Source organism: Rathayibacter sp. VKM Ac-2805 (assembly GCF_009834265.1).
Classification (GTDB): domain Bacteria; phylum Actinomycetota; class Actinomycetes; order Actinomycetales; family Microbacteriaceae; genus Rathayibacter.
Genome location: NZ_CP047185.1, coordinates 2,661,426 through 2,714,731 on the forward strand (window position 1 = coordinate 2,661,426; position 53,306 = coordinate 2,714,731).

The following is a 53,306-nucleotide window of genomic DNA, read 5'->3' on the forward strand; positions in this document are numbered from 1 at the left end:
CCGGCAAGTCGACGCTGCTGAAGGCGATGTTCGGCCTGGTCAACATCCGCCAGGGCACCGTCCTGCTGAACGGCGAGGACATCACCGGGCTCAAGGCCGACAAGCTGGTGTCCAAGGGCGTGGGCTTCGTGCCGCAGAACAACAACGTCTTCCCGTCGCTCACCATCGAGGAGAACCTCGAGATGGGCATGTACCAGAAGCCGAAGCTGTACAAGGAGCGGCTCGAGTTCGTCACCGAGCTCTTCCCGGAGCTCAGCAAGCGGCTCAAGCAGCGCTCGGGGTCGCTCTCGGGCGGTGAGCGCCAGATGGTGGCGATGTCGCGGGCTCTGATGATGGACCCGTCGATGCTGCTGCTCGACGAGCCCAGCGCCGGCCTGTCCCCGATGCGGCAGGACGAGACCTTCGTCAACGTGCAGCGGATCAACCGCGCGGGCGTCTCGATCATGATCGTCGAGCAGAACGCGCGGCGGGCGCTGCAGATCTGCGACCGCGGCTACGTACTCGACCAGGGCCGCGACGCCTACGAGGGCGCGGGCCGGGAGCTGATGAACGATCCGAAGGTCATCGAGCTCTACCTGGGCACGCTCGCGACGACCAACGAGGTCACCACGAGCACCCCGACCGTCGGCGGCTGACCCCCGCTGCGAAGGGCCCGTCGTCTCCGGACGGCGGGCCCTTCGTCGTCGCCGGGGAGCGGAGCGGGCGCGAGCGGGGCCGATGCGGCTCCGGGGCGGAGGCGGGGCGGAGGCGGGGCGGCTCGCCCAGGGCGCCGTGCCGCTCGGAGACCACTCGGAGCAGGGCGGGAAGGCAGGCGGCTCACGCCCCGGAGACGCGCCGGCACGGGGTACCGGAGAAGGGAGGCGAGGGAGCTGCTCTCCCGGCGCGGACACGCCTTCACGGTCTCTCCGCGATGCCCGCCGAACCCCCGGGAAGTCGGCGGAACGACGGTCTGGAAACTCAGTCTCCTGTCCGCGGGACGAGGGCAGGACAGCGAGAGTCTCTCCGCACCAGCGACCCCCACGAGGGGGACAGGATATCGCCCTGCCTGCCGTAGTTTTGGGGACACGGGACAGCCCTGCAGGGGAACGTCCCGCTCCCCTCTCCCCCGGTAGGGACCGCGATCGGTCGCCGATCTCCTCCCCTCCCCGCAGCGCCTCGAGCGCCGCGTCGTCCGCCTCGAAGGAGCCGACCATGAAGAGCTACACCCCCGCCCCTGTGGAACTCGGAGCCGGCTTCGGCACCGGTGCGATCGGCGACTACGAGCGCTGGCGCGTCGTCGGCGTCTACGCCCAGGTCGTCATCGCCGAGACCACCGGCGGCAAGCGCCGCAACTACAGCCGTTCCTTCGTCACGTACCGCCTGGCGCAGGAGGCGGAGCTGCTCCGCGCCTCCTAGGTCCTCCGCACTCCACGAGCGCGCGTCCTCCCTCGGGAGGGCGCGCGCTTCTGCGTTCCCGCTCGACGTCGTCGCTCCCGCCCGCGGTACGGCAGGGCGCCCCTCGAGGCCGGGAGAGGCGCTCGGAGGCGTTCACAGGCCGTCTGAGCCGCTCCTCCTCCCGGGTGGCTCCTCGACGCGACGCCAGGCCCTGGACGCCGCGCAGCCGTCCGCCCGCACCCGACAGCGGACGACCGCCGCGCCTCGCTGCGTCCGCGCGACCGGCGCGTCTCCGCCTCTGCCCTCCGGGAACGGCGAAGGGGCCCGGTCCGAAGACCGAGCCCCTCAGGGATGCGGCAGGAGCCGCGTCACCGCGTCGTCAGTTCAGCGAACCCTCGACGGTCTCCTCGAAGGAGGTGGTGTTGCCCGTGCCGTACTTGTAGATCGAGACCGAGGCCTCGCTGGTGTCGCCGTTCTCGTCGAACGAGATCGGGCCGGAGAGGCCGTCGTAGTCGACGTCCTCGCCGTCGGCGATGAGCTTCGCGCAGTCGGCGAAGGTCGTGCACTTGGTGCCGCCCTCCGAGACCGACATGAGGTTGTCGCGGATGGTCGCACCGTCCGTCGCCCCGCCCTGGAGCGCGGCGAGAGCGGTCAGGACCGTGGCGTCGTACGACTCCGGCGCGTAGCTGAACACGGTCAGCGCGTCGTTGCCCTGCGACTCGACGAGCGACTGCAGCTTGCCCTGGAAGTCCTCGGACGCCTGGACGCCCGGGTTGGTGAACTGCGCGCCGGCGATGTCGACGTTGGTGTCGGACTCGCCGATGACGCCGTAGTTGCCGTCCGTGCCGTAGAGCTTCGAGAAGTCGAAGCCCTTGGCCGAGAGCTGCTCCGCGATGGTCTTGATCTCGTCGAACGAGATGACGACCAGCGCGTCGGGGTTCGGGGCGAGGACCGAGGTCAGCGCCGAGTTGAAGTCGGTCGAGGCCGGCTCGAAGATCTCCTCGGCCGCGACGGATGCTCCGCCCGCCTCGAGGGTCTCCTTGATGTTCTTCTCGAGGCCGGTGCCGTACGCGTCGTTCATGTACAGGATCGAGACGTTGGTCTTGCCGTCGCCGAGGATCTTGTTGCCGAGGATGCGGCCCTGGAGCACGTCCGAGGGAGCGGTGCGCCAGTAGTAGCCGTCGTCGTCGTAGGTCGTGAAGTCCGGCGAGGTGTTGGCCGGCGAGATCTGGACGACGCCCGCCTGGGTCACCTGGTCGATGAAGGTCTTCGAGACGCCCGAGGACGCCGCGCCGATGATGGCGGAGACGTTGTCGGCGATGAGGGACGTGGCCGACTGCGTCGCGATGTCGGTCGTGGTGTCGCCCGAGTCCTTCTGCTCCACGTCGATCGTGATGCCGGCCTTGGCGTCGTTGATGTCGACGACCGCCTGGTCGACGCCCGCGATCTCGGGCGGGCCGAGGACGGCGAGAGTGCCGGTCTGGGGAAGGATCGTGCCGATCTTCAGGGACAGGTCGCCCGAGCCGCTGTCGCCGCCCGATCCGCTGTCGCCGCCGCCGGCGCAGCCGGCGAGGACGAGAGCGCTGGCGCCCAGAATGGCGACGCCGCCGAGGGTTGCCCGGAGGGACCGCGCGCGGGCCGAGCCGGCCTTCGCGTAAACGCCCATGTTGCTCCTTGAGAGGTGTGTGTCAGTGGGAGCGGCGCCGGTGGCAACCGCTCGGCCAACCTAACCTCCGAAGCAGCCGTGAACAATACAGGGGTGTTACCAATACGTTTCGCGACCGGATCGTTACCATTCCGCTGTCGCGCCGCGTCAGGACGACGCGTTCCGCAGATCAGACGGACGATCGGCGCCGTCTGCGCTCCGCGGCGACGAGGTCGCCTGAGAAGATCGCCAGGGCGGCCCACACCAGCGCGAAGCCGATCCAGCGCTCGAGCGGCATCTCCTCGTGCAGCACGAAGGCCCCGACGAGGAACTGCAGGAACGGCGTCAGGTACTGCACGAAGCCGACGATCGACAGCGGGAGGCGCCGGGCGGCGCCCGCGAACAGGAGCAGCGGGACGGCCGTGACGATCCCGGCCGAGGCGAGGATGAGGGCGTGCCCCGTCCCCTCCGTCGTCAGGGTCAGCCCCACCGTGGAGCCGACGACCGCCAGCTGCACGACGGCGAGCGGCGTCAGCCAGAGCGTCTCGAGCGTCAGCCCGCCGACCGCGTCCACCGTGCCGCCGACGCGGCTCTTCACCAGGCCGTAGAGGCCGAACGAGAAGGCGAGGGCGAGCGAGATCCACGGGAAGGATCCGTAGCCCACCGCGATGACCAGCACCGCGACCGCGCTGACGCCCATCGCGGCCCACTGCAGTGGCCGGAGGCGCTCGCGCAGCACCAGGACGCCCAGCAGCACCGTGACCAGCGGGTTCATGAAGTAGCCCAGGGCCGCCTCGATGACGTGGCCCGTGGTCGTGGCGATCACGTAGACCTGCCAGTTGACGTAGATGAGCACGCCCGCGATCGCCATCACTCCGAGCAGGCGGGGGCGGCGCAGCAGCGCGCCGAAGGAGCGCCAGCCACGGAGGACCGTGAGCAGGATCACGCAGAAGACGAGCGAGAAGAGCACTCGGAACGCGACGATCTCGAACGGCGAGGCCGGCGCCATCGCGATGAAGTAGAGGGGCATCGCACCCCAGAGCAGGTAGGCCGAGAACGCGAACAGCAGCCCCGTGCCGGACATCCCGCCCGGGCGTCCCGCCGCTCCGAGCGCCTCCACTCCTTCGCCGACGGGCACGTCCGACGGGGACGGCGAGACGGACTCGGCAGGGGTGCGGGAGCTGGTCACTCCCCCGATGCTACGCAGGCGCGGGGTGAGGAGACGGCCCCGTAGCGGTCGGATCAGGCCACTGGTCGCGAGGAGGACCGGGAACGACGGAAGGGCCCGCCGACCGAGGTCGACGGGCCCTTCCGAGGGATGCTGCCTAGCGGACGACGACCGCGAGGACGTCGCGAGCGGAGAGGACCAGCAGGTCCTCGCCACCGAACTTGACCTCGGTTCCGCCGTACTTGGAGTAGATCACCTTGTCGCCGACGGCGACGTCGAGCGGCACGCGGTTGCCGTTGTCGTCGATGCGACCGGGTCCGACGGCGACGACCTCGCCCTCCTGCGGCTTCTCCTTGGCGGTATCGGGGATGACGAGACCGGAAGCGGTCACCTGCTCCGCCTCGACCTGCTTGATGACGATGCGATCTTCGAGCGGCTTGATGGACACCGACACGGTTGACCTCTTTCTTGACGACGATGTGGGCGGAACGCGGTTCTGGCACACACGCTCCGAGAGTGCTAGATCCATCGTAGGGGCTCCGCTGGCACTCGTGCAATCAGAGTGCCAAGCGGGGCGGCGGACCCGCCGGGAGGCCGTGGCCTACCATGGCCGGATGCGACGCGACGAGCTGGTCGAGCTCCTCTCCCCCGAGGGCCTCCGGCTCCTCGACTCCCTCGACGGCTACCGGTCCGACGACCTGGTGCGGGCCGTGGCACGCCTCCGGGCCGCCGGCCACTCCCCCGTCCTCGTCGCCGCGGTGCTCACCCAGGCGAGGCTCCGGCAGAAGGCGGAGGCGAAGTTCGGCGAGTTCGCCCGCTCGATGCTCTTCACGGACGCGGGACTCGAGCAGGCGACGCGGCTGCGCGTCGCCGCCCTGCACGCCGGCCGGTTCGCCGCGGCGGGAGCGGCGCGCGTCGCCGACCTCGGCAGCGGGATCGGCGGCGACGCCCTCGCGATGGCCGCGATCGACCTGGCGGTCACCGCCGTCGAGGCCGACGAGGTCACCGCGACCCTGGCCAGCTTCAACCTCGCCCCGTTCCCCGCGGCGAGCGCCGTGCACTCGACGGCCGAGGCCTTCGACCTCGACGGCTTCGACGCCGTCTACCTGGACCCGGCACGCCGCACGGCGGGCCACCGCGAGACCCGCCGGCTCGACGATCCGGACGACTACTCCCCCTCGCTCGACTTCGCGTTCGGCCTGGCCGAGCATCGTCCCGTGGGCGTGAAGGTGGGTCCCGGCTTCGACCGCGAGCGCCTGCCGCGGGACGCCGAGGCGCAGTGGGTCTCGGTCGACGGGGAGCTGGTCGAGACCGGGCTCTGGTTCGGTTCTCTGGCGCGCCCGGGCGTGCGCCGCTCCGCTCTGCTGCTCGGCGCGACCGGCTCCTCCGAGCTCACCGCGGCGGGCGACAGCGAGGACGAGGAGGTCGGCCCCCTCGGCGCGTTCGTGCACGAGCCGGACGGCTCCGCGATCCGTGCGCGCCTCCTGGGCGAGCTCGCGCGCTCCAGCGGCTCGCGGATGCTCTCGCCCGGCATCGCCTACCTGACGGGCGACGATGCAACCGCCTCGCCCTTCCTCCGCAGCTTCCGGGTCCTCGCCGAGCTGCCGCTGGACGAGCGCACGCTGGCGAAGGAGCTGCGCACCCGCGGCATCGGCGTGCTCGAGATCAAGAAGCGCGGGGTGGACGTCGACCCCGCCCGCTTCCGCAAGCGGCTGGGCCTCTCCGGCACCGGCAGCGCGGTGCTGATCCTGACGCGGATCGCCGGGCGCCACCGCGCGCTGCTCGCGGAGCGCGTCGAGCGGCCCGCGCCGGCTCAGTAGCCGGAGGTGCCGGCGGCGAGGGCCACCACGACGAAGACGAGGAAGACCGCCAGGTAGATCAGCGAGACGGCGATGCCGGCGAACCCGGTGATGATCGCGGTCAGCGCGAAGCCGCGCGCGGCCGGCTCGCGCCGGCGTCCGAGGAAGCCGAGCACGACGGCCGGAGCCGACAGCAGGAAGCCGAAGCCGGCGGCGAAGAGCGTGATGACCAGGCCGACGATGCCGAGGATCATCCCGACGAGGCTCAGCGTGCGGGGGACGACGGGCGCCGGTGCGGCCGCGTAGGCGGCGGGGTGGCCGGGCGCGGAGGAGTAGGCGGGCGCCGAGGGGTACGCGGGCGGGGGCGGCGGCGACCCGTAGGCCGGCGGCGCGGAGTCGGCGAGCGGCACCGACGGCTGCGACGCGGCCGAGGGCGGAGCGGGCGGGGCAGGGGGGACGGGCGGGGCCGGCGGGACCGGGACGGAGCCGTGCTGCTCGTCGGAGCCGGGGCCGGGACGGGTGCTGTCGTCGCTCATGGCGCGAGTCTAGCCAGCACCCGGGCGGCGGCGGAGGGGTTCCGTCCGCTCACGCGGGCAGGTACCCGCCGTCGCGCAGGTCGCCGACGAAGGCCGTCCAGGCGAGGTAGGCGATCACCGCGAGGACGATCGCGAGGTAGCCCAGCACGAAGCCGGCGACCGCGAGACCGCGGCCGCGCTGTCCGGAGCGTCGGGCCTGGGCGAAGCCGATGTGGCCGAGGACGATGGCGGCGGGCGCCAGCCCCAGCAGTCCGCACACCAGAGCCGCGACCGCGAGCGGATTCATCGGCGGGCGGCGGGGCGGGAGACCGGGGTAGGGATCGGCGGCGGCCGTCGGCGGCGGGTAGGCCGCCGACGGCTCGCCGAGCGGAGGGGCGAACGGCGCGGGCGCCGGTCCGGTCTGCGGTCCGGGCGCGGTGTCGTCGGTCACGGTGTCCTCCTGGTGGTGCGGGCGCCCCCGAGCCTCGGAGGCGTGTCGATCAGTACCCGGTCGAGGGCATGGTCGCCGCGATCGAGAAGAGCGCGACGAACGAGATGATGGTGATGATGATCGCGACGAAGCCGATGATGACGGCGGCGAGGGCGAGGCCGCGGCCCTTCTCCCCCGTGCGCTTGATCTGCGACAGGGCGATGAAGCCCAGCACGATGCCCACGATGGAGACGAAGAACGAGGCGATGAAGCCGATGATCGCCAGGATGTTGTAGCGGTCGGACGCGGGCGTGTACGGAGTGGTCATGGAATCCCCCAGGGTCAGGAACGAGCGGATGCGGCCAAGAGTGGCAGTGGCACGATCCGCCTGTCAAAAAGCTGGACGGCGCTTGCGCGGCCCGGCCGCCGCCCGGTAGAGGCCTCAGCGGACCTGGATCTCGGTGACCGGGAGGGTCGAGTCGGCCCCGAAGCCGAGCCCCGACGGCGGATGCCCCGCCTCGATCAGCTGCGCCGCCAGTGCGGCGATCATCGCGCCGTTGTCGGTGCAGAGCGAGAGCGCCGGGATCCGCAGGGTCACTCCCGCGGCCGCGCACCGCTCCTCCGCCAGCGCGCGCACCCGGGCGTTCGCGACCACGCCGCCGCCGAGCAGGAGGCGCGGCACGCCCCGGTCGCGGCAGGCGGCGAGCGCCTTCGTGAGCAGGACGTCGGCGACCGCCTCGCGGAAGCCCGCCGCGACGTCGGCCACGGGCACCTCCTCCCCCGCGTCCTGGCGCTTCTCGACCCAGCGGGCGACCGCGGTCTTCAGCCCCGAGAACGAGAAGTCGTAGCGGTGGCGCTCGAGGTCCTTCGGCAGGCTGAGCCCGCGGGGGAAGCGGATCGCCTTCGGGTCCCCGTCCGCCGCCACCCGGTCGATCTGCGGTCCGCCCGGATAGGGCAGGCCCAGGACTCGCGCCACCTTGTCGAAGGCCTCGCCGGCGGCGTCGTCGATGGTCTCGCCGAGCAGCTCGACGTCCGACACCAGATCGCGCACGTGCAGGAGCGAGGTGTGCCCGCCCGAGACCAGCAGCGCGATCGTCGGCACCTCGACGGGGCTGCCCTCGCTGCCGTCTGCACGGAGGACGTCGGCTCCCACGTGGCCGACGAGGTGGTTCACGGCGTAGAGCGGCAGGCCGAGCGAGACGGCGAGCGCCTTCGCCGCTCCGACGCCGACCATGAGGGCGCCCGAGAGCCCCGGTCCGCTGGTGACCGCGATCGCGTCCAGGTCGCCGAGCGCGACACCGGCCTCGGAGAGCGCCGCGTGCAGGGCGGGCTCGAGCGCCTCCAGGTGCGCCCGGGCGGCCACCTCGGGCACGACGCCGCCGTAGCGGGCGTGCTCCTCCATCGAGGAGGCGATGGTGTTCGAGAGAAGCGTCGTGCCGCGGACGATGCCGATCCCCGTCTCGTCGCAGCTGGTCTCGATGCCGAGGACGAGGGGTCCGGTGCTCACGGGGTCTCCTGGGTCGGGGTCCGCGGCCGGCGCATCACGATCGCGTCCACTCCGTCGGGCTGGTAGTAGGCGGGGCGGACGCCGATCTCCTCGAAGCCCTCCGAGCGGTAGAGGGTCTGCGCGGCGGGGTTGTCGGCGCGGACCTCGAGGAAGACCTCGCGGGCGCCGCGTTCGCCGGCCGCCTCGAGGAGCGCGCGCAGCAGTCGGCGGCCGAGGCCGGTGCGGCGGACCCGGGCGACGACCGCGATCGTCTGCACGTCGCCCTCGTGGGCGCCGACGGGGCAGAGGAGCCCGGCGTAGCCGACCACCTCGCCGTCCTGCTCGGCGACCAGGTACCGGGTGTGACGGCTCCGGATCTCCTCCGCCATCATCCCGCGCGACCAGGCGTCGCCGGCGAACTCGGACTCCTCTATCGCCATGACCGCGTCGAGGTCGTCCGCCTGCGCGTCGCGGAGCACGGCCTCGCTCATGCTGTCACCCGCTTGGGGCCGGCCGACAGCGTGACGTCGGGCGAGCGGAGGTAGAGGGGCTCGTCCGCGACACCGGGCCGGCCGGCCGCGCGCAGGCGGGCGGCCACGACTCCGAGCTCGCCGGCGGAGACCGATTCGGCCTCCAGGCGCGGGAGCTCCGGATGCGGGAGGGCCGGCGGCTTGTCCAGGCCCGGGCCGGCGAGGCGGACGGGGAGCCCCTGATCGTCGAGCCCGTCGTAGGCGCTCCAGTACAGCTCTCGGCGGCGGGCGTCGGTGACGACGAGGAAGCCCGCGGCGCGCCCGTGCCGCAGCGCGGCGAGCGCGATCGCGTCGTGCGAGACGACGGGGAGGGTGGGGACGCCGCGGCCGAGCGCGAAGGCCCGGGCGGCGGCGATCCCGACCCGGAGGCCGGTGAAGGGGCCGGGGCCCATGCCCACGGCGACCGCCTCGATGCCCCCGGGAGCCACGTCGGCCGCCTCGAGCGCCTCCTGGATCAGCCGGCCGACCACCTCCGCGTGGCGCATGGTGTCGGTCTCGGTGCGCTCCGAGCGCACGGCGCCCGCGGAGTCGACGACGGCGACGGAGGTTCCGGAGGAGGTGTCGATCGCGAGGAGCACGCGTCCAGGGTACCCGCGGGCTCAGCTCCAGCCGGTGCCGCGGAAGCGGACGGTCCGCGGCTCGATCGGCTCCTCGCCCTCCTCGGCGTCGGAGCCGGCGGTCGGCCGCTCGATGACCACGTCGAGCCAGGACTCCGCGACGCCGTCCAGCATCCCGGCGCCCCACTCCACGACGACCACCGAGCGCGCCGGATCGAGGTCGAGGTCGTCGAGCTCGACCGGCGAGCCCACGCGGTAGGCGTCGACGTGCACGAGCGGCGGCCCGTCGTGCAGCGGCGGGTGCGTCCGCGCGATCACGAAGGTGGGGCTCGTCACGGGACCCCGCACGTCGAGGCCCTCGCCGAGCCCGCGCGTGAAGGTCGTCTTGCCCGCGCCGAGCGGCCCGGTCAGCACCAGCAGGTCGCCGGCGCGCAGCACTCGGCCGAGCTCGCGGCCGAGCTCCGCCATGGCCTCCGGATCGGCGACCTCGACGACGCGGTCCGCGAACCAGGAGCGCTCAGGCACGGCCGTCCGCCGCGCTCAGCAGCCGCCGCTGGACGCGCGGCCCGAGCCGGGTGACCAGCTCGTAGTTGATGGTGCCGCACCACCGCGCCCACTCGTCGACCGAGGGGACGCCGGTCGTCGGGTCGCCCCAGAGCGTCACCGGGTCGCCCGTCGCGACGCTCGCATCCCCCACGTCGACGACGAACTGGTCCATCGCGACCCGCCCGGCGATCCGATGGCGGCGGCCGCCGATCGAGACCTCCGCGACACCGGAGGCGCTCCGCGGGATGCCGTCCGCGTAGCCGAACGGCACGAGCGCGAGGGTCGTCCCGCCCTCGGCCCGCCAGGTGTAGTCGTAGCTCACGCCGGTCCCGTGGGGCACCCGGCGGACGCCGGCGACGCGGCCCTGCAGCGTCATCGCCGGGACGAGCCCGAGCTGGAGCGAGGTCTCGTCCTCGAACGGCGAGAGTCCGTAGAGGGCGATGCCGCTGCGCACCATGTCGAGGCGTGCTTCCGGGAGGCGCAGCGCCGCCGCCGTCGCCGCGAGGTGCAGGACCGGCGCCTGCACCCCGTGCGCGGCCAGCACGGCCTCGGCGCGGCGGAGGAGCGCGAGCTGGGCGAGGTCGTCCTCGCGCGAGGTGTTGGACAGGTGCGAGAACAGCCCGGTGAGGTGGACGGTGCCGCGAGCGCTGTGACGGGCGAGCGACTCCGCCAGGTGCGGCCACTCCTCCTCCGCGGCGCCGTTGCGGCTGAGGCCCGTGTCGACCTTGAGCTGCACGGCCGCGCGCACGCCGCGGTCCTCCGCCGACTGCGCGAGCGTGTCGAGCTGGTCGACCGAGGAGACGGCGACGTCGATCGAGTGCTCGAGCGCCGCGTCGAAGTCCTCGCCGGGGTCGTGCAGCCAGCAGAGGATCGGAGCGACGACGCCTGCCTCGCGCAGGGCCACGGCCTCCCGCAGCTCCGCGGTGCCGAGGGCGTCCGCGCCGCCGTCGAGCGCCGCCTGCGCCGCGGCCAGGGCGCCGTGCCCGTAGCCGTTGGCCTTGACGACGGCCATGAGCCGTCGGGCACCGGTGAGCTCGCGCAGACGCGCGGCGTTCGCCACCATCGCGTCGACGTCGATCACCGCCTCGCGGTACGACGCGGGGACGCTCACGACTCCGCCACCACGAACGCGCAGGCCACGCCCGCGTCGTGCGTCATCGAGAGGTGCACGCGCGTGATCCCGCGCGCCTCCGCGGCCGCCCGGGCCGGGCCGTGCAGCGCGAAGGACGGATTCCCGTGCTCGTCCCGCTCGACGACCATGTCGTGCCAGCGGGCGCCCACGGAGTCGCCGAGCGCCTTGATCAGCGCCTCCTTGGCGGCGAAGCGGCCCGCCAGCGAGGCGACGGGGAGCGAGCGTTCGCTCTCGGCGAACAGCCGGTCGCGGAGACGGGGCGTGCGCGTCAGCGAGCGCTCGAAGCGCGCGAGGTCCACGACGTCCACCCCGATCCCCACGATCACGGCTCGATCACTCGACCGTGACCGACTTGGCGAGATTGCGCGGCTGGTCGACGTCGAGGCCCTTGGCGGCGGCGAGCTCCATCGCGAACATCTGCAGCGGGGTGACGGCGAGCAGCGGCTCGAACAGCGGGTCGGCGAGCGGGATCGGCACGACCTCGTCGGCGATCTGGATCGCGGCCGTGTCGCCCTGCTCCGCGATCGCGATGACGCGGGCGCCGCGGGCCTTGATCTCCTGGATGTTCGAGATCACCTTGCGCTGCAGCTCGTACGACTCGCTCGGGCTCGGCACGATCACGAACACGACTTGGCCCGGCTCGATCAGCGCGATCGGGCCGTGCTTGAGCTCGCCCGCCGCGAAGCCCTCGGCGTGGATGTAGGCGAGCTCCTTGAGCTTCAGCGCGCCCTCGAGCGCCACCGGGTAGCCGACGTGGCGGCCGAGGAACAGCACCGCACGGGTGTCGGCCATCCAGCCCGCCAGCTGAGCGATGTCGTCGGAGGCGTCGAGCACGCGGGAGAGCTTCTCCGGGATCGCGGCGAGCTGGGCCGCCTGCGAGGCGACGAGCTCGGTGGAGGCGGCACCGCGCACCGCGGCCAGGTGCAGCCCGAAGAGGTAGAGCGCCGCGATCTGGGCGACGAAGGCCTTGGTCGAGGCGACCGCCACCTCCGGGCCCGCGTGCGTGTAGAGCACGGCGTCCGACTCGCGTGGGATCGTCGCGCCCTGGGTGTTGCAGACCGAGAGCGTCTTGGCGCCGTGCTCGCGGGCGTACTTGACCGCCATCAGCGTGTCCATCGTCTCGCCGGACTGGCTGATCGAGACGACGAGGGTGCGCGGGGTGAGCACCGGGTCGCGGTAGCGGAACTCGTGGCTGAGCTCGACCTCGACGGGGACGCGCGCCCATTTCTCGATCGCGTACTTGGCGACCATGCCCGAGTAGGCGGCCGTGCCGCAGGCGATGATCGTGATGCGGTCGATCTCCGTCAGCACCGGACCGAGCGCGTCGAGCTCGGGCAGCGTGATCGCGCCCTCGTGGATGCGGCCGCGGAGCGTGTTCGCGACGGCCTCGGGGCCCTCGGTGATCTCCTTCGCCATGAAGCTCGACCAGCCGCCCTTCTCGGACGCCGACGCGTCCCAGGCGATCTCGAACGGCTCGGTCTCGACGGGGTTGCCGAAGAAGTCGGTCACCGTGACGAGCTCCGGGGTGATCGTGACGATCTGGTCCTGGCCGATGGCGACCGCGCGGCGGGTGAACTCGACGAACGCCGCGACGTCGGAGCCGAGGAAGTTCTCCCCGTCGCCCAGGCCGATCACGAGCGGCGAGTTGCGGCGCGCGCCGACGACCACGCCGGGCTGGTCCTGGTGCAGGGCGAGCAAAGTGAACGCGCCCTCGAGGTGCGCGACGACGGCCTGGAAGGCGAGCACGAGGTCGCCGGTGCGGCGGTACTCGCGGGCGATCAGGTGCGCGGCGACCTCGGTGTCGGTCTCGCTCTCGAAGACGGCGCCCTCGGCGAGCAGCTGCTCCTTGAGCGGCTGGAAGTTCTCGATGATGCCGTTGTGGATGACGGCGAGCCTGCCCTCGTCCGCGAGGTGGGGGTGGGCGTTGCGGTCGGTCGGGCCGCCGTGCGTCGCCCAGCGGGTGTGGCCGATGCCCGTGGTGCCCTCGGCCAGCGGGTGCGCCTCGAGGTCGTCGACCAGGACGCTGAGCTTGCCCGAGCGCTTGCGGCTGTCGAGCTGCCCGTCGGCGTCGATCACGGCCACGCCGGCCGAGTCGTAGCCGCGGTACTCCAGACGCTTCAGGCCCCCGAGCAGCACGGCCAGGCTGTCGCGCTCACCGACGTATCCAACGATTCCACACATGCGCTCGATTCTAAGCGGCGCGGAGGCGCCTCCCGCGGCGTCGGGCACCCGGCGGGGCGGACGCTAGGATCGGTCCCCATGCCGTCGTCTCCTCGCGATCCCGCGCGCGACGCGCACCCCTCCCCCTTCGTCGAGATCGTCCGCTCCGACTGGGCCGAGCTCGCCCGCACCACGGAGCTGCCGCTGTCGGAGACCGAGGTCGTGCAGCTGCGGGGGCTGGGCGACCGGCTGAGCCTCACCGAGGTCGCGGAGGTCTACCTGCCGCTCTCGCGCCTGCTGAGCCTGTACGCCGGTGGCGCGCGGCACCTGCACCGCGCGACGAGCACGTTCCTCGGGGAGCGCGCGCAGCCGACTCCGTTCGTGATCGGCGTCGCGGGGTCGGTCGCGGTGGGCAAGTCGACGATCGCGCGCCTGCTGCGGGAGCTGCTCGCCCGCTGGGAGGACACGCCCCGCGTCGAGCTGGTGACCACCGACGGCTTCCTGCTGCCCAACCGCGAGCTGGAGCGCCGCGGTCTGATGAGCCGCAAGGGCTTCCCCGAGTCGTACGACCGGCGCGCGCTGCTGCGCTTCGTCTCGGAGGTGAAGGGCGGGGCCGCGGAGGTGCGCGCGCCGTTCTACTCGCACCTCTCCTACGACATCGTCCCCGACGCCGAGATCGTCGTGCGGCGGCCGGACGTGCTGATCGTCGAGGGCCTGAACGTGCTGCAGCCGCCGGTGCCCGGTCACGGCCTGGCGGTGAGCGACCTGTTCGACTTCACCGTCTACGTCGACGCCCGGACCAGCGACATCGCGCGCTGGTACGAGGAGCGCTTCCTCACCCTGCAGCAGGGCGCGTTCGCCAATCCGAACTCCTACTTCCACCGCTACGCGGCGCTCAGCCCGGACGAGGCCCGCGAGCGAGCGCGGAGCATCTGGGCCGCGATCAACGAGCCGAACCTGCTGCAGAACGTGCGCCCCACCCGCTCCCGCGCGAGCCTGGTCCTCCGCAAGCAGGCCGACCACACCGTCTCCTCGGTCCTCCTCCGCAAGATCTGACCGCGCCCTCGGTCGCTGTTCGCCGCCGCGCGCACCGCGCAGCCACCGACCTCGAACCCCTTCACCGCACGATCGGCGCAGGCTCGCCACCACCCACGAGCCGTCAGCGTGAATCGCGTGCCAAGCGATTCACGCGCGGCGAACGCGACCCGCTCCACCCAGCGCGACCACCTCGCGAAGCCGACCGCGAGGGGCCGCGCAGGGAGCGGCCCCGCAACGAACACCGCCGCGTGCCCAGCGATTCCCGCGCGGCGAACGCGCCCCGCTCCACCCATCGCAACCACCTCGCGAAGCCGACCGCGAGGGGCCGCGCAGGGAGCGGCCCAACCCACGAGCCGTCGTGGGAATCGCGTGCCAAGCGATTCACCCGCGGCGAACGCGCCCCGCTCCACCCATCGCAACCACCTCGCGAAGCCGACCGCGAGGGGCCGCGCAGGGAGCGGCCCCTCAACGAACACAGCCGCGTGCCAAGCGATTCCCGCGCGGCGAACGCACCCCGCTCCACCCATCGCGACCACCTCTCCAGGCCGACCGCGAGGAGCCGCGCAGGGAGCGGCTCCTTAAGAACGCAGCCGCTCGAGCACGACCGCGGCGAGCGATTCGGCGAGGCGGTCGGCCGTCTCCTGCGTCTTCGCCTCGACCATGACGCGCACCATCGGCTCCGTGCCGGAGGGGCGCAGGAGCACGCGCCCGTCGCTGCCGAGCTCGGCGGTGGCGTCGGCGACGGCGGAGGCGATGACCTCGTCGTCGCGGACGCCCTCGCGGTCGACGCCGCGCACGTTGAGGAGGGTCTGCGGGAAGACGGACATGACGGCGGCCAGGTCGGCGATCGTGCGTCCGGTCCGGGCCATCTCGGCCGCGAGCTGGAGGCCGGTGAGCACGCCGTCGCCGGTGGTGGCGTAGCGGCTCATGATGACGTGGCCGGACTGCTCCCCGCCGAGCGAGTAGCCGCCGTCGTTCATCGCCTCGAGGACGTAGCGGTCGCCGACCGCGGTCTCGATGACGCGGATGCCGGCGTCGCGCATGGCGAGCTTGAGGCCGAGGTTGCTCATGACGGTGGCCACGAGGACGTCGTCGCGGAGGGCGCCGCGGCGGGCCATGGCTGTCGCGAGGATCGCCATGATCTGGTCGCCGTCGACGATGCGGCCCTCGGCGTCCACCGCGAGGCAGCGGTCGGCGTCGCCGTCGTGGGCGATGCCGATGTCGGCGCCGGCCGCGCGGACGGCGTCGGCGACGTTGTCGAGGTGGGTGGAGCCCACTCCGTCGTTGATGTTGAGGCCGTCGGGGTCGTTGCCGATGACGGTGACGGTCGCTCCGGCGTCGGTGAACACCTGGGGCGAGATGCCGGCGGCGGCGCCGTGCGCGCAGTCGATGACCACGTGCAGGCCGTCGAGACGGGTGCCCTCGAGGGATCCGAGCAGGTGGAGGACGTAACGGTCCTCCGCGTCGGAGAAGCGGGTGATGCGGCCGACGTCGGCCCCGGTCGGCGTGAGCGGGGGGACGCCGAGGGCCGCTTCGATGCGGTTCTCGAGCTCGTCCGGGAGCTTGCGTCCGCCGGCGGCGAAGAACTTGATGCCGTTGTCGGCGGCGGGGTTGTGCGAGGCCGAGATCATCACGCCGAAGTCGGCGTTCTCGTCGGCGATGAGGTAGGCGGTGGCGGGCGTCGGGATGACGCCCGCGTCGAGCACGTCGACTCCCGCGCTCGCGAGACCCGCCGCGACCGCGGCTCCGATGAACTGACCGGAGATGCGGGGGTCGCGGGCGAGCACGGCGACGGGCCGACGGCCCTCGGCCCGGGCGGCCGCTCCGAGTACACGGGCGGCCGCCTGGGCGAGGCCGAGAGCCAGGTCGGCCGTGACCTCGCGATTAGCGAGGCCACGGACGCCGTCTGTTCCGAACAGGCGCGGCATGGTGCGCAGTCCCTTCTCGAGCTGCTGGTCGTGCGGCCGTCAGGCCGCGTCGACTAGCGCTTCGAGAACTGGGACGCCTTGCGGGCCTTCTTGAGACCGGCCTTCTTGCGCTCGATGACGCGGGCGTCGCGGGTCAGGAAGCCCGCCTTCTTCAGGATCGCGCGGTTGTTCTCGCGGTCGATCTCGTTGAGGGCACGGGCGATGGCGAGGCGCAGCGCGCCGGCCTGGCCGGAGGGGCCGCCGCCGGTGATCTTGGCGACCACGTCGTAGGAGCCGATCAGGTCGAGCACCTTGAAGGGGTCGGTGATCAGCTGCTGGTGCAGCTTGTTGGGGAAGTACTCCGCGAACTCGCGGGCGTTGACGGTCATGCCGCCGTTGCCGGGGACGAGGCGCACGCGGGCGATGGCCTGCTTGCGTCGGCCCACGGCTGCGCCGGAGACGTTGAGGACGGCGCGGGGCGTCGTGGACGCCTCGGTGGCCGGGCTTTCGGTGGAGTAGCTCTCGGGAGCCACGTCGATCTGGTCTGCGATCTTCGCCACGGTGTAGGTGATCCTTTGTCTTCGAAGTCTGGGGTGTCGGGGAGGGCCGGAGCCTACTGGGCGACCTGGGTGAAGGCGTACGCCTGCGGCTGCTGGGCCGCGTGGGGGTGCTCGGATCCCGTGTAGACCTTCAGCTTGCGCAGCTGGGCGCGGCCGAGGGAGTTCTTGGGGAGCATGCCGCGGATGGCCTTCTCGACGGCGCGGACCGGGTTCTTCTCGAGGAGCTCGGCGTACGTGGTGGCCGAGAGGCCGCCCGGGTAGCCGGAGTGGCGGTAGGCCTTCTTCTGGAGGAGCTTCTGGCCGGTGAGGGCGACCTTCTCCGCGTTGACGATGATGACGAAGTCGCCCATGTCCATGTGCGGCGCGAAGGTGGCCTTGTGCTTGCCGCGCAGGAGCGCCGCGGCGTGGGTGGCGAGACGGCCGAGCACGACGTCGGACGCGTCGATGACGATCCAGTCGTGCTGGACGTCAGCCGGCTTCGGAGAAAAAGTGCGAGTCACGTGAGTGCTGCTTTCTGGTCGGAGTGAGGTGTTCGTGGATCCCGCTCCGTGGCCGTTCGACCCTCGAGGGGGACGAACCGATCCGGTGGAGGGCTCAACTTCGGGCGCTCGGCACACGGCCGAAAACACCAAGGGTCGACGTTACAGCAAAGCCCCCGTGCGGCCAAGCACGGATCGTGGCGGCAGGGGCTCCGGCGGCGGGAGGTGCGACCCGAGCCGCCACGGGTCGCGGGGCGCGGGCGCGCGCCCTCGCCTCACTCCGAGTCCTCCGGGTCCGGCCCCTCGGTCCGCACGGTGCGCTTCGCGCGGGTGAGCAGGGCCCGCTCGGCGAGCGCGTCGTCCTCGGGGTAGTCGACCTCGCGGAGGATGAGGCCGCGGGCCGGCATCACCGCGAACGCGTTGGTCCGTCGGGCGGCGTCCCGCAGCAGCGGGACCGCCCCCGCCTCGAGCTTCCCGGCGCCGACCGCGACGCACGCCCCCACGAGGGCCCGCACCATGCTGTGGCAGAAGGCGTCCGCGCGCAGGTGGGCGTGCAGGACTCCGTCGGCGTCGCGCTCCCAGGTGAAGTCGAGCAGGCTCCGGATGGTGGTGGCCCCTGCGCGGGCACGGCAGAACGACGCGTAGTCGTGCAGGCCCAGGAGCGAGCGGGCCGCGGCCGTCATCGCGTCGAGGTCGAGGGAGTCGGTGATCCAGGTGGTGTACGTGCGGTCGAGCGGGTGGCGCATCGAGGAGGCGTCGGCCAGCCGGTACTCGTACCGACGCCAGCGCGCCGAGAACCGCGCGTCGAACCCCTCCGGCGCCTCCGTCACCCGGTGCACCGAGACGTCGGTGTACTGCCCGAGGATCCCGCGGAGCCGCCGCTCCAGGATCGACGCGGGCGGGAACGGCTCCTCCCCCGGTCGGCGCCTGCCGCTGCTGATGCGGCCCCACTGCTCGGGGGTGAGGTCGACGTGGGCGACCTGGGCGCTGGCGTGCACGCCGACGTCGGTGCGCCCGGCGACCGTCACGGTCGGGTGCTGCTCGGAGCGCAGCACCAGGGCGAGCGACTCCTCGAGCACCCCCTGCACGGTGCGGAGGCCGGGCTGCTTGGCCCAGCCGGAGAAGTGCGAGCCGTCGTAGGCCAGGTCGAGGCGGACGCGGTGGAGCATCAGACGAGTCTAGAGCGCGCCGTGGTCGCGGCTCAGGCGACCGCGAGCGGGACGTCGACGGTCGCCAGGGCCGAGACCGCCCAGCCGACCAGCGTCGACTGCTCGCCGACCGAGGAGACGATCCGCGCCTCCCAGCCGCCTGCGAGCACGGCCAGCTCGGAGGGGGCGGAGGCGATGCCCTGCACCCAGTAGGCGGCCGTGCCCAGCGAGACCGGCACGGCGCCGAGCGCCTCGCCCGCACCGGTGAAGGTCTCGACGAGGGGCCCGCGGTGCAGCGTCAGCACGACGACCGGGTCGCCGCCGTCGACGGCGTAGGAGCACGTGTCTCCCGCGGCGGTGATCGACACGGTGCCCGCCGTCAGGCCGGCCTCCTGCTCGACGAGGGAGGCGGGGAGAGCGGTCGCGCAGTCCACGCCCTCGCTCGACGGCACGGAGGGCACGGAGGACACGGTCGGTGCGGCCGACGGCACCGGGGTCGTGCTCGCGAGGCCCGCCGATTCCGGCACGTCGATCACCTCGCCGGAGGCGCAGCCGCTCACTCCGGCCGCGAGTGCCAGGGCGAGGAGCGCCGCAGCGGCCGAGGAGCGCAGTCGCACAGGAGTCCTCCGAGGATCGTCGGGGCGGACCCCGGGAGCGCCGGTCGTGACGCGGCCGCACCCGACGAGCGCAGCCGTGCCATCGTAAGCGACGATTCGCGCGACTCGGCCCCGTGGAACGACGAGAGCCCCCCGCCCCGGAGGGGACGGAGGGCTCTCGGCAGAGGGGGCGTGACTACTTGGTCGCGCCGGTCTCCTCGACAGGAGCGTCCTGCGCGGCGTCCTCGACGGGAGCGTCCTGCACGGGCGCCTCCTCGACGGGGGTCTCCTCGGCAGTGGTCTCCTCGGCGGGGGCCTCGTCCACCGGAGCGGACACGGGCGCCGTGGCGGTGCGCGACTTCTTCGCCTTGGGCGTGACGGGCTCGAGGACGAGCTCGATCACGGCCATGGGCGCGTTGTCTCCCTTGCGGGGGCCGATCTTGGTGATGCGGGTGTAGCCGCCCTCGCGCTCGGCGACGAGCGGAGCGATCTCGGTGAAGAGCTCGTGGACGACCGACTTGTCACCGATCGTCGCGAGGACGCGACGGCGGGCGTGCAGGTCGCCGCGCTTGGCGAAGGTCACCAGGCGCTCGGCGAGCGGACGAAGGCGCTTGGCCTTGGTCTCGGTCGTCTTGATGCTCTTGTGCGTGAACAGGGCCGCGGCCAGGTTCGCCAGCAGCAGGCGCTCGTGTGCGGGTCCGCCTCCGAGGCGGGGGCCCTTGGTGGGCTTGGGCATGGGTTTACTCCAGTACTAAAGGGGTGTCAGCAGGTCGGACGCGAGGAGCCGGGGCTCCGGAGCGGAGGACCTAGATGCTCTCGTCGTCGTAGCTGTAGAAGTGGGCGCCGTCGAACCCGGGGACCGAGTCCTTGAGCGACAGGCCGAGCTCCGTCAGCTTCTCCTTGACCTCATCCACCGACTTCTGACCGAAGTTGCGGATGTTCATGAGCTGCGTCTCCGAGAGGGCGACGAGCTCATTGACGTTGTTGATGCCCTCGCGCTTGAGGCAGTTGTAGCTGCGCACCGAGAGGTCGAGGTCCTCGATGGGCATGGACAGCTCGGTCGAGAGGACCGCGTCGACCGGCGCGGGGCCGATCTCGATGCCCTCGGCCGCGTTGTTCAGCTCGCGGGCGAGACCGAACAGCTCGGTCAGCGTGCGTCCGGCGGAGGCGATGGCGTCGCGCGGCGAGATCGCGGCCTTCGTCTCCACGTCCACGACCAGACGGTCGAAGTCGGTGCGCTCGCCGGCACGGGTGGCCTCGACGCGGTAGGTGACCTTCAGCACGGGCGAGTAGATCGAGTCGACCGGGATCTGGCCGGCCTCGGAGAACTCGCTGCGGTTCTGGGTCGCCGAGACGTAGCCGCGGCCGCGCTCGATCGTGAGCTCGAGCTCGAACTTCGCCTTGTCGTTCAGCGTGGCGATGACGAGCTCCGGGTTGTGGATCTCGACACCGGCCGGAGCCGAGATGTCCGCGGCGGTGACCTGGCCGGCTCCCTGCTTGCGCAGGTAGGCGGTGATCGGCTCGTCGTGCTCGGAGGAGACGACGAGTCCCTTGATGTTCAGGATGATCTCGGTGACGTCCTCGCGGACACCCGGGACGGTCGTGAACTCGTGCAGGACTCCGTCGATCCGGATGCTGGTGACAGCGGCGCCGGGGATGGAGGACAGCAGGGTGCGACGCAGCGAGTTGCCGAGCGTGTAGCCGAAGCCGGGCTCGAGGGGCTCGATGACGAAGCGGGAACGGAACTCCGAGATGTTCTCCTCGGTGAGCGTCGGACGCTGTGCGATAAGCACTGATGATTCCTTTCGATCACGTGTCCGCTATATGACACGTGCGTTTGCGAGGTGTGGAGTTGTGAAAGAAATGCGCGATCCGCCGGTCGGCCGCACTCCCCGCCCGGAGGCGGTTCGTGCGGCCGACCGACGGCTGCGAGTGCTGCTTAGACGCGACGACGCTTGGGCGGGCGGCAGCCGTTGTGCGCCTGCGGGGTGACGTCGTTGATCGAGCCGACCTCGAGGCCTGCGGCCTGGAGCGAGCGGATCGCGGTCTCACGACCCGAGCCGGGGCCCTTCACGAAGACGTCCACCTTCTTCATGCCGTGCTCCTGAGCCTGGCGCGCGGCCGACTCGGCGGCGAGCTGGGCGGCGAACGGCGTCGACTTGCGCGAGCCCTTGAAGCCGACTCCACCGGACGAGGCCCAGCTGATGACGGCCCCGGAGGGGTCGGTGATCGAGACGATGGTGTTGTTGAACGTCGACTTGATGTGGGCCTGGCCCACAGCGATGTTCTTCTTCTCCTTGCGGCGCGGCTTGCGCGCGGCCGACTTGGGGGTAGCCAATTCTGTATCTCCTCTAGGTCCGTGTCGCCCGCGTTACTTGCGGCCGGCCTTCTTCTTGCCGGCGACGGTGCGCTTGGGTCCCTTGCGGGTGCGCGCGTTCGTCTTGGTGCGCTGTCCACGGACCGGGAGGCCGCGACGGTGGCGGAGGCCCTCGTACGAGCCGATCTCGACCTTGCGGCGGATGTCGGCGGCGACCTCGCGGCGGAGGTCGCCCTCCACCTTGTAGTTGCCCTCGATGTAGTCGCGGAGCGAGACGAGCTGGTCGTCGCTGAGGTCCTTGACGCGGATGTTGCCGTCGATCCCGGTGTCGCTCAGGGTCTTGAGCGCGCGAGTGCGGCCGACACCGTAGATGTAGGTCAGTGCGACCTCCACGCGCTTCTCGCGCGGGATGTCTACTCCTGCCAGACGTGCCATTGTGGCTTCTCCTGTGAGTGAGTGGAGGTGTGAAGCAGCACCGGTGCCTCGGCCTCCGACCGAAGGTGTCCTCGCCGTCCACCCCGGGGTCGCCGGGGTGCTGCGCGATTTCTGGTGCTGCGGGTGTGTTCAGTTGTGCAGTGGGGGCGGCACGCCGCCCCTGCGCTCCCTCGCGGAAGCAGCGGGACTAGCCCTGGCGCTGCTTGTGGCGGGGGTTGCTGCTGCAGATGACCATCACGTTGCCGTGGCGGCGGATGATCTTGCAGTGGTCGCAGATGCGCTTGACGCTGGGGTTGACCTTCATTGTTCTTGTCCTTGTTTTCGCTGGCGTCGTGCTCCCGGCGGATGCCGGGGCCGTTCCTTACAGGACACGCACGTCGCGAACGTCAGCGGAGCGAACGCCTACTTGTAGCGGTAGACGATCCGGCCGCGGGTCAGGTCGTAGGGGCTCAGCTCCACGATCACCCGGTCCTCGGGGAGGATCCGGATGTAGTGCTGACGCATCTTGCCCGAGATATGGGCGAGAACTTTGTGTCCGTTGGTCAGCTCCACGCGGAACATCGCGTTGGGGAGCGCCTCGACAACCGCACCTTCGATTTCGATGACACCGTCTTTTTTGGCCATAGCCTCACTGTCGTTCGGAAGTAGTGTGTGTACTGGTCGTGCGAATGTTTCCGCGACGAGCCACCACCGGGCGAGAGCCCGGATCGGGGTTCGCGGGCATGCCGGAGCACGCGCAAAACACCAAGGGTCGATACTACGCGAATCGCGGCCGTTCCGCCACCTCGGGCGTGTCGCCCCCTCCTCCGCCTCCGCGCCCGACGCGCGCCCCCTGCCCGGCCCTGCGTCCGCCGCCGCCTAGGCTGGCTCCGTCGAGCCGGAGGGAGAGCACATGGCGCGCACGACGAGGTCCGCGACCGCGAGGCGGAGCTGGTACTCGCACCCGGTGGTGACGATCCTGGCGGCGATCGCGGTCATCGCCCTGGTGCAGACCTTCTTCGTGAAGGTGTACACGGTGCCGACCGGCTCGATGGAGAACACCCTCCAGGGCGGCGGATTCTTCGGCGACCGCATCCTGGTCGACCGCACCCTCGCCCTCCAGGGCGGGCCGGAGGAGGGCCAGATCGTCGTCTTCTCGCGCGACGCCGACTGGGGCGCGAGCGACGAGGCCGGCAGCCCCCTCTCCGAGATCGTGAAGACGTTCGGCGACGTCACCAGCATCGGCCCCTCCCACGAGGAGTTCCTCGTCAAGAGGCTGATCGCCGAGGGGGGCCACACCGTCTCCTGCTGCGACGCCGAGGGGCATGTGCTGGTCGACGGGAAGCCGCTGGACGAGTCCTACGTGTTCGAGGACTTCCCCTTCACCCCCGGGACCCTCGACTGCACGACGAGCCCCGCGTCCCTCCGCTGCTTCGACGAGTACACCGTCCCCGAGGGCTCCCTCTTCGTCCTGGGCGACCACCGGTCGAACTCCAACGACTCGCTCGGCGAGTGCCGCGGCGCCGGCGGGCCGATCGACACGTGCGTGAAGACCGTGCCGATCGACAGGGTCACCGGGCGCGTCTTCGCCGTGGCCTGGCCGCTCACGCGCTGGCGGCTGTTCTAGCGCTCCGCCCGAGCCGCCGCAGACGACGACGAGGTCCCCCGCGGGAAGCAGGGGACCTCGTCGTCGTTCACCGCCGTGCGGCCACGGGACTAGCCGCGGACGACCGCCACGACCCGGTCGAAGAGCGGGTGCTCGGCCGTGAGGCCGGTGACCTCCGCCACGAACTCCTCCGGGGTGAGCGCGGCCAGCTTCTCGTGGAGCTCCACGCTCTGGGGATCCTCGGGCACGTCGAAGCGCAGCGCGGCGCCGATCGCGGCGAGCAGGCCCTCCGGCGTGCGCCCGCGCTCGGCGAGCTCGGCCGCCGGTCCGATGAAGCGCTCGTGCCGCGACAGCTTCCGCAGCGGCTGGCGTCCCACCCGGTCGACCGTGTCGGTCAGGTACGGATTCGCGAAGCGCTTCAGCGTCTTCTCGAGGTAGGCCTGCTGCTCCTCGTCGCTGAAGCCGTGCTTGGCCACGATGAGCGCCTTGGTGTCCTCGAGCGCGGCCTTGACCGCGTCGTGCACCTCGGGCATCGCCAGCGCGTCGGAAAGCTTGTGCGCTCCGGCCGCGAAGCCGGTGTAGGCGGCCGTCGCGTGGCCGGTGTTCACCGTGAAGAGCTTCCGCTCGATGAAGGGCTCGAGGTCGTCGACCCAGGTCGCGCCCGGGATCTCCGGCTCGGTGCCCTCGAACGGAGTGCGGTCGACGACCCACTCGAAGAAGCTCTCCACTGTCACGTCCAGGCCCTGGCCCGGGTCCTGGTTCGGGACGATGCGGTCCACCGCGGTGTCGGCGAAGACGGCGCGGGTGCGCAGGCGCTCCCACTCGTCCGCGCCGAGGTTCGCGGCGACCTCGGTCTGCAGGAGGCGCGTGGCGTTGATCGCGTTCTCGCAGGCCATGACCGCCAGCCGCGGCGCCGACTCGTCGCGGGCGGCGAGGCCCTTCGCGATCACGGGGGCGACGAAGCGCAGGATGTTCGGGCCGACGGCCGTGGTGACGATGTCGGCGGCGGCGATCTCGCGGACGAGCGCCTCCTCGTCGGCGGCCGAGTCGATCGCGCGGAAGCGGTCGACGACGTGCGTGGCCGCCTCCTCCCCCACCTCGTGCACCTCGTAGCTGTCGGCGGCGGCGAGGCGGCCGATCAGCTCGGAGTTGACGTCGGCGAAGACGAGCTCGTAGCCGGCGCCGTGCAGGATCAGGCCGACGAAGCCGCGGCCGATGTTGCCGGCGCCGAAGTGGACGGCGGTGGGCATCAGGAGTTGACCTCGCCCAGCAGGCTGTAGAGCGACTGCGCGTCCGGGGCGTCGAGGAGCTTCTGCACCTCGTCCTCCTCCGAGAAGATGATCGCGATCTTGGAGAGGATCTCGAGGTGCTCGTTGTCGACGCCGGCGATGCCGACGACGAAGCGCACCTCGTTGCCGTCCCAGTCGATCGGCTGCGCGTAGCGCACGAACGAGAGGGCGGAGGAGCGGATCTCGTCCTTCGCGTCGTTGGTGCCGTGCGGGATGGCGAGCAGGTTGCCCATGTAGGTCGAGACGGTCGCCTCGCGGGCGAGCATGGCCTCGTAGTAGGCGGGGGTGACCGCGCCGACGCCGACCAGCATGTCGGCGGCCTCCTTGATGGCGGCCTCCTTCGTGGTGGCGGTGCCGGAGGCGTCGATCTGTCCGATGGTGAGCACGTCGCTCATGGGGTGCGTCCTTCCGTGGAGGTGCTGACAGCGAGGGAACCCGCAGGGGCGAGCGGAGCGTGTCCGCTCTGTCGCACCCTACGGGTTCCCTCCGAATGGTTGGCGTACTACTTGCCGTGCTGCTCCGCGACCAGCGAGACGACCTCGTCGTACTTCGGGCTGTTCATGAAGTTGTCCACGGAGACGTGGATGGCGCCCGGGGTGCGCTGGCGGGCGCGCTCCGTGAGCTCGGCCTGGGTGATGACCAGGTCCACGTCGTCCTCGAGAGCGGCGATCGCCTTGTTGGTGACCGTGACGTCCTCGAAGCCCGCCTTCTTCATCTTGTTCCGCAAAACAGAGGCGCCCATCGCGGACGAGCCCATGCCGGCGTCGCAGGCGAAGACGATGTTCCGGACCTGGGTCGCGGTGGCCGTGGCTCCCGCGGTCGAGGCGCCGGCCGAGTCCTGCGGAGCGTTGGCGCCGCGGGCGTTGATGAGCGAGCCGACGGCGCTCTCCTTGCCCTTGTTCGCCTCGTTGGCGGCGACGGCGGCGGCGAGCTTGTCGTCGCCCTCCTGCTCCGCGGCCAGGTCGCGCTTGCGGCCGGACCGGATGATGACCGAGGCCACCAGGAACGACACGGCGGTCGCGAGGATCACCGAGAGGATGACGCCGAGGAAGCTGTCGTTCGCGGTCTGCAGGAGCACCGCGATGATCGAGCCGGGCGAGGCGGGGGCGCGGAGGCCGGAGTTGAACGCGACGTTCGTCGCGACACCGGTCGCACCGCCGAGGATGACGGCTGCGAGCAGCGCCGGCTTCATCAGCACGTACGGGAAGTAGATCTCGTGGATGCCGCCGATGAAGTGGATGATCGCCGCGCCGGGAGCCGAGGCGCGGGCCGCGCCGACGCCGAAGAACGCGAAGGCCAGGAGCACGCCCATGCCGGGGCCGGGGTTGGCCTCGAGGAGGAAGAGGTAGGACTTGCCCGCCTCCTCCGCCTGCTGCACGCCCAGCGGCGTGAGGATGCCGTGGTTGATGGCGTTGTTCAGGAAGAGGATCTTCGCCGGCTCGATGAAGAGCGAGGTCAGCGGGAGCAGGCCCGCGTTGACCAGGAACTCCACGCCCGCACCGAGGGCGGTCGAGAGACCGACCACGAGCGGCGCGACGCCCGCGAAGGCGAGGAGCGCGAGGAGGAGGCCGAGGATTCCGGCGGAGAAATTGTTGACCAGCATCTCGAAGCCGGGCTTGATCTTGCCGTCCCAGATCGAGTCGACCTTCTTCATGAGCCACGCCGACAGCGGGCCCATGATCATGGCGCCGATGAACATCGGGATGCCGGCGCCGACGATGACGCCCATGGTCGCGATGGTGCCGACCACGCCACCGCGGGCGCCGTAGACCATGCGGCCGCCGGTGTTCGCGATGAGGAGCGGGAGGAGGTAGGTGATCATCGGGGCGACGAGGCCGGTGTTGACCACGTCGGGATCCGTGCTCCAGCCGCCGAACTGCTGGACCCAGGTGGCGTCGATGCCGAGGAGCGGGAGCCATCCGGTCTGGATGAAGAGGGCCGTGATGAAGCCCCAGGCGATGAAGGCCGCGATGTTCGGCATGACCATTCCCGAGAGGAAGGTGCCGAAGCGCTGGACGTGGACGCGCGCTCCACCGCGCGTCGACGTCGCTGACGTCGTTGTCATGTGGTGTGTTCTCCGATTTCTAGGGGCGGGCGGGCGGGACGCTCCTGAGGCGTCCCGGCTCCCGAGTGGCGGGGTGGTGCAGGGGGGGGGGTGGGGCTGGTGATCCGGGATCAGGAGGCGGCGATCGCCTCGGTGACCGCGGAGCGGGCGTCGGCGGCGCTGTCGGCGGCGAGAGCGAGCTCCGCGTACCGCTTGGCGTCGTCGAGGGTGTGCTCGGCCAGCTCGGCGCGGACGTCGGCGAGAGCCGACGGCGACATCGAGAGGGTGGTGGCGCCGAGGCCGACGAGGACCACGGCGAGCAGCGGGTCGGCGGCGGCTTCTCCGCAGATCCCGACGGGCTTGCCCAGCGCCGCTCCCGCGCGGCCGACCTCGCCGACGAGGCGGAGCACGGCCGGGTGCCACGGGTCCTGGAACGCCGAGACCGTGCCGAGCATGCGGTCGGCGGCGAGCGTGTACTGGGTCAGGTCGTTGGTGCCGATCGAGGCGAAGTCCGCGACTCCGAGGATGCGGTCGGCGAGCAGGGCGGAGGAGGGGACCTCCACCATCACTCCGGCGGTGCGGATGCCGAGCTCCCGCGCCATCGAGGTGAAGTAGCGGGTCTCGTCCACGGTCGCGACCATCGGCGCCATGACCCAGAGGTCGGCGTCGGTGGCGGCGTCGGCCTGGGCGAGGGCGGTGAGCTGGTCGCGGAGGATCTGCTCGCTGGCGCGGAGGGCGCGCAGTCCGCGGAGACCGAGGGCCGGGTTCTCCTCGTGGTCGTCGTTGAGGAAGCTCAGCGGCTTGTCGGCGCCGGCGTCGAGCGCGCGGACGACGACCTTGCGGCCGGGGAACGCGGCGAGCAGGCGCGTGTACTGCTCCGCCTGCTCGGCGACCGAGGGCGCCTCCTTCGCGTCGAGGAAGAGGAACTCGGTGCGGAACAGCCCCACTCCCTCGGCGCCGAGCTCGACCGCGTTCGCAGCGCCGTCGGCCGAGCCGAGGTTCGCGAGCAGCGGCACGGCGTGGCCGTCGGCCAGCGCGCCGGGGACGACCGGTGCGGCGAGCATCTCGGCGCGCTCGGCGATCGAGGACTTCGCGGCGCCGATCTCGGCGTCCGAGGGGTTCACCGTCACGACGCCGGAGGTGGCGTCGAGGATGACGAGCTGGCCGTCCCGCAGGTCGAGGGCGCCGGTGGTGCCGACGATGGCGGTGATCGACTTCTCCCGGGCGAGGATCGCCGTGTGCGAGGTCGGTCCACCGTCGCTGGTGATCAGGCCGAGGACCTTCTCGAGGTCGAGCAGCGCCGTGTCGGCCGGAGCGAGGTCGCGGGCGACGAGCACGAACGGCTCGTCCGACTCGGGGACGCCGGGAGCGGCGACGCCGCGCAGGTGCGCCACGACGCGCTGCGAGACGTCGTCGAGGTCGGTCGCGCGCTCGGCCATGTAGCCGCCCATCGCCACGAGCAGGTCGCGGAAGCCGGCGAAGGCCTCGTGCACGGCGCGCTCCGCGGTCTTGCCCCCGGCGATCCGCGCCTTGACGTCGTCCGCGAGGGACGGGTCCTCGGCCATCAGGGCCTGGGCGTCGAGGACGTCCTTCGCCGAGCCGCCGGCCCGCTCGCCTCGGTGGCGGATCGTCGCGGCGGTGGCGGACAGCGACGAGACGGCGCGCTCCTCCTCCTGGGCGACGCTGCGGGTGCTGGCGGTGTCCTCGGGCTCGGGCAGCGGCTCCGGCATGCGCAGGACCGGCCCGAGGGCCAACCCGCGTCCCACTCCGGTGCCCTGGAGCTTGGCGGAGGCGTAGGCGGTCTGAGGAGTGGACAGCGTCATGGGTGCTCGTTCCTGTCGTGCGGAGTGCGGGCGGGAGAAGAGGATGCGGGGGCGGCGGCGTGGGGCCGGCAGAGGGCGGGGCCGGGTCCCGCAGGCGCCTGATGCGACCCGGTGAGGGTCGCCGTCACGCTCCAGGGGCTGCCGCGGCTACCGGCGCCGTGGGCACCGGGGCCGGCCGCCTTGCGTGACGCTCCGCGTCACGCGTCGTGGTCGGTGGTGAGGAAGGTCGCGAGCTCCTCGAGGACGGCCTGCTCGTTGTCGCCCTCGACGCTGACGGTGAGCTCGTCGCCGTGCTCGATGCCGAGCGAGATGATCCCGAGGATCGACGCGGCGTTGACCGGGGTCGCGTCGCCCTTGGCGACGAGGACCTTCTGACCCGACTTCGCCGCGGCCTGGCTGAAGAGCGAGGCGGGGCGGGCGTGGAGGCCCTTCGACGATGCAACCTGCACGGTGCGCTCGACCATGAACGTTTCTCCTTGATCCTGCAGTCGCGACTGCATCAGTGGTGCCCGGAGTCGGGCTCGCCCGGACGGACCGGGCGGGTGGAGGAGTCCCCGTCCGCGCCTGCGACGACCGCGCGAGCGGCGAAGAGGACGGGCAGGGTCTCGAGCACGGCATCGGCACCGTGCGCTCCGAAGACATCGGGCGGGAGGAGGGCGGCCGCGGCTCCCACGAGCTCCGCACGGTGGCGGAGTCCGTCGAACTGCGACTCGAGGTGCGGCCCCACGAGGAGGACGTCGGCCTCGGGGAGGGAGTGGTCGAGACCGGTGAGGGTCTCGGAGCGGAACACGGCATCCATGCCGCGCTCCTTCGCGCCCGCTCGCAGCCGGTGGGCCAGGAACGTGCTCGACGCGCCTGCACCGCAGACGATCAGGATCTTCCGCACCTCGTTCGCCTCCTCGCGTCCGGGTCGTGATTCATCCAAGCATCCCCTCGGAGGGGCGGCACCCTCCAGCAGACAATCTTCCGCGGGGGCGGAAGACGGCCCCTTCCACCGCGGCGCGGGGGCTCCCGGGCGCGTCGCCGGGGTGATTGACTGACGGGACGTACGACTCGCCGCCCGCGTCCTGCGGGCCCACGGCAGGGTCGTGGCGCTCCCGGCGCCCGCCCCGACCGCACGCCTGGAGCCTGATGCCTGACAACCGCGAACGACTGCTGGAGTACCTCTCCCGCGCCGACGGCTGGGTGACGGCGCACGAGCTCGCCGACAGGCTCGGAGTCACCACCCGCAGCGTCCGGAGCTACGTCACCGCGGTGAAGGCGCAGGCCGCCCCGCTGGAGCCGGTCGAGTCCTCCGCGAACGGCTACCGGCTCGCGCGCGAGGCGTACGCGGCCTACCTGGAGGCGCAGCGCAGCCGCGACGTCGAGCCCGACACACCGCGTGACCGGCTGTACAGCATCGTCCGCCGCCTGGTCGACTCCGACGAGGGCCTGGACGTCTTCGCCCTCGCCGACGCGCTGTCGGTGAGCGAGTCGACCGTCGACGCCGATCTGCGCCGGGTGAAGGCCCTCGCCGACGAGGCCGGCCTCGGGCTGGTCCGGCGCGGCCCGTCGGTGCGCCTCGAGGGCAGCGAGGAGGCCCGCCGCCGCCTGATCTCGCGGATGTTCCGCGACGAGAGCGCGCAGGGCGTCTTCACGCTCGACGACGTCCAGCGCGAGTTCGCCTCCCCCGGCCTCGGCGCCTTCAAGACCGAGCTGCTGGCCGAGCTCGAGACCCGCGGCTACTACATCAACGACTACGGCGTGAACAGCGTCCTCCTCCACATCGCGATCGCCGTCGACCGCGTCGCCCGGGGCATCGGGGACCCCTCCGGCTCCCGCCCCTCCCCCGCGATCCACGGCGAGCTCGCGGCCCTGCTGGCGGAGCTCGTGGAGCGGCACTTCGCGACGCGCCTGACCGACGCCGAGCTCGCCCAGCTCGCGATCCTGATGACGACGCGGGTGGCGACGCCCGGGCAGAACGAGCCGGTCGCCGCCGTGGTCGAGAACTACCTCGACCCGGAGGACCTCGCCGTCGTCCGCGAGCTCGTCGCCGACGTCAACCGCGAGTACCTGGTCGACCTCGACGACGAGGGCTTCATCGTCCGCCTCGCCCTGCACGTGCGGAACCTGATCGCCCGGGCCGCCGAGGGCGGTTACTCCCGCAACCCGCTCACCCGCTCGATCAAGACCAGCTACCCGATGACCTACGAGATCGCGGTGTTCCTGGCGAGCGGGCTGCAGCGCCGGCGGGGCATCGTGGTCAACGAGGACGAGATCGCCTACATCGCCCTCCACGTCGGCTCGTTCCTCGAGCGGGTGTCCCGGCGGGAGGAGCGTCTGTCCTGCGTGATCGTCTGCCCCAACTACTACGACCTCGCTCACATGCTCCGCCTGCGCGTCGAGCGCTCGCTCGGCACCGAGGTGGAGGTGCGCTCGCTGATCACGCGGAGCGACGTCGACTGGGACCGGCTCACCGCCGACCTCGTGATCACCACGATCGACGAGCGCCCCGCGTCCGATGACGTCGTGGTCGTGCAGCCGTTCCTCACCGACCACGACGTCGAGACGGTGCGCCGGGCCATCGCCCGCGTCCGCCGGCACCGCCGCCGCGCGCAGATCAAGGACGAGCTGCTGCAGTTCTTCGACGAGGAGCTGTTCTTCCGCAACGTGCACGCGCGCGACGAGGCGGCGATGATCCGGATGCTGGGCGAGCGGATGATCGCCGGCGGCATCATCGACGAGGACTACGTCGACGGCGCCATCGAGCGCGAGCGGATGAGCTCCACGGCGTTCACCGACAACCTCGCGGTCCCGCACGCGATGGCGATGAGCGCCCGCCGCACCTCCATCGCGATCGTCGTGAACGACACCGCGATGGAGTGGGGCGAGCAGCGGGTGAACGTGATCGCGATGATCGCGTTCGCCTCGGCCGGCCGCAGCACCTTCCAGTCGGTGTTCGACCAGTTCGTCGAGGTGTTCGCCGACCGGGCGGAGGTGCAGCGCCTCATCCGGCGCTCCACGGACTTCGGCGGCTTCATCGAGGAGCTGGTGCGGGTGATCGACAGCTGACTGTCCGCTCAGACAGGGATCGAGAGGGTGCTGTCGTCCTCTCGCGCCATCCCGCGCCCTGCGGGCGCCCGCCAGACCCGAGCCAGTCGCGAGAGGACGACAGCACCCTCCCTCCGCATCGGACCGGCCCCACCCCTGCGCGTCGTCGAGTCAGGCGAAGGGCGTCGGCACGATCCCGTAGGGGGCGAGGCCGGCCGCGCCGCCGTCGGCGAGCGTGGTGACCCAGATGCCGTCGTGGTGCACGGCGACGGAGTGCTCCCAGTGGGCGGCCATGCTGCTGTCCTCGGTTGCGACCGTCCACTCGTCCTCGCGGACGAAGGTCTCGGCGCTGCCCGCGGTGACCATCGGCTCGATCGCGACGACGAGTCCCGGCTTCACCTCGGGGCCGCGCTGGCGCACCCGGTAGTTGAAGACCGGCGGAGCCTCGTGCATGGTGCGCCCGATGCCGTGGCCGATGTAGTCGGTGAGGATGCCGTAGACGCGGCCCGAGCGCTCGGCCTCGTCCTCGATGTACTCCTCGATCGCCGCGCCGACCTCGTTGAGGTGTCGGGCGGAGGCGAGGGCGGCGATCCCCCGCCACAGGGATCCCTCGGTCACCCGCGAGAGCTCGGCGCGTGCCGCGACCTCCTCCGGTCGGGAGGGATCGGGCAGGACCACCGTCATCGCGGAGTCGCCGTTCCAGCCGTCGATCTCGGCGCCGCTGTCGATGGAGACCAGGTCGCCCGGCTCGAGCACGCGCCCGCCGGGGATGCCGTGGACCACCTCGTCGTTGACCGAGGCGCAGATCGTGTGCCGGTAGCCCGGGACGAGCTGGAAGTTCGAGTGGCCGCCGAGTGCGACGATCGCCGACTCGGCGATCGCGTCGAGCTCGAGCGTGGTGACGCCCGGGCGGATCGCCGCGCGGACCGCATCGAGCGAGGCGGCCGTGGCGAGGCCCGGAGCGAGCATCGACCGCAGCTGCGCGGGCGTCTTGTAGAGCGAGGAGCGGAACGCCACGGCTCAGGCGGCCGGGGTGTCGAGGCGGCCCACGCGGTGGCCCTCGAGGGCGACGACGATCCGCTCGGTCACCTCGTCGACCGGCCCGAGGCCGTCGACCACGACCACGAGCCCGCGGGCCGCGTAGACGTCGATGAGCGGAGCGGTCTGCTCCTCGTAGAGCGCGAGTCGGCGCCGGATGACGTCCTCGGTGTCGTCGCTGCGCCCCTGCTCGAGCGAGCGCTTGAGAAGGCGGCCGACGACCTCGTCGGGATCGGCCGTCAGCTGGACGACCGCATCGAGCCGGTTGTCGTCCGCTGCGAGGATGCGGTCGAGCTCGTCGACCTGCTCCGTGGTGCGCGGGTAGCCGTCGAGCAGGAACCCGGTCGACGCGTCCGCCTCCTGGAGGCGGTCGTGCACGATCGCGTTGGTCAGCTCGTCCGGCACGTAGCGCCCGTTGTCGAGGTAGGCCTTCGCCTGGAGACCGAGGTCGGTCTCGTTGGCGACGTTCGCGCGGAAGATGTCCCCGGTGGAGATGGCGGGCACCCGGAGGATGTCGCTCAGCCGAGCGGCCTGGGTCCCCTTGCCTGCGCCGGGAGGGCCGATCAGCAGGAGACGGAAGCCGATCGGGTGCGACGTCATCGGAGGAGTCCTTCGTAGTGGCGCTGCTGCAGCTGGGAGTCGATCTGCTTCACCGTCTCCAGGCCGACTCCGACGATGATCAGGATGGACGTGCCGCCGAAGGGGAAGTTCTGGTTCGCACCGACCAGCGCGAGGGCCACGAGGGGCACGAGCGCGATGAGGCCGAGGTAGACCGATCCAGGCAGCGTCACCCGGGTGAGCACGTAGTTGAGGTACTCGGCGGTCGGGCGGCCGGCGCGGATGCCGGGGATGAAGCCGCCGTAGCGCTTCATGTTGTCGGCGACCTCGTCCGGGTTGAAGGTGATCGCGACGTAGAAGTAGGTGAAGCCCACGATCAGGAGGAAGTACAGCGCCATGTAGAGCGGGTGATCGCCCTTGGTGAGGTAGTTCGTGATCCAGGTGACCCAGACCGGGGCCTCCTGGCCAGCGGCGGGCTGGTTGAACTGCGCGATGAGCGCGGGCAGGTACAGCAGCGACGAGGCGAAGATGACGGGCACGACGCCGGCCATGTTGACCTTGATCGGGATGTAGGTGTTGTTGCCGCCGTAGGTGCGGCGGCCGACCATCCGCTTGGCGTACTGCACGGGGATCCGCCGCTGAGACTGCTCCACGAAGACCACGGCGACCACGAGCACGAGGCCCACGCCGAGGACGAGGAGGAAGGTCTCGAAGCCGCGCGACTGCGCGATCGACCACAGGGAGGTGGGGAACTGGGCGGCGATCGAGGTGAAGATCAGCAGCGACATGCCGTTGCCGATGCCGCGCTCGGTGATGAGCTCGCCCATCCACATGATGATCCCGGTGCCCGCGGTCATGGTGATGACCATGAGGAGGATGGAGTACCACTCGTCGGTGATGATGAGCGCCGAGCACTCCGGGACACCGGAGTTGCCGAAGAGGGCGCCCGAGCGGGCGACGGTGATCAGCGTCGTCGACTGGAGGACGCCGAGCGCGATGGTGAGGTACCGCGTGTACTGGGTGAGCTTGCCCTGACCGGACTGCCCCTCCTTGTACAGCGTCTCGAAGTGAGGGATGACCACGCGCAGCAGCTGCACGATGATCGACGCCGTGATGTACGGCATGATCCCGAGCGCGAAGATCGACAGCTGGAGCAGTGCTCCACCGCTGAAGAGGTTCACGAGCTCGTAGAGACCCGAGGTGCCCTGGTTGCCGGCGAGACAGGCCTGCACGGCGCTGAAGTCGACGAACGGAGCAGGGATGAAGGATCCCAGCCGGAAGATCGCCACGATCGCGAGGGTGAAGCCGATCTTGCGGCGGAGGTCGGGGGTGCGGAAGATCCGCGCAACGGCGCCAAACACTACCTAAGGTCTCCTGCTCAATTCTGTGGTGCGGGATACAGGTCGAGCTTGCCACGCGCTCCCGGAGGGAGTCGGCGTGGCAAGCTCGACCGACAAGCTGCTGGTGCTACTTGATGGATCCGCCCGCAGCGACGATCTTCTGCTCGGCAGAGCTGGAGACCTTGTCGACCGCGACGTTCAGCTTAACCGCAATGTCGCCGTCCCCGAGGACTTTGACCTTCTCGTTCTTGCGGACAGCACCCTTGGCGACCAGGTCGCCGATGGTGACGTCGCCGCCCTGGGGGTAGAGCTCCGCGAGAGCGGACAGGTTCACGACCTGGTACTCGACCCGGAACGGGTTCTTGAAGCCGCGGAGCTTCGGGGTGCGCATGTGCAGCGGCATCTGCCCACCCTCGAAGCCGACGCGCACCTGGTAGCGGGCCTTGGTGCCCTTGGTGCCGCGACCGGCGGTCTTTCCCTTGGAGCCCTCACCGCGACCCACGCGGGTCTTGGCCTTCTTGGCTCCGGCAGCGGGGCGGAGGTGGTGGACCTTGAGCACGTGCTCCTTGGTCGCCGGCGCCGCCGCGCCCTTCGTGGTGGTCGCCTGCGCGGGAGTCGTGGACTCCGCGGCGGCGGCCTTCTTCGTCTCAGCCATTAGTCAATCTCCTCGACCTTCACCAGGTGGGCGACGGTCTTCACGTATCCGCGGTTCTGGGCGTTGTCCTCGCGGACGACGCTCTGACCGATCTTCCTGAGGCCGAGCGAGCGCAGCGTGTCGCGCTGGTACTGCTTCTCGCTGACCTTCGACTTGATCTGGGTCACCTTGAGCTGGGCCATCAGGCACCTGCCTTCGCGTTGGACGCGGCGGCGAGGGCGTCGGCCTCGGCACGGACGAGACGTGCCGGCGCGACCTGGTCGAAGTCGAGACCACGACGAGCTGCGACGGCGCGCGGCTCCTCGAGCTGCTTCAGAGCCTCGACGGTCGCGTGGACGATGTTGATGGTGTTCGACGAGCCGAGCGACTTGCTCAGGACGTCGTGGATGCCGGCGCACTCGAGGACGGCGCGGACGGGACCGCCGGCGATGACACCGGTACCCGCGGCGGCGGGGCGCAGGAGCACCACACCGGCGGCGGCCTCACCCTGGACGGGGTGCGGGATGGTCGAGGCGACGCGGGGGACGCGGAAGAAGTTCTTCTTCGCCTCCTCGACGCCCTTGGAGATGGCGGTCGGGACCTCGCGGGCCTTGCCGTAGCCGACGCCCACCAGTCCGTTGCCGTCTCCGACGACCACGAGCGCGGTGAAGCTGAAGCGACGACCGCCCTTGACGACCTTCGACACGCGGTTGATGGTCACGACGCGCTCGAGGAACTGGCTCTTCTCGGCGTCACGGCCACCGCGGTCGCGGCCACCCTGGTTGCGGTCGCGGCCGCCGCGGCGGGGCTCACGAGCCTCCTGCTGCGGCTGCGTGGACGCAGCGGTCTCGACGGGGGCCTCCGACACAGCGGCGACCTCGGGTTCCTTGTTCTCTGCGGCGCTCACAGGTTGAGCCCTGCCTCTCGTGCTCCATCGGCGATCGCGGCGACGCGACCGGCGTACTTGTTGCCTCCGCGGTCGAAGACGACCGCCTCGACACCGGCGTTCTTGGCGCGCTCGGCGACGAGCTCGCCGACCTTGCGGGCCTTGGCGGTCTTGTCGCCGTCGAACACGCGCAGGTCGGCCTCGAGGGTCGACGCCGACGCGAGGGTGCGGCCCTGAGCGTCGTCGACGACCTGCACGAAGACGTGGCGGGCCGAGCGGTTGACGACGAGGCGGGGGCGCTCGGCGGATCCGACGACCTTCTTGCGCAGACGGTCGTGACGACGACCGCGCGCAGCGGACTTGCTCTTTCCTCTGGTTCCGAGTCCCATGATCACTTACCGCTCTTTCCGGCCTTGCGGCGAACGACCTCGCCGGCGTAGCGCACGCCCTTGCCCTTGTAGGGCTCGGGCTTGCGGATCTTACGAATGTTGGCGGCCACCTCACCGACGGCCTGCTTCGAGATGCCGTGCACGGTGAGCTTGTTGTTGCCCTCGACCGTGAACGAGATGCCCGCGGGCGGGGTGACGACGACCGGGTGCGAGAAGCCGAGCGCGAACTCGATGTCCGAGCCCTTCGCCAGCACGCGGTAACCGGTTCCGACGACCTCGAGGCCCTTGGAGTAGCCCTGCGTGACACCGATGATGTCGTTCGCGATGAGCGTGCGGGTGAGGCCGTGGAGCGAGCGCGACTCGCGCTCGTCATCGGGACGCGAGACCAGCACCTGGCCGTTCTCGACGGACACCTGGATGGGGCTGGCGACCGAGACGGTCAGCTCGCCCTTGGGGCCCTTGACGGTCACAGCGGATCCGGCGACGGAGACGTCGACGCCCGCCGGGATCTCGATGGGGAGTCTTCCAATACGCGACATGAGGGTTTACCACACGTAGGCGAGGACTTCCCCACCCACGCCCTTCTTCTCGGCCTGGCGGTCGGTCAGGAGACCGCTCGAGGTGGACAGGATGGCGACGCCGAGGCCGCCGAGCACGGTGGGGATCTCGGCCGACTTCGCGTACACGCGGAGTCCGGGCTTCGAGACCCGCTTGATGCCGGCGATCGAGCGCTCGCGGTTCGGGCCGTACTTGAGGGAGATGGAGAGCGTCGTGCCGACGCGCGCCTCCTCGACCTTCCAGTCGGCGATGTAGCCCTCGGTCTTGAGGATCTCGGCGATGTTCGCCTTGAGCTTCGAGCCCGGGAGGGTGATGGAGTCGTGGTGCGCGGAGTTCGCGTTACGGATTCTGGTCAGCAGATCTGCGACCGGATCAGTCATGGTCATGGCTGATGGTGCCTTTCTCGCCTGGTTTCGGCACCCTTTACAAGAGTGACGACCTGTGGTGTGGGACGGCGCCGACGACGTCGACGCCCATGCGGCCGCGCGAACGCAGGCCAACGAGCCATGCTACATGGCCGAGGTCCTGCGGTCGAGGGCCGATCGTGCACGGGATCCGGGGATCCCGCGTGGCGCCCGCCGCCGGCTCCGGACGGACCGGTCCGGCGGCGGACGCACGACGAGGCCGGAGGGCGGTTCTCACCGTCCCCCGGCCTCGAGGCTTGCTGCTTACGCGTTGTCCGACGACTTGAACGGGAAGCCGAGCTGCTTGAGCAGCGCGCGACCCTCGTCGTCGGTCTTGGCGGTGGTCACGACGGTCACGTCGAAGCCGCGGACGCGGTCGATGCGGTCCTGGTCGATCTCGTGGAAGATCGACTGCTCCGTGATGCCGAAGGTGTAGTTGCCGTTGCCGTCGAACTGGCGGTCCGACAGCCCGCGGAAGTCGCGGATGCGGGGCAGCGCCACCGAGAGCAGGCGGTCCAGGAACTCCCAGGCGCGGTCGCCCCGGAGGGTGACGTGAGCGCCGATGGCCTGACCCTCGCGCAGCTTGAACTGCGCGATGGACTTGCGGGCCTTGGTGACCTGCGGCTTCTGACCGGTGATGGCGGTGAGGTCCTTGACCGCGCCGTCGATGATCTTGCCGTCGCGGGCGGCCTCACCGACACCGGTGTTGACGACGACCTTGACCAGGCCGGGGACCTGGTGGACGTTGCCGAAGCCGAACTGCTCCTTGAGAGCGGGGATGATGTCGGCCTGGTACTTGGCCTTGAGCCGCGGCTGAACCTTCGCAGCCACTGCGGTGGTGTCAGTCATTACAGTTCCTCACCCGACGCCTTCGCGTAGCGCACGCGAACGGTCTTGGTCACGCCGTCCTTGGTGACGGCCACGTTGCGGTGGCCGACCCGGGTCGGCTTCTTGGTCTTCGGGTCGACGAGCGCGACGTTGGAGATGTGGATCGAGGCCTCGACGGTCTCGATGCCGCCCTCCTTCGAGCCGCGCTGCGTCTGGCCGACGCGGACGTGCTTCTTGACGAAGTTCACGCCCTCGACGACGACGCGGTTGCGCTCGACCAGCACCTCGAGGACCTTGCCCTGCTTGCCGCGGTCTCCACCGCGGGCCTGGGTAGCGCCCGAGATGACCTGGACGAGGTCACCCTTCTTGATCTTGGCCATGACTAGATAACCTCCGGTGCCAGCGAGACGATCTTCATGAACTTCTTGTCGCGGAGCTCGCGACCGACCGGTCCGAAGATGCGGGTGCCACGGGGGTCCCCGTCGTTCTTGAGGATGACGGCGGCGTTCTCGTCGAACTTGATGTACGAGCCGTCGGCGCGACGGGTCTGCTTGATGGTGCGGACGATGACGGCCTTGACCACGTCGCCCTTCTTCACGTTGCCACCGGGGATCGCGTCCTTGACGGTGGCGACGATGATGTCACCGAGGCCCGCGTAGCGGCGGCCGGAGCCTCCGAGGACGCGGATGGTGAGGAGCATCTTGGCGCCGGTGTTGTCGGCGACCTTGACTCGGGATTCTTGCTGAAGCATGTGTCTCTCCTGCTAACTCAAGTAGGCCGCGGCCTACTTGGCCTTCTCGAGGATCTCGACCAGGCGCCAGCGCTTGGTGGCGCTGAGGGGACGGGTCTCGCTGATGACGACGGAGTCGCCGATGCCGGCGGAGTTCAGCTCGTCGTGGACCTTGACCTTGGACGTACGGCGGATGACCTTGCCGTACAGCGGGTGCTTCACCCGGTCCTCGACCTCGACGACGATGGTCTTGTCCATCTTGTCGCTGGTGACGTAGCCGCGACGGGTCTTGCGGTATCCGCGAGCGCCCGCCTCCTTCACGTCGTGGGCGGCCGACTCGTGGCCGGCGCTGTCATTGACGGTTGCCATTACTTGGCCTCCTCGTTCGACTCGGTCGCCTCGACCTCGGCCTTGGCGGCCTTCTTGGTCTTGGGCTTCTTCTCCACCTTGGCCGGGGCCTCGACGGGTGCGGGGGTGGCGCGGATGCCCAGCTCGCGCTCACGGATGACCGTGTAGATGCGGGCGATGTCGCGCTTGACGGCACGCAGGCGGCCGTTGGTGTCCAGCTGACCGGTGGCCGACTGGAAGCGGAGGTTGAACAGCTCCTCCTTGGCCTTCTTCAGCTCGGTGACGAGACGCTCGTCCTCGTAGGTGTCGAGCTCGGCGGGGGCGAGCTCCTTGGATCCGATCGCCATTACGCGTCTCCCTCCTCGCGCTTGATGATGCGTGCCTTGAGGGGCAGCTTGTGGATGGCACGGGTCATGGCCTCACGAGCGAGCTGCTCGTCGACGCCGGCGACCTCGAAGAGGACGCGACCCGGCTTGACGTTCGCGACCCACCACTCCGGCGAGCCCTTACCGGAACCCATGCGGGTCTCGGCGGGCTTCTTGGTGAGCGGACGGTCGGGGTAGATGTTGATCCACACCTTTCCGCCGCGCTTGATGTGACGCGTCATCGCGATACGAGCGGACTCGATCTGACGGTTGGTCACGTAGGCGGGGGTGAGGGCCTGGATGCCGAACTCACCGAACGACACCTTGGTGCCACCGGTGGCCTGGCCGGACCGGCCCGGGTGGTGCTGCTTGCGGTGCTTGACTCGACGCGGAATCAACATGGTTATGCCTCAACTCCTGCTGCGACGGGCGCCTCGCTCTGCTGGCGGGGTGCACGGCGCGGACGGTCGCTGCGCTCGGGGCGCGACGACTTGCTGTTCGCCTGCTCGCGGGCGAGCTCCTTGTTGGTGATGTCGCCCTTGTAGATCCAGACCTTCACGCCGATGCGGCCGAAGGTGGTCTTCGCCTCGTAGAAGCCGTAGTCGATGTTCGCGCGGAGGGTGTGCAGCGGCACGCGTCCCTCGCGGTAGAACTCCGAGCGGCTCATCTCGGCGCCGCCGAGGCGGCCGGAGACCTGGATGCGGACGCCCTTGGCGCCGGCGCGCTGAGCACCCTGCAGGCCCTTGCGCATCGCGCGGCGGAAGGCCACGCGGGCGGAGAGCTGCTCGGCGATGCCCTGGGCGACCAGCTGCGCCTCGGCCTCGGGGTTCTTGACCTCGAGGATGTTCAGCTGGATCTGCTTGCCCGTGAGCTTCTCGAGGTCGGCGCGGATGCGCTCGGCCTCGGCGCCGCGGCGGCCGATCACGATGCCCGGGCGGGCGGTGTGGATGTCGACGCGGACGCGGTCACGGGTGCGCTCGATCTCGATGCGGGCGACGCCCGCACGGTCGAGCTGCGTGGCGAGGAGTCGGCGGATCTTGACGTCCTCGGCGAGGTAGTCGCTGTACCGCTGGCCCTTCTTGGTGCTGTCGGAGAACCAGCGCGACACGTGGTCGGTGGTGATTCCCAGACGGAAACCGTAGGGGTTTACTTTCTGACCCATTACTTGGTCCCCTCCTCAGGAGTGGCCAGCACGACGGTGATGTGGCTGGTGCGCTTGTTGATGCGGAAGGCACGACCCTGAGCACGGGGCTGGAATCGCTTGAGGGTGGTTCCCTCATCGACGAAGGCGCGGGACACGATCAGGTCCTGGTCGTCGAGGTACTCGTTCGAGGCATCGGCCTTGACGCGAGCGTTGGCCATCGCCGAGGCGACGAGCTTGTAGACGGGCTCGGACGCACCCTGCGGCGCGAACTTCAGGATGGCCAGTGCCTCCTGAGCCTGCTTCCCGCGGATCAGGTTCACGACACGGCGAGCCTTCTGGGGGGTGACGCGGATGTGTCGCACGCGTGCGATCGACTCCACCATTTCTCTCCTCCTTCTCGTCGCCGCGTCAGCGGCGACGGCCCTTCTTGTCGTCCTTCTCGTGACCGCGGAAGGTCCGAGTGGGGGCGAACTCGCCGAGCTTGTGGCCGACCATGGTCTCGGTCACGAACACGGGGATGTGCTTGCGACCGTCGTGGACCGCGATGGTGTGACCCAGCATCGCCGGGATGATCATCGAACGGCGCGACCAGGTCTTGATGACGTTCTTGTTGCCGGCTTCGTTGGCCGTGAACACCTTGCGGAGCAGGTGGTCGTCAACGAAGGGGCCCTTCTTGAGACTGCGAGGCATCTTCTACAACTCCTACTTGCGCTTCTTACCGGCGGTGCGGCGGCGAACGATGAGCTTGTCGCTCTCCTTGTTGGGGCGACGGGTGCGTCCCTCGGACTGACCCCACGGGCTGACCGGGTGGCGTCCACCGGAGGTCTTGCCCTCTCCACCACCGTGCGGGTGGTCGACCGGGTTCATCGCGACACCGCGGACGGTCGGGCGGACGCCCTTCCAGCGCATGCGGCCGGCCTTGCCCCAGTTGATGTTCGACTGCTCGGCGTTGCCGACCTCGCCGATCGTGGCGCGGCAGCGCGCGTCGACGTTGCGGATCTCGCCCGACGGCAGGCGGAGCTGCGCGTAGGGGCCGTCCTTGGCGACGAGGCGGACCGAGGTGCCGGCCGAGCGGGCGAGCTTGGCGCCGCCTCCCGGCTTGATCTCGATGGCGTGGATGACCGTACCGGTCGGGATGTTGCGCAGCGGCAGGTTGTTGCCGGGCTTGATGTCGGCGCCGGCGCCCGACTCCACGACGTCGCCCTGCGAGAGCTTGTTCGGGGCCAGGATGTAGCGCTTGGTGCCGTCCACGAAGTGGAGCAGCGCGATGCGCGCCGTGCGGTTGGGGTCGTACTCGATGTGAGCGACCTTGGCGTTGACGCCGTCCTTGTCGTTGCGACGGAAGTCGATCAGACGGTACTGGCGCTTGTGGCCACCACCGATGTGACGCGTCGTGATGCGGCCGGAGTTGTTGCGGCCACCGGTCTTGGACAGCGGGCGCAGGAGCGACTTCTCGGGCGTCGAGCGGGTGATCTCGGCGAAGTCGGCAACGCTGGAGCCGCGGCGACCGGGGGTCGTGGGCTTGTACTTACGAATAGCCATTGTCTGTTTCCTCTACGCTTCTTCGGCTCAGCCGACGCTCGTGAAGATGTCGATGGAGCCGGACTTCAGCGTGACGATCGCGCGCTTGGTGTCCTTGCGCTTGCCGGTGCCGAACTTCGTGCGGCGGGTCTTGCCCTGGCGGTTCAGCGTGTTGATCGACGCGACCTCGACGCCGAAGATCTTCTCGATGGCGAGCTTGATCTCGGTCTTGTTCGAACGCGGGTCGACCACGAAGGTGTACTTGCCCTCGTCGATCAGGCCGTAGGACTTCTCCGAGACCACCGGGGAGATGATGACGTCGCGGGGGTCCTTGTTGAACGCGGCGGACTGGCTCATGCGTTCACCTCTTCCTTGTTGGACTCGACGCCCGACTTGGCCGCGATGAACGCGTCGAGCGCGCCCTTCGAGAACACGATGTCGTCGGAGACGAGCACGTCGTACGCGTTGAGCTGGTCGGCCGGCAGGATGTGCACGAACGGCACGTTGCGGAGCGAGAGCTCGGCGATGTAGTCGTCGCGCTCGAGCACCACGAGGACGTTGCGCGACACCGAGAGGGCGTCGAGCAGGACGAGGACGTCCTTGGTCCGGGGGGTGTCGCCGAGGGCGAGGGACTCGACCACGTGGATGCGGGCACCGCGGGCGCGGTCCGAGAGAGCACCGAGCAGAGCCGCGGCGATCATCTTCTTGGGGGTGCGCTGCGCGTAGCTGCGGGGGGTCGGTCCGTGGACCACGCCACCGCCGGTCATGTGCGGGGCGCGGATCGAGCCCTGACGAGCGCGACCGGTTCCCTTCTGCTTGAACGGCTTGCGACCGGCTCCGGAGACCTCACCGCGGTTCTTCGTCTTGTGGGTTCCCTGGCGCGCCGCGGCGAGCTGGGCCACGACGACCTGGTGGATGAGGGGGATGTTGGTCTGGACGTCGAAGAGCGCGGCGGGGAGCTCGACCGAGCCCGCCTTCTGGCCCTTGACGTCGATGATGTCGACAGAGGTAGCCATGGAACTACGCTCCCTTCACGGCGTTGCGAACGAACACGAGGCGACCGCGGGCACCGGGGACGGCGCCCTTGACGAGCAGCAGGCCCTTCTCGGCGTCGACGGAGTGCACCTTGAGGTTGAGCACGGTGACGCGCTCGCCACCCATGCGACCGGCCATGCGCATGCCCTTGAAGACACGGCTGGGGGTCGAGGAGGCGCCGATGGAGCCGGGCTTGCGGTGGTTGCGGTGCGAACCGTGCGAAGCCGAGACGCCCTTGAAGTTGTGACGCTTCATGACACCGGCGAAGCCCTTGCCCTTGCTGGTGCCGACGACGTCGACCTTGGTGCCGGCCTCGAAGACGGCGTCCACGGTCAGCTCCTGGCCGGCCGAGTAGTCGGCGGCGTCGGAGGTGCGGACCTCGGTGAGGTGGCGGCGGGGGGTGACGCCCGCGGCGTCGAAGTGACCGGCGGCGGGCTTGTTCACCTTGCGCGGGTCGATCGCACCGGCGGCGAGCTGGACGGCGGTGTAGCCGTCCTTCTCCTCCGTGCGGACCTGGGTCACGACGTTGGGGCTGATCTCGATGACGGTGACCGGCACGAGCTTGTTGTTCTCGTCCCAGACCTGGGTCATTCCGAGCTTGGTGCCGAGGAGGCCCTTGCTGGTCTTCAGCGTGGGGGAAACAGTGACAGACATGGTGGCACTCCTCCTTAGAGCTTGATCTCGATGTTGACGTCGGCCGGCAGGTCGAGGCGCATGAGCGAGTCGACGGCCTTGGGCGTCGGGTCGATGATGTCGATGAGGCGCTTGTGGGTGCGCATCTCGAAGTGCTCGCGGCTGTCCTTGTACTTGTGGGGAGAACGGATCACGCAGACCACGTTCTTCTCGGTCGGCAGCGGCACGGGGCCGACCACCGTTGCACCGGCACGGGTGACCGTGTCGACGATCTTGCGCGCCGACGTGTCGATGACCTCGTGGTCGTACGACTTCAGTCGGATGCGGATCTTCTGTCCCGCCATGTGTGATCTCTCACTCTCTTGTTATTGCGTCGTACGCGACTCCCCCGGCCGGAGCCGGACTCGTCTCGCATTGGACGCGCTCGCGAAGGAACTCCGGTGACCCGGAAAAGTGCAACCAGTGTTCTTCTGTCAAAAGCACCGCACCCCTGAGGCGCTCCGATCGGCGTGCAGAACGCACGACGCACGGAGAACCCGTTGAGATGTCGGTTGTTGTCGTTCTGCTACCCGCCGCCTCGACGTCGCATCCGCGTGGCCGCCCTCTCGGGTCGAGCCTCCGCGATGCCGTCTCGGCACTGCCTGGCAGTGTCCCCCTCCGAGCAGCACGCCGCCCGAGAGGAAATTTTGAACTAGAAGAGTCTCCCACAGATGCCCCACCCCTGCAACCCGGGCGTGTCGCGCCGGAGGGCTCCTCCGCGAGCACGTCGTGACGGCCCTGGGGAGCCGGTCGCTCCGAGCAGCAGCGCGGGTCGGAGCGCCTCCCCCGCTACTCGAAGAGCAGCGCCCGAACGGCGGTCTCGGCCGACGCGGGGCGCGACGCGTCGATGGTCTCGCCGGCGCGGAAGTGGTCCAGCAGCCGCGGGTCGACGTAGCTGGCGCGGGCGACCGTCGGCGTGTTCCCGAGCACGTCCGAGGCGTCGCGCATCGCCTGGGCGATCGCGGAGTTCCGAGCGCGCTGCGTGGCCTGCGGGCCCGACTTCGCCAGGCTCAGCGCGGCCGCGACCGTGCCGTGCAGAGTGCGGAAGTCCTTCGCCGTGAAGTCGTCGCCGGCGCGCTCGCGCACGTAGTCGTTGATCTCGGGCGCCGAGATCGGCCGCCACTCCCGCCCGTCCTTCCAGGCGAGCAGGCGGGCGTTCGGCCCGCGACGCTTGAGAGCACGGACGACGCGCGAGAGGTCGTGGTCGAGGATCTCGCTCGTCCACGCCTGATGGCTCTTCCCGGGGAAGGCGAGGGCGACCCGGTCCCCGTGGGTCGTGGCGTGCGCGCACAGGAGCGTCGAGAGGCCGATGCTGCCGTGCTCCTTCGCGTACCTCTCGCTGCCGACGCGGAGCGATCCGGTGTCGAGCATCCGGAAGGCGGTGGCCAGCGCGCGCTCGCGGCTTGGGCCGTCCGAGCGGAGGGCGATGGTCACGGCCCGGCGCGCCCCGGGCAGGGCCTCCGCGAGCCGCAGCGCCCGGTCGAACTTGATCCGGTCCTTCTGCTCGCGCCAGGTCGGATGGTAGATGTACTGGCGGCGGCCGGCGGAGTCGACGCCGGTGGCCTGGATGTGCCCGTTGGGATACGGGGCGATCCAGACGTCCGTCCAGGCCGGCGGGATGCCGAGATGGTCGAAGCGCGCGCGCAGCTCCTTGTCGGCGACGGTCGCGCCCTTCGGGTCGCGGTAGCTGAAGCCGGAGCCCGCGCGCACCCGGGTGTAGCCGCGCCCGCTCGAATCGGTCCTGCGGAGTCGTTGCGCGCGAGTGTCAGCCATCGATCCGACGATAGGACGGCGGATCCGAGGCCCGCACCCGCTTGACGGCGGGGAGGAGCAGTCGGACGGCAGCTGCTACTCGTTGCCGATCCGCTTGTCGGCCTGGCGCTTCAGGTCCTCGATGCGGTCGTCGTACTTGCCGTTGGTGAGGCGGCTGGCGATCTCGCCCGCCTTCTCGAGGGTCTGGTCGGAGACCTGCTCGGCCTTCTCGCTCCGCAGCGCGTCCTGGGCCTTCCGGCTGTTGAGCAGTTCGCCGGCCTGGCGTCCGAGCTTCCCGAGATCCACGATGATGCCTCCTTGTCGACGCGCACAGGGCGGCGCGTGCCTCAGTGTGGCGGTCCCGGCTGGGGGAACGGTGCGGGCGCGCCGGTCAGCCGGCCAGTGCGATCACCTGCTCCGCCGCGTCGGCCAGGGCGCGGCCGTAGGACGGACCGTGACCGGCGGCGTGGACGGCGAGCGGGTGCAGCTGGTGGAGCGGCACCCGCTCCTCGTAGCCGGCTTCCAGCGGATGCTGCTCGCGGTAGCCCTCGAGGACGGCGTCGAGGTGCGGAGCGCCGAAGAGGGCCAGCATCGCGAGATCGGTCTCGCGGTGTCCCCCGTGAGCGGCGGGGTCGATCAGGACGGCGCCGTCCGCCGTCCAGAGCACGTTGCCGGTCCAGAGGTCCCCGTGGATCCGGGCGGGCCCCGCACCGTCGTCGAAGGCTCCGGCCGCCACCCGGCCCAGAGCCTGCTCGACGAGCCGCGACTCGGCTGCCGTGAGGTTGCCCGCCTCCACGGCGGGGCCGAGGAACGGCCGCACCCGCTGCTCCGCGTAGAAGCGCCCCCACGAGTCGTCCGGGCGGCACGGCATCCCGCGGCGGCCGATGTAGGCGGGGCCGGTCCATCCCGGGGGCGGCGCTCCGAACGCCGCGGCTCCGGCGTCGTGCGTCCGGGCGAGCGCGGCGCCGAGAGCCCGAGCCGACTCGGGCGAGGGACGCACGGAGCGGATCTCCTCCAGCTCGATGCGCCCGGGCGACACCCTCTCCACCCCGACACAGCGCGCACCGCCGTCCGCCTCGCGCAGCCAGTCCAGGCCGGCCGCCTCCCACTCGAAGAACTGCGGGAGAGCACGGGGGTCGCTCTTCACGAAGGGCATGCCGCCACGCTAGCCGGGCGTCCCCGGGAACGACGAGAGGGGCCGCCCGCCGAAGCGGACGACCCCTCTCGAGAGATCGGTAGGACGGACCTACTTGATGATCTTGGTGACCGTACCGGCACCCACGGTGCGTCCACCCTCACGGATGGCGAAGCCGAGGCCCTCCTCCATGGCGATCGGCTGGATCAGCGCGACCGTCATGTCGGTGGTGTCGCCGGGCATGACCATCTCGGTGCCCTCGGGCAGCGTGATGACGCCGGTGACGTCGGTGGTGCGGAAGTAGAACTGCGGACGGTAGTTCGCGTAGAACGGGTTGTGACGCCCACCCTCATCCTTGGACAGGATGTACGCGGTGCCCTCGAAGTCCGTGTGCGGCGTGACCGAACCCGGCTTGACGACGACCTGGCCGCGCTCGACGTCCTCGCGCTTGGTGCCGCGGAGGAGCAGACCGCAGTTCTCGCCGGCCCAGGCCTCGTCGAGCTGCTTGTGGAACATCTCGATTCCGGTGACCGTGGTCTTCTGCGTCGGGCGGATGCCGACGATCTCGACCTCGGAGTTCAGAGCGAGGGTTCCACGCTCCGCACGGCCGGTGACGACGGTTCCACGACCGGTGATCGTGAAGACGTCCTCGATCGGCATGAGGAACGGCTTGTCCTTGTCGCGCACCGGGTCCGGGATGGACTCGTCGACGGCGTCCATGAGGTCGAGGATGGACTGGGTCCACGTCTCGTCGCCCTCGAGGGCCTTGAGGCCCGAGACGCGGATGACCGGAGCGTCGTCGCCGGGGAAGCCCTGCGACGAGAGGAGCTCGCGGACCTCGAGCTCGACGAGCTCCAGGATCTCCTCGTCGTCCACCATGTCGGACTTGTTCAACGCGACCATCAGGTAGGGGACGCCGACCTGCTTGGCGAGGAGGACGTGCTCACGGGTCTGAGCCATCGGGCCGTCGGTGGCGGCGACCACGAGGATCGCGCCGTCCATCTGGGCCGCGCCGGTGATCATGTTCTTGATGTAGTCGGCGTGACCCGGGGCGTCGACGTGCGCGTAGTGGCGCTTCGGCGTCTCGTACTCGACGTGCGAGATGTTGATCGTGATGCCGCGCTGGCGCTCCTCGGGAGCGGAGTCGATCGACGCGAAGTCACGCTGGACGTTGGTCGCGGACGGGAACTTGTCCGCCAGAACCTTCGAGATCGCCGCGGTGAGCGTGGTCTTTCCGTGGTCGACGTGACCGATGGTTCCGATGTTGACGTGCGGCTTGGTCCGCTCGAACTTGGCCTTAGCCACTGTGGGTCCTCCTCAGGACTTAGGTGCAAGCATCCGCATCCGGGCGGCCGCACGAGGCGGCACGAGGACAGGAGGACTTGCGGGGGTTTTGTGTACGTATGTTACCGGCAGTGGTCGTGCGGCCGTCCCGCTGCGACAGGGGGCGCGCTGCACTCGGCAGCAAACCCGCACGACACTACCAGGCCGTCGCCGTTCCGGGGAACGACGACGGCCCAGGGGGCGGAGCTACTCGCCCTTGTTCTTCTGGACGATCTCCTCGGCCACGGCCTTGGGGACCTCGGCGTAGGTCTCGAACGTCATCGAGTAGACGGCGCGACCCGAGGTCTTCGAGCGCAGGTCTCCGATGTAGCCGAACATCTCGGACAGCGGGACGTTGGCCCGGATGACCTTGATGCCGGTGGCGTCCTCCATCGACTGGATCATCCCGCGACGCGAGTTGATGTCGCCGATGACGTCGCCCATGTACTCCTCGGGAGTGCGGACCTCGACGGCCATGAGCGGCTCGAGGAGGACCGGCTGCGCCTTGCGCGAGGCCTCCTTGAACGCGATCGAGCCGGCGATCTTGAACGCCATCTCGGAGGAGTCGACGTCGTGCGCCGCTCCGTCGACCAGGGTCGCCTTCACGCCGACCATGGGGTAGCCGGCGAGCACGCCGACCTGCATGGCGTCGCGGATGCCCGCGTCGACGGAGGGGATGTACTCGCGCGGGACGCGGCCACCGGTGACGCCGTTGACGAACTCGTAGGTCTTGTCGGCCTCGACCTCCATCGGCTCGATGGTGATCTGGACCTTCGCGAACTGGCCGGAGCCACCCGTCTGCTTCTTGTGGGTGTAGTCGTACTTCTCGACCGTGCGGCGGATCGTCTCGCGGTACGCGACCTGGGGCTTGCCCACGTTGGCCTCGACGTTGAACTCGCGCTTCATGCGGTCCACCAGGATGTCGAGGTGCAGCTCGCCCATTCCCTTGATGACCGTCTGACCGGTCTCCTGGTTCTGCTCGGTGCGGAAGGTGGGGTCCTCCTCCGCGAGCTTCTGGATCGCGGTGCCGAGCTTCTCCTGGTCCGCCTTCGTCTTGGGCTCGATGGCGACCTCGATGACGGGCTCCGGGAAGGTCATCGACTCGAGCACGACCTGCGCGGCCGGGTCGCTCAGGGTGTCACCGGTGGTGGTGTCCTTGAGGCCGATGACGGCGTAGATGTGGCCGGCGGTGACCGAGTCGACCGGGTTCTCCTTGTTGGAGTGCATCTGGAAGATCTTGCCGATGCGCTCCTTCTTGCCCTTGGTCGAGTTGATGACCTGGGCGCCGGAGTCGAGCTTGCCCGAGTAGACGCGGACGTAGGTCAGGCGGCCGAAGAACGGGTGCACGGCGACCTTGAACGCGAGCGCCGAGAAGGGCTCGGTCGAGTCCGCGTGGCGCATGATGACCTTCTCCTCGTCGCGGACGTCGTGCGCCTCGATGGCGGGGACGTCGAGCGGGGAGGGGAGGTAGTCCACGACGGCGTCGAGCATCGGCTGGACGCCGCGGTTCTTGAACGCCGAGCCGCAGAGCACCGGGTAGATCTCGGAGTTGACGGTCATCTTGCGGATGGCGCCCTTGATCTCCGCGACGGTGAGCTCCTCGCCGCCGAAGTACTTCTCGAGCAGCTCGTCGGAGGTCTCCGCGACGGTCTCGAGGAGCTTCTCGCGGTACTCCGCCGCCTTGTCGGCGAGGTCGGCCGGGATCTCCTCGATCTCGTACTTCGCGCCGAGCGCGACGTCACCCTTCGAGTCGCCGCGCCACGTGAGCGCGCGCATCTCGACCAGGTCGACGACGCCCTCGAAGGAGGACTCCGCGCCGATGGGCAGCTGGATGACCAGCGGCTTCGCGCCGAGGCGCTTGATGATCGTGTCGACCGTGTAGTAGAAGTCGGCGCCGAGCTTGTCCATCTTGTTGACGAAGCAGATGCGCGGGACGTCGTACTTGTCGGCCTGACGCCAGACGGTCTCGGACTGGGGCTCGACGCCCTCCTTGCCGTCGAAGACGGCGACGGCGCCGTCGAGGACGCGGAGCGAGCGCTCGACCTCGACCGTGAAGTCGACGTGACCGGGGGTGTCGATGATGTTGATCTGGTTCTTGTTCCAGAAGCAGGTCGTCGCGGCGGACGTGATCGTGATGCCGCGCTCCTGCTCCTGCGCCATCCAGTCCATCGTCGCGGCGCCGTCGTGGACCTCGCCGATCTTGTGCGTGATACCCGTGTAGAACAGGATGCGCTCGGTGGTGGTGGTCTTGCCGGCATCGATGTGGGCCATGATGCCGATGTTGCGGACCTTGTTCAGGTCGGTGAGCACATCTTGTGCCACGGAGTTCCTCCGATAGGTGATGGAGCCAGCGCACCGGGTTCATGGCCGAATGGCTGGGATTCTGGTGGTGGCGGTCGCCCGGTCGCGGGGATCGGGCGATCCGCCGCCGGGACCGGGCCCGCAGCGGTGACGCCGCGGGCCCGGCGGTCGCGGTCGCCCGGAGGCGGCCGCGGGGTGCGCTACCAGCGGTAGTGCGCGAAGGCCTTGTTCGACTCGGCCATCTTGTGGGTGTCCTCGCGACGCTTGACAGCGGCGCCCAGACCGTTCGACGCGTCGAGGATCTCGTTCATGAGACGCTCGGTCATCGTCTTCTCGCGACGGGCCTTCGCGTAGCTGGTGAGCCAGCGGAGCGCGAGGGTGTTGGCGCGGTGGGGCTTGACCTCGACCGGGACCTGGTAGGTCGAGCCGCCGACGCGGCGGCTGCGGACCTCGAGGGTCGGGCGGACGTTGTCGAGCGCCTTCTTGAGGGTGACGACCGCGTCCTGGCCGTTCTTGCCGGCGACGCCCTCGAGGGCACCGTAGACGATGCGCTCGGCGAGGCCCTTCTTGCCGTCCAGGAGGATCTTGTTGACGAGCTGGCTGACGATGGGGGCGCCGTAGACGGGGTCTGCGACGACGGGGCGCTTGGGAGCGGGGCCCTTACGAGGCATTACTTCTTCTCCATCTTCGCGCCGTACCGGCTGCGAGCCTGCTTGCGGTTCTTGACGGCCTGGGTGTCCAGGGCGCCGCGAACGATCTTGTAGCGGACACCGGGGAGGTCCTTGACGCGACCGCCGCGCACGAGCACCATCGAGTGCTCCTGCAGGTTGTGGCCCTCGCCGGGGATGTAGGCGGTGACCTCGGTGCCGTTGGAGAGCTTCACGCGGGCCACCTTGCGGAGGGCCGAGTTCGGCTTCTTGGGCGTGGTCGTGTAGACGCGCGTGCAGACGCCGCGCTGCTGGGGGTTGGCCTTCAGGGCGGGCGCCTTGGTCTTGGTGACCTTCGGCGTGCGTCCCTTGCGGACCAACTGCTGAATCGTTGGCACTGGTTTTGCTCCTTGAATGCTGCACGGTGACAGCGGATCGATGGTCGACATTCGGCCCTCCCGTCTCCGGGAACGGCCGAGTTCATCTGGACCCGACGCACCCCGCGGCCCCGCGAGCGGGACCGGGAGGGTGAGGGGTATGCCGTGGGGGCCGCCCGATCGGACGAACCCGCGGATCCTCGCGGACCCGGTAGAGCGAAGTGCGGCGACCGCATCGACCCGGAGGCACGACACAAGCGCACGGCAAAGCGCACACCCGAAGAATATTACGGGGAGTGACGGGGCCGGTCAACCGAGGGGCGTTCGCCCTGGGAGATGCGGCAGCGCCGCGCTGAGCCGCGCCGGGACTCCGTCGTCACTCCCGCTCGTCGCCCTCCCAGCCCCAGTGGGGGCTGCGGCCGCCGGCGTCGCGACGGGCCAGGAGCAGGAGGAACACGAGCTGGACGGCCGCCGCGAGCACGCCGGTCGCGATCGCGAAGACAGTGGGGGCGTGGTCGAGGATCCAGCCGAGGATCTCCCCCGGCTCCTGGCGGCCGAGCCCGTAGAGCGCTCCGCCGGTGAGGAGGAAGAGCAGGTAGACGACGACCCCGGTCAGCAGCGACGGGCCGAGGAGGCGGTGGACGGCGGGACGGGCGGCGAGGGTCACCATCGCGACCAGCACGGCGACGACGCAGACCGCCACCGACACCGGCCCCAGCAGCGGACCGGCGTCGCGCTCGGGCACGACGTCCTGGTCCAGCAGGAGGCTGAGGACTCCGAACGCGCAGACGACCAGGGCGAGGTAGAGGAACGCGGCGAAGCCGGCCAGCGCGAGGCCGTAGCCCAGGCCGGCTCCGCGGCCCTGCCCCTGCCCCTCCGGAGTCACGACTGCGCGGCCGCTTCGCGCTCGGCGTTGCGGCGCTTGACGCCCCGGGCACGGCCCGCGATCGCGGCGCCGCCCCAGACGCTCGCCTCCCGGCCGAGGACGCCGGCGGCGAGGACCGCCGCGAGGACGGCGGGATCGCGGACGTAGTCGAGCGCGAGGGAGCGGTCGATCGGCAGGGCGAGCGGTCCGACGGCGCTCCAGCCGCCGACCAGCGCGGCCGCGGCCGTGAGGAGGGCGACGAGGAAGCCGCCGAGGACGTAGGCCCACCAGCCCGCGCGGTTCACGACCAGCACGATCAGCGCCAGGCCGACGAGGAACGCGGCCACCGGGGCGAGGAAGAGCGCGGTCGGCGCAGCGTCGAGCGCGAGGGCGACCGGGTCGCCGCCGACGCGGTCGACGAGCAGGCGGATCGCCGTCAGGGCGACGAGGTACAGGACGGCGAAGACCGCGGTCGTCAGGAGGGCGAGCGCGAGGCCCGCGAGGCGGTTGCCGGAGCGCCGGACCGGCTCGGGCTCGGCCTCGACCGGCCCGAGGGCGCTGGGGGCTGACGCCGCGGCGGCCGGGGCGGCGGGCTCGACGGTCGGCTGCCGGCCCGTCACGGGTTCGGGCCAGACGTACTCCCGGGTCGGCTGGGGTCCGGTTCCGCCGGACGTCTCGGTCGCGGAGGGGATCCGCGTGGTCTCGGCGTCGCTGCTCCAGGTCACCCGGACAGCATAGGCACGCCTTCCGCCGCGCCCGGTGCGCCGCGCGGCTCCCCGTCGACGGGGGACAGCGCCGACCGTCTACTCGAGCGGGTGGAGGAGGCGGTGCAGGAACTGCCGGGTGCGAGGCTCCCGCGGCTC

69 protein-coding genes (2 of these 69 cut by a window edge) are annotated in these 53,306 nt (G+C 70.5%); 6 read left to right on the plus strand and 63 right to left on the minus strand.

The window, feature by feature from the left end:
* A protein-coding gene (locus tag GSU40_RS12375) for an ABC transporter ATP-binding protein (protein ID WP_104224729.1) crosses the window boundary here: on the plus strand, positions 1–635 show its 3' portion. 142 nt of this gene lie to the left of the window's left edge; 635 of the gene's 777 nt are visible here — the last part of the coding sequence; its start codon lies beyond the left edge, outside the window; its stop codon occupies positions 633–635.
* A 556-nt stretch (positions 636–1,191) separates the two neighbouring features.
* Complete coding sequence (locus tag GSU40_RS12380) at positions 1,192–1,395, plus strand: hypothetical protein (RefSeq protein ID WP_104234164.1); 204 nt, start codon at positions 1,192–1,194, stop codon at positions 1,393–1,395.
* Between the two features lie 358 nt (positions 1,396–1,753).
* Here the strand turns inward: GSU40_RS12380 and GSU40_RS12385 are convergent, their stop codons facing one another.
* From GSU40_RS12385 to groES, 3 genes are all read right to left on the minus strand, one after another.
* Positions 1,754–3,040, minus strand: a complete 1,287-nt coding sequence (locus tag GSU40_RS12385; protein WP_160035163.1) for an ABC transporter substrate-binding protein — start codon at positions 3,038–3,040, stop codon at positions 1,754–1,756.
* Positions 3,041–3,209: 169 nt separating this feature from the next.
* Complete coding sequence (rarD, locus tag GSU40_RS12390; protein WP_104224726.1) at positions 3,210–4,103, minus strand: EamA family transporter RarD; 894 nt, start codon at positions 4,101–4,103, stop codon at positions 3,210–3,212.
* A gap of 241 nt (positions 4,104–4,344) precedes the next feature.
* Positions 4,345–4,641 (minus strand): co-chaperone GroES, encoded by a 297-nt coding sequence (gene groES / locus GSU40_RS12395; protein ID WP_097167691.1) that lies wholly within the window; start codon positions 4,639–4,641, stop codon positions 4,345–4,347.
* Positions 4,642–4,801: 160 nt separating this feature from the next.
* On the opposite strand from groES, the gene GSU40_RS12400 reads away from it, so the two are divergent.
* Positions 4,802–6,007, plus strand: a complete 1,206-nt coding sequence (locus tag GSU40_RS12400) for an SAM-dependent methyltransferase (protein WP_160035165.1) — start codon at positions 4,802–4,804, stop codon at positions 6,005–6,007.
* On the opposite strand, the gene GSU40_RS12405 is transcribed toward GSU40_RS12400, so the two are convergent.
* The 10 genes from GSU40_RS12405 to glmS form a co-directional block, all read right to left on the minus strand.
* On the minus strand, positions 6,001–6,522 hold the full coding sequence (locus GSU40_RS12405) for a DUF4190 domain-containing protein (protein ID WP_104308780.1): 522 nt from the start codon (positions 6,520–6,522) through the stop codon (positions 6,001–6,003). The two genes, GSU40_RS12400 and GSU40_RS12405, sit on opposite strands and share 7 nt — an antisense overlap.
* A gap of 49 nt (positions 6,523–6,571) precedes the next feature.
* Positions 6,572–6,952 (minus strand): DUF4190 domain-containing protein, encoded by a 381-nt coding sequence (locus tag GSU40_RS12410; RefSeq protein WP_104234159.1) that lies wholly within the window; start codon positions 6,950–6,952, stop codon positions 6,572–6,574.
* A 49-nt stretch (positions 6,953–7,001) separates the two neighbouring features.
* A complete protein-coding gene (locus tag GSU40_RS12415) occupies positions 7,002–7,259 on the minus strand; it encodes a DUF4190 domain-containing protein (protein WP_104225014.1) in 258 nt (85 codons plus the stop codon).
* 114 nt (positions 7,260–7,373) lie between these two features.
* On the minus strand, positions 7,374–8,438 hold the full coding sequence (gene tsaD, locus GSU40_RS12420) for a tRNA (adenosine(37)-N6)-threonylcarbamoyltransferase complex transferase subunit TsaD (protein WP_160035167.1): 1,065 nt from the start codon (positions 8,436–8,438) through the stop codon (positions 7,374–7,376).
* Positions 8,435–8,908: a ribosomal protein S18-alanine N-acetyltransferase gene (gene rimI / locus GSU40_RS12425; protein WP_160035169.1), complete on the minus strand. Its 474-nt coding sequence runs from the start codon at positions 8,906–8,908 to the stop codon at positions 8,435–8,437. Before rimI ends, tsaD begins: the two co-directional genes overlap by 4 nt.
* A complete protein-coding gene (tsaB, locus tag GSU40_RS12430) occupies positions 8,905–9,525 on the minus strand; it encodes a tRNA (adenosine(37)-N6)-threonylcarbamoyltransferase complex dimerization subunit type 1 TsaB (protein ID WP_160035171.1) in 621 nt (206 codons plus the stop codon). Before tsaB ends, rimI begins: the two co-directional genes overlap by 4 nt.
* 21 nt (positions 9,526–9,546) lie before the next feature.
* On the minus strand, positions 9,547–10,029 hold the full coding sequence (tsaE, locus tag GSU40_RS12435; RefSeq protein ID WP_258060630.1) for a tRNA (adenosine(37)-N6)-threonylcarbamoyltransferase complex ATPase subunit type 1 TsaE: 483 nt from the start codon (positions 10,027–10,029) through the stop codon (positions 9,547–9,549).
* Positions 10,022–11,161: an alanine racemase gene (gene alr / locus GSU40_RS12440; RefSeq protein WP_104248198.1), complete on the minus strand. Its 1,140-nt coding sequence runs from the start codon at positions 11,159–11,161 to the stop codon at positions 10,022–10,024. Before alr ends, tsaE begins: the two co-directional genes overlap by 8 nt.
* Positions 11,158–11,508, minus strand: coding sequence for a holo-ACP synthase (locus GSU40_RS12445; RefSeq protein WP_104225009.1), 351 nt, complete (start codon positions 11,506–11,508; stop codon positions 11,158–11,160). Before GSU40_RS12445 ends, alr begins: the two co-directional genes overlap by 4 nt.
* Before the next feature lie 7 nt (positions 11,509–11,515).
* Positions 11,516–13,363 (minus strand): glutamine--fructose-6-phosphate transaminase (isomerizing), encoded by a 1,848-nt coding sequence (glmS, locus tag GSU40_RS12450; protein ID WP_104227413.1) that lies wholly within the window; start codon positions 13,361–13,363, stop codon positions 11,516–11,518.
* Positions 13,364–13,441: 78 nt separating this feature from the next.
* On the opposite strand from glmS, the gene coaA reads away from it, so the two are divergent.
* Positions 13,442–14,398, plus strand: a complete 957-nt coding sequence (gene coaA, locus GSU40_RS12455; RefSeq protein WP_104234153.1) for a type I pantothenate kinase — start codon at positions 13,442–13,444, stop codon at positions 14,396–14,398.
* A gap of 560 nt (positions 14,399–14,958) precedes the next feature.
* Here the strand turns inward: coaA and glmM are convergent.
* The 11 genes from glmM to infA form a co-directional block, all read right to left on the minus strand.
* Positions 14,959–16,308: a phosphoglucosamine mutase gene (glmM, locus tag GSU40_RS12460; RefSeq protein ID WP_104251130.1), complete on the minus strand. Its 1,350-nt coding sequence runs from the start codon at positions 16,306–16,308 to the stop codon at positions 14,959–14,961.
* A 53-nt stretch (positions 16,309–16,361) separates the two neighbouring features.
* Positions 16,362–16,847: a 30S ribosomal protein S9 gene (gene rpsI, locus GSU40_RS12465; protein ID WP_104225004.1), complete on the minus strand. Its 486-nt coding sequence runs from the start codon at positions 16,845–16,847 to the stop codon at positions 16,362–16,364.
* Positions 16,848–16,900: 53 nt separating this feature from the next.
* Complete coding sequence (gene rplM / locus GSU40_RS12470) at positions 16,901–17,347, minus strand: 50S ribosomal protein L13 (RefSeq protein ID WP_104225003.1); 447 nt, start codon at positions 17,345–17,347, stop codon at positions 16,901–16,903.
* A gap of 254 nt (positions 17,348–17,601) precedes the next feature.
* Positions 17,602–18,495 (minus strand): tRNA pseudouridine synthase A, encoded by an 894-nt coding sequence (locus GSU40_RS12475; RefSeq protein WP_104238770.1) that lies wholly within the window; start codon positions 18,493–18,495, stop codon positions 17,602–17,604.
* A gap of 32 nt (positions 18,496–18,527) precedes the next feature.
* The gene (locus GSU40_RS12480; protein WP_104251132.1) at positions 18,528–19,091 is read right to left on the minus strand and encodes a hypothetical protein; all 564 of its coding nucleotides are present in this window, start codon (positions 19,089–19,091) and stop codon (positions 18,528–18,530) included.
* A gap of 175 nt (positions 19,092–19,266) precedes the next feature.
* The gene (rplQ, locus tag GSU40_RS12485) at positions 19,267–19,806 is read right to left on the minus strand and encodes a 50S ribosomal protein L17 (RefSeq protein ID WP_104225000.1); all 540 of its coding nucleotides are present in this window, start codon (positions 19,804–19,806) and stop codon (positions 19,267–19,269) included.
* A 70-nt stretch (positions 19,807–19,876) separates the two neighbouring features.
* Complete coding sequence (locus GSU40_RS12490; RefSeq protein ID WP_104224999.1) at positions 19,877–20,863, minus strand: DNA-directed RNA polymerase subunit alpha; 987 nt, start codon at positions 20,861–20,863, stop codon at positions 19,877–19,879.
* A 146-nt stretch (positions 20,864–21,009) separates the two neighbouring features.
* Entirely contained in the window at positions 21,010–21,408 is a 399-nt protein-coding gene (gene rpsK, locus GSU40_RS12495) for a 30S ribosomal protein S11 (protein WP_055787170.1), read from the minus strand.
* A 33-nt stretch (positions 21,409–21,441) separates the two neighbouring features.
* Positions 21,442–21,822 (minus strand): 30S ribosomal protein S13, encoded by a 381-nt coding sequence (rpsM, locus tag GSU40_RS12500; RefSeq protein WP_068251511.1) that lies wholly within the window; start codon positions 21,820–21,822, stop codon positions 21,442–21,444.
* Positions 21,823–22,009: 187 nt separating this feature from the next.
* On the minus strand, positions 22,010–22,126 hold the full coding sequence (rpmJ, locus tag GSU40_RS12505) for a 50S ribosomal protein L36 (protein ID WP_055787164.1): 117 nt from the start codon (positions 22,124–22,126) through the stop codon (positions 22,010–22,012).
* 98 nt (positions 22,127–22,224) lie between these two features.
* Positions 22,225–22,446 (minus strand): translation initiation factor IF-1, encoded by a 222-nt coding sequence (infA, locus tag GSU40_RS12510; RefSeq protein ID WP_022883252.1) that lies wholly within the window; start codon positions 22,444–22,446, stop codon positions 22,225–22,227.
* 268 nt (positions 22,447–22,714) lie between these two features.
* Here infA and lepB point away from each other — a divergent pair, with 268 nt between their 5' ends.
* Positions 22,715–23,428 (plus strand): signal peptidase I, encoded by a 714-nt coding sequence (lepB, locus tag GSU40_RS12515; protein WP_104224998.1) that lies wholly within the window; start codon positions 22,715–22,717, stop codon positions 23,426–23,428.
* 89 nt (positions 23,429–23,517) lie between these two features.
* Here the strand turns inward: lepB and GSU40_RS12520 are convergent, their stop codons facing one another.
* The 6 genes from GSU40_RS12520 to GSU40_RS12545 form a co-directional block, all read right to left on the minus strand.
* Positions 23,518–24,657: a mannitol-1-phosphate 5-dehydrogenase gene (locus GSU40_RS12520; RefSeq protein ID WP_104317203.1), complete on the minus strand. Its 1,140-nt coding sequence runs from the start codon at positions 24,655–24,657 to the stop codon at positions 23,518–23,520.
* Positions 24,657–25,091: a PTS sugar transporter subunit IIA gene (locus tag GSU40_RS12525; RefSeq protein WP_104224996.1), complete on the minus strand. Its 435-nt coding sequence runs from the start codon at positions 25,089–25,091 to the stop codon at positions 24,657–24,659. Before GSU40_RS12525 ends, GSU40_RS12520 begins: the two co-directional genes overlap by 1 nt.
* A gap of 107 nt (positions 25,092–25,198) precedes the next feature.
* Entirely contained in the window at positions 25,199–26,761 is a 1,563-nt protein-coding gene (locus GSU40_RS12530; protein WP_104224995.1) for a PTS mannitol transporter subunit IICB, read from the minus strand.
* 110 nt (positions 26,762–26,871) lie between these two features.
* Positions 26,872–28,563: a phosphoenolpyruvate--protein phosphotransferase gene (gene ptsP / locus GSU40_RS12535; RefSeq protein WP_104269828.1), complete on the minus strand. Its 1,692-nt coding sequence runs from the start codon at positions 28,561–28,563 to the stop codon at positions 26,872–26,874.
* Between the two features lie 197 nt (positions 28,564–28,760).
* Positions 28,761–29,027: an HPr family phosphocarrier protein gene (locus GSU40_RS12540; RefSeq protein ID WP_104224553.1), complete on the minus strand. Its 267-nt coding sequence runs from the start codon at positions 29,025–29,027 to the stop codon at positions 28,761–28,763.
* A gap of 35 nt (positions 29,028–29,062) precedes the next feature.
* Entirely contained in the window at positions 29,063–29,488 is a 426-nt protein-coding gene (locus tag GSU40_RS12545; RefSeq protein ID WP_181065531.1) for a PTS sugar transporter, read from the minus strand.
* A 206-nt stretch (positions 29,489–29,694) separates the two neighbouring features.
* On the opposite strand from GSU40_RS12545, the gene GSU40_RS12550 reads away from it, so the two are divergent.
* Complete coding sequence (locus GSU40_RS12550; RefSeq protein ID WP_104255705.1) at positions 29,695–31,614, plus strand: BglG family transcription antiterminator; 1,920 nt, start codon at positions 29,695–29,697, stop codon at positions 31,612–31,614.
* Positions 31,615–31,764: 150 nt separating this feature from the next.
* Here GSU40_RS12550 and map read toward each other — a convergent pair whose 3' ends face one another.
* From map to GSU40_RS12715, 33 genes are all read right to left on the minus strand, one after another.
* Positions 31,765–32,610: a type I methionyl aminopeptidase gene (gene map, locus GSU40_RS12555; protein ID WP_104255704.1), complete on the minus strand. Its 846-nt coding sequence runs from the start codon at positions 32,608–32,610 to the stop codon at positions 31,765–31,767.
* A 3-nt stretch (positions 32,611–32,613) separates the two neighbouring features.
* Complete coding sequence (locus GSU40_RS12560; RefSeq protein WP_181065530.1) at positions 32,614–33,231, minus strand: adenylate kinase; 618 nt, start codon at positions 33,229–33,231, stop codon at positions 32,614–32,616.
* Positions 33,228–34,550: a preprotein translocase subunit SecY gene (gene secY / locus GSU40_RS12565; RefSeq protein ID WP_104224557.1), complete on the minus strand. Its 1,323-nt coding sequence runs from the start codon at positions 34,548–34,550 to the stop codon at positions 33,228–33,230. Before secY ends, GSU40_RS12560 begins: the two co-directional genes overlap by 4 nt.
* A 106-nt stretch (positions 34,551–34,656) precedes the next feature.
* Complete coding sequence (rplO, locus tag GSU40_RS12570) at positions 34,657–35,184, minus strand: 50S ribosomal protein L15 (protein WP_104226755.1); 528 nt, start codon at positions 35,182–35,184, stop codon at positions 34,657–34,659.
* Positions 35,184–35,366 carry a 50S ribosomal protein L30 gene (rpmD, locus tag GSU40_RS12575; protein WP_181024623.1) on the minus strand — a complete coding sequence of 61 codons (183 nt, stop codon included), beginning with the start codon at positions 35,364–35,366 and terminating at the stop codon, positions 35,184–35,186. The genes rplO and rpmD overlap by 1 nt, the downstream gene beginning before the upstream one ends.
* A complete protein-coding gene (gene rpsE / locus GSU40_RS12580; RefSeq protein WP_181027197.1) occupies positions 35,366–36,031 on the minus strand; it encodes a 30S ribosomal protein S5 in 666 nt (221 codons plus the stop codon). Before rpsE ends, rpmD begins: the two co-directional genes overlap by 1 nt.
* A 35-nt stretch (positions 36,032–36,066) precedes the next feature.
* Positions 36,067–36,438, minus strand: coding sequence for a 50S ribosomal protein L18 (gene rplR, locus GSU40_RS12585; RefSeq protein ID WP_056037296.1), 372 nt, complete (start codon positions 36,436–36,438; stop codon positions 36,067–36,069).
* Positions 36,439–36,440: 2 nt separating this feature from the next.
* Positions 36,441–36,977: a 50S ribosomal protein L6 gene (gene rplF, locus GSU40_RS12590; RefSeq protein WP_104224560.1), complete on the minus strand. Its 537-nt coding sequence runs from the start codon at positions 36,975–36,977 to the stop codon at positions 36,441–36,443.
* Positions 36,978–36,983: 6 nt separating this feature from the next.
* Positions 36,984–37,382 (minus strand): 30S ribosomal protein S8, encoded by a 399-nt coding sequence (gene rpsH / locus GSU40_RS12595; protein ID WP_068209423.1) that lies wholly within the window; start codon positions 37,380–37,382, stop codon positions 36,984–36,986.
* A gap of 282 nt (positions 37,383–37,664) precedes the next feature.
* On the minus strand, positions 37,665–38,249 hold the full coding sequence (gene rplE, locus GSU40_RS12600; RefSeq protein WP_068209425.1) for a 50S ribosomal protein L5: 585 nt from the start codon (positions 38,247–38,249) through the stop codon (positions 37,665–37,667).
* Positions 38,249–38,608 (minus strand): 50S ribosomal protein L24, encoded by a 360-nt coding sequence (gene rplX / locus GSU40_RS12605; protein ID WP_104224561.1) that lies wholly within the window; start codon positions 38,606–38,608, stop codon positions 38,249–38,251. Before rplX ends, rplE begins: the two co-directional genes overlap by 1 nt.
* Positions 38,609–38,610: 2 nt before the next feature.
* Positions 38,611–38,979, minus strand: coding sequence for a 50S ribosomal protein L14 (gene rplN / locus GSU40_RS12610; protein WP_104224562.1), 369 nt, complete (start codon positions 38,977–38,979; stop codon positions 38,611–38,613).
* A gap of 33 nt (positions 38,980–39,012) precedes the next feature.
* Positions 39,013–39,327, minus strand: a complete 315-nt coding sequence (rpsQ, locus tag GSU40_RS12615) for a 30S ribosomal protein S17 (RefSeq protein ID WP_104224563.1) — start codon at positions 39,325–39,327, stop codon at positions 39,013–39,015.
* Positions 39,327–39,653, minus strand: coding sequence for a 50S ribosomal protein L29 (gene rpmC / locus GSU40_RS12620; protein ID WP_159939077.1), 327 nt, complete (start codon positions 39,651–39,653; stop codon positions 39,327–39,329). The genes rpsQ and rpmC overlap by 1 nt, the downstream gene beginning before the upstream one ends.
* Entirely contained in the window at positions 39,653–40,072 is a 420-nt protein-coding gene (gene rplP, locus GSU40_RS12625; RefSeq protein ID WP_068209436.1) for a 50S ribosomal protein L16, read from the minus strand. The genes rpmC and rplP overlap by 1 nt, the downstream gene beginning before the upstream one ends.
* Positions 40,073–40,074: 2 nt before the next feature.
* Positions 40,075–40,833, minus strand: a complete 759-nt coding sequence (gene rpsC / locus GSU40_RS12630; protein ID WP_068209439.1) for a 30S ribosomal protein S3 — start codon at positions 40,831–40,833, stop codon at positions 40,075–40,077.
* Complete coding sequence (gene rplV / locus GSU40_RS12635; protein WP_077221988.1) at positions 40,833–41,198, minus strand: 50S ribosomal protein L22; 366 nt, start codon at positions 41,196–41,198, stop codon at positions 40,833–40,835. Before rplV ends, rpsC begins: the two co-directional genes overlap by 1 nt.
* 25 nt (positions 41,199–41,223) lie before the next feature.
* The gene (gene rpsS / locus GSU40_RS12640) at positions 41,224–41,505 is read right to left on the minus strand and encodes a 30S ribosomal protein S19 (protein WP_055787078.1); all 282 of its coding nucleotides are present in this window, start codon (positions 41,503–41,505) and stop codon (positions 41,224–41,226) included.
* 12 nt (positions 41,506–41,517) lie between these two features.
* Entirely contained in the window at positions 41,518–42,357 is an 840-nt protein-coding gene (gene rplB / locus GSU40_RS12645; protein ID WP_068251462.1) for a 50S ribosomal protein L2, read from the minus strand.
* Between the two features lie 27 nt (positions 42,358–42,384).
* Positions 42,385–42,693 (minus strand): 50S ribosomal protein L23, encoded by a 309-nt coding sequence (gene rplW, locus GSU40_RS12650; protein WP_068209445.1) that lies wholly within the window; start codon positions 42,691–42,693, stop codon positions 42,385–42,387.
* Positions 42,690–43,352, minus strand: coding sequence for a 50S ribosomal protein L4 (rplD, locus tag GSU40_RS12655; protein WP_104224565.1), 663 nt, complete (start codon positions 43,350–43,352; stop codon positions 42,690–42,692). The genes rplW and rplD overlap by 4 nt, the downstream gene beginning before the upstream one ends.
* Before the next feature lie 4 nt (positions 43,353–43,356).
* On the minus strand, positions 43,357–44,025 hold the full coding sequence (rplC, locus tag GSU40_RS12660; RefSeq protein ID WP_104224566.1) for a 50S ribosomal protein L3: 669 nt from the start codon (positions 44,023–44,025) through the stop codon (positions 43,357–43,359).
* A gap of 14 nt (positions 44,026–44,039) precedes the next feature.
* On the minus strand, positions 44,040–44,348 hold the full coding sequence (gene rpsJ / locus GSU40_RS12665; RefSeq protein ID WP_005050520.1) for a 30S ribosomal protein S10: 309 nt from the start codon (positions 44,346–44,348) through the stop codon (positions 44,040–44,042).
* 484 nt (positions 44,349–44,832) lie between these two features.
* Positions 44,833–45,816: a DNA topoisomerase IB gene (locus GSU40_RS12670; protein WP_104224567.1), complete on the minus strand. Its 984-nt coding sequence runs from the start codon at positions 45,814–45,816 to the stop codon at positions 44,833–44,835.
* 75 nt (positions 45,817–45,891) lie between these two features.
* Entirely contained in the window at positions 45,892–46,101 is a 210-nt protein-coding gene (locus tag GSU40_RS12675) for an antitoxin (protein ID WP_159939075.1), read from the minus strand.
* A gap of 85 nt (positions 46,102–46,186) precedes the next feature.
* Positions 46,187–46,951, minus strand: coding sequence for a fructosamine kinase family protein (locus tag GSU40_RS12680; RefSeq protein ID WP_160035173.1), 765 nt, complete (start codon positions 46,949–46,951; stop codon positions 46,187–46,189).
* Positions 46,952–47,041: 90 nt separating this feature from the next.
* Positions 47,042–48,235 (minus strand): elongation factor Tu, encoded by a 1,194-nt coding sequence (gene tuf, locus GSU40_RS12685; protein ID WP_159915396.1) that lies wholly within the window; start codon positions 48,233–48,235, stop codon positions 47,042–47,044.
* 225 nt (positions 48,236–48,460) lie between these two features.
* Positions 48,461–50,575: an elongation factor G gene (gene fusA / locus GSU40_RS12690; RefSeq protein ID WP_104224571.1), complete on the minus strand. Its 2,115-nt coding sequence runs from the start codon at positions 50,573–50,575 to the stop codon at positions 48,461–48,463.
* Between the two features lie 179 nt (positions 50,576–50,754).
* Positions 50,755–51,225: a 30S ribosomal protein S7 gene (rpsG, locus tag GSU40_RS12695; RefSeq protein WP_068251443.1), complete on the minus strand. Its 471-nt coding sequence runs from the start codon at positions 51,223–51,225 to the stop codon at positions 50,755–50,757.
* Positions 51,225–51,599 (minus strand): 30S ribosomal protein S12, encoded by a 375-nt coding sequence (gene rpsL / locus GSU40_RS12700; protein WP_011186743.1) that lies wholly within the window; start codon positions 51,597–51,599, stop codon positions 51,225–51,227. Before rpsL ends, rpsG begins: the two co-directional genes overlap by 1 nt.
* A 355-nt stretch (positions 51,600–51,954) precedes the next feature.
* A complete protein-coding gene (locus GSU40_RS12705; protein WP_160035175.1) occupies positions 51,955–52,464 on the minus strand; it encodes a DUF6121 family protein in 510 nt (169 codons plus the stop codon).
* Positions 52,461–53,168, minus strand: coding sequence for a hypothetical protein (locus GSU40_RS12710; protein WP_104260912.1), 708 nt, complete (start codon positions 53,166–53,168; stop codon positions 52,461–52,463). The genes GSU40_RS12705 and GSU40_RS12710 overlap by 4 nt, the downstream gene beginning before the upstream one ends.
* Before the next feature lie 78 nt (positions 53,169–53,246).
* Positions 53,247–53,306, minus strand: partial view of an amino acid ABC transporter ATP-binding protein gene (locus GSU40_RS12715; protein WP_104224573.1) — the end only. It continues 726 nt past the right edge of the window; only the last 60 of its 786 coding nucleotides appear in the window; its start codon lies off the right edge, out of view; its stop codon occupies positions 53,247–53,249.

Excerpts from the sequence above, each read along its gene's own strand:
- GSU40_RS12380 (WP_104234164.1), top strand. The coding sequence starts at position 1,192 with ATGAAGAGCTACACCCCCGCCCCTGTGGAACTCGGAGCCGGCTTCGGC.
- GSU40_RS12385 (WP_160035163.1), bottom strand. The coding sequence starts at position 3,040 with ATGGGCGTTTACGCGAAGGCCGGCTCGGCCCGCGCGCGGTCCCTCCGG.
- rarD (WP_104224726.1), bottom strand. The coding sequence starts at position 4,103 with ATGTCCGGCACGGGGCTGCTGTTCGCGTTCTCGGCCTACCTGCTCTGG.
- GSU40_RS12400 (WP_160035165.1), top strand. The coding sequence starts at position 4,802 with ATGCGACGCGACGAGCTGGTCGAGCTCCTCTCCCCCGAGGGCCTCCGG.
- GSU40_RS12405 (WP_104308780.1), bottom strand. The coding sequence starts at position 6,522 with ATGAGCGACGACAGCACCCGTCCCGGCCCCGGCTCCGACGAGCAGCAC.
- GSU40_RS12415 (WP_104225014.1), bottom strand. The coding sequence starts at position 7,259 with ATGACCACTCCGTACACGCCCGCGTCCGACCGCTACAACATCCTGGCG.
- rimI (WP_160035169.1), bottom strand. The coding sequence starts at position 8,908 with ATGAGCGAGGCCGTGCTCCGCGACGCGCAGGCGGACGACCTCGACGCG.
- glmS (WP_104227413.1), bottom strand. The coding sequence starts at position 13,363 with ATGTGTGGAATCGTTGGATACGTCGGTGAGCGCGACAGCCTGGCCGTG.
- coaA (WP_104234153.1), top strand. The coding sequence starts at position 13,442 with ATGCCGTCGTCTCCTCGCGATCCCGCGCGCGACGCGCACCCCTCCCCC.
- glmM (WP_104251130.1), bottom strand. The coding sequence starts at position 16,308 with ATGCCGCGCCTGTTCGGAACAGACGGCGTCCGTGGCCTCGCTAATCGC.
- GSU40_RS12475 (WP_104238770.1), bottom strand. The coding sequence starts at position 18,495 with ATGCTCCACCGCGTCCGCCTCGACCTGGCCTACGACGGCTCGCACTTC.
- rplQ (WP_104225000.1), bottom strand. The coding sequence starts at position 19,806 with ATGCCCAAGCCCACCAAGGGCCCCCGCCTCGGAGGCGGACCCGCACAC.
- rpsM (WP_068251511.1), bottom strand. The coding sequence starts at position 21,822 with ATGGCACGTCTGGCAGGAGTAGACATCCCGCGCGAGAAGCGCGTGGAG.
- rpmJ (WP_055787164.1), bottom strand. The coding sequence starts at position 22,126 with ATGAAGGTCAACCCCAGCGTCAAGCGCATCTGCGACCACTGCAAGATC.
- infA (WP_022883252.1), bottom strand. The coding sequence starts at position 22,446 with ATGGCCAAAAAAGACGGTGTCATCGAAATCGAAGGTGCGGTTGTCGAG.
- lepB (WP_104224998.1), top strand. The coding sequence starts at position 22,715 with ATGGCGCGCACGACGAGGTCCGCGACCGCGAGGCGGAGCTGGTACTCG.
- GSU40_RS12520 (WP_104317203.1), bottom strand. The coding sequence starts at position 24,657 with ATGCCCACCGCCGTCCACTTCGGCGCCGGCAACATCGGCCGCGGCTTC.
- GSU40_RS12525 (WP_104224996.1), bottom strand. The coding sequence starts at position 25,091 with ATGAGCGACGTGCTCACCATCGGACAGATCGACGCCTCCGGCACCGCC.
- GSU40_RS12530 (WP_104224995.1), bottom strand. The coding sequence starts at position 26,761 with ATGACAACGACGTCAGCGACGTCGACGCGCGGTGGAGCGCGCGTCCAC.
- ptsP (WP_104269828.1), bottom strand. The coding sequence starts at position 28,563 with ATGACGCTGTCCACTCCTCAGACCGCCTACGCCTCCGCCAAGCTCCAG.
- GSU40_RS12540 (WP_104224553.1), bottom strand. The coding sequence starts at position 29,027 with ATGGTCGAGCGCACCGTGCAGGTTGCATCGTCGAAGGGCCTCCACGCC.
- GSU40_RS12550 (WP_104255705.1), top strand. The coding sequence starts at position 29,695 with ATGCCTGACAACCGCGAACGACTGCTGGAGTACCTCTCCCGCGCCGAC.
- GSU40_RS12560 (WP_181065530.1), bottom strand. The coding sequence starts at position 33,231 with ATGACGTCGCACCCGATCGGCTTCCGTCTCCTGCTGATCGGCCCTCCC.
- rplO (WP_104226755.1), bottom strand. The coding sequence starts at position 35,184 with ATGGCTGAGACGAAGAAGGCCGCCGCCGCGGAGTCCACGACTCCCGCG.
- rpmD (WP_181024623.1), bottom strand. The coding sequence starts at position 35,366 with ATGGCCCAGCTCAAGGTGACCCAGATCAAGTCGAAGGTCAGCGAGAAG.
- rplR (WP_056037296.1), bottom strand. The coding sequence starts at position 36,438 with ATGGGACTCGGAACCAGAGGAAAGAGCAAGTCCGCTGCGCGCGGTCGT.
- rplF (WP_104224560.1), bottom strand. The coding sequence starts at position 36,977 with ATGTCGCGTATTGGAAGACTCCCCATCGAGATCCCGGCGGGCGTCGAC.
- rpsH (WP_068209423.1), bottom strand. The coding sequence starts at position 37,382 with ATGACCATGACTGATCCGGTCGCAGATCTGCTGACCAGAATCCGTAAC.
- rplE (WP_068209425.1), bottom strand. The coding sequence starts at position 38,249 with ATGACTGACACCACCGCAGTGGCTGCGAAGGTTCAGCCGCGGCTCAAG.
- rplX (WP_104224561.1), bottom strand. The coding sequence starts at position 38,608 with ATGGCCAAGATCAAGAAGGGTGACCTCGTCCAGGTCATCTCGGGCGCT.
- rplN (WP_104224562.1), bottom strand. The coding sequence starts at position 38,979 with ATGCTTCAGCAAGAATCCCGAGTCAAGGTCGCCGACAACACCGGCGCC.
- rpsQ (WP_104224563.1), bottom strand. The coding sequence starts at position 39,327 with ATGGCAACCGTCAATGACAGCGCCGGCCACGAGTCGGCCGCCCACGAC.
- rpmC (WP_159939077.1), bottom strand. The coding sequence starts at position 39,653 with ATGGCGATCGGATCCAAGGAGCTCGCCCCCGCCGAGCTCGACACCTAC.
- rplP (WP_068209436.1), bottom strand. The coding sequence starts at position 40,072 with ATGTTGATTCCGCGTCGAGTCAAGCACCGCAAGCAGCACCACCCGGGC.
- rpsC (WP_068209439.1), bottom strand. The coding sequence starts at position 40,833 with ATGGGTCAGAAAGTAAACCCCTACGGTTTCCGTCTGGGAATCACCACC.
- rplV (WP_077221988.1), bottom strand. The coding sequence starts at position 41,198 with ATGGTGGAGTCGATCGCACGCGTGCGACACATCCGCGTCACCCCCCAG.
- rpsS (WP_055787078.1), bottom strand. The coding sequence starts at position 41,505 with ATGCCTCGCAGTCTCAAGAAGGGCCCCTTCGTTGACGACCACCTGCTC.
- rplB (WP_068251462.1), bottom strand. The coding sequence starts at position 42,357 with ATGGCTATTCGTAAGTACAAGCCCACGACCCCCGGTCGCCGCGGCTCC.
- rplW (WP_068209445.1), bottom strand. The coding sequence starts at position 42,693 with ATGAGCCAGTCCGCCGCGTTCAACAAGGACCCCCGCGACGTCATCATC.
- rplD (WP_104224565.1), bottom strand. The coding sequence starts at position 43,352 with ATGGCTACCTCTGTCGACATCATCGACGTCAAGGGCCAGAAGGCGGGC.
- rplC (WP_104224566.1), bottom strand. The coding sequence starts at position 44,025 with ATGTCTGTCACTGTTTCCCCCACGCTGAAGACCAGCAAGGGCCTCCTC.
- rpsJ (WP_005050520.1), bottom strand. The coding sequence starts at position 44,348 with ATGGCGGGACAGAAGATCCGCATCCGACTGAAGTCGTACGACCACGAG.
- GSU40_RS12670 (WP_104224567.1), bottom strand. The coding sequence starts at position 45,816 with ATGGCTGACACTCGCGCGCAACGACTCCGCAGGACCGATTCGAGCGGG.
- GSU40_RS12680 (WP_160035173.1), bottom strand. The coding sequence starts at position 46,951 with ATGCCCTTCGTGAAGAGCGACCCCCGTGCTCTCCCGCAGTTCTTCGAG.
- rpsG (WP_068251443.1), bottom strand. The coding sequence starts at position 51,225 with ATGCCTCGTAAGGGCCCCGCTCCCAAGCGCCCCGTCGTCGCAGACCCC.